The 56,674-nt window shown below is 74.8% G+C and carries 48 protein-coding genes and 2 pseudogenes (2 of these 50 running past the window's edge); 25 read left to right on the top strand and 25 right to left on the bottom strand.

The window, feature by feature from the left end:
• Positions 1 to 339: the 5' end (the start) of a sigma 54 modulation/S30EA ribosomal C-terminal domain-containing protein gene (locus tag ACZ462_RS04675; RefSeq protein WP_467809915.1), read on the bottom strand. Its footprint begins 426 nt before the window's first position; the window shows 339 of its 765 coding nt (coding positions 1-339); it begins with the start codon at positions 337 to 339; its stop codon lies off the left edge, out of view.
• Between the two features lie 205 nt (positions 340 to 544).
• Here ACZ462_RS04675 and ACZ462_RS04670 point away from each other — a divergent pair, with 205 nt between their 5' ends.
• Positions 545 to 2,269 (top strand): sensor histidine kinase, encoded by a 1,725-nt coding sequence (locus ACZ462_RS04670; protein WP_467809916.1) that lies wholly within the window; start codon positions 545 to 547, stop codon positions 2,267 to 2,269.
• Positions 2,270 to 2,294: 25 nt separating this feature from the next.
• On the opposite strand, the gene ACZ462_RS04665 is transcribed toward ACZ462_RS04670, so the two are convergent.
• Positions 2,295 to 2,819: a pyridoxamine 5'-phosphate oxidase family protein gene (locus ACZ462_RS04665; RefSeq protein ID WP_467809917.1), complete on the bottom strand. Its 525-nt coding sequence runs from the start codon at positions 2,817 to 2,819 to the stop codon at positions 2,295 to 2,297.
• 145 nt (positions 2,820 to 2,964) lie between these two features.
• Positions 2,965 to 3,291: an STAS domain-containing protein gene (locus ACZ462_RS04660; protein WP_467809918.1), complete on the bottom strand. Its 327-nt coding sequence runs from the start codon at positions 3,289 to 3,291 to the stop codon at positions 2,965 to 2,967.
• A gap of 416 nt (positions 3,292 to 3,707) precedes the next feature.
• Here ACZ462_RS04660 and ACZ462_RS04655 point away from each other — a divergent pair, with 416 nt between their 5' ends.
• From ACZ462_RS04655 to ACZ462_RS04635, 5 genes are all read left to right on the top strand, one after another.
• A complete protein-coding gene (locus tag ACZ462_RS04655; RefSeq protein ID WP_467809920.1) occupies positions 3,708 to 4,931 on the top strand; it encodes an arginine deiminase in 1,224 nt (407 codons plus the stop codon).
• Positions 4,932 to 5,007: 76 nt separating this feature from the next.
• Positions 5,008 to 6,009 carry an ornithine carbamoyltransferase gene (gene argF, locus ACZ462_RS04650; protein ID WP_467809921.1) on the top strand — a complete coding sequence of 334 codons (1,002 nt, stop codon included), beginning with the start codon at positions 5,008 to 5,010 and terminating at the stop codon, positions 6,007 to 6,009.
• A 19-nt stretch (positions 6,010 to 6,028) separates the two neighbouring features.
• Entirely contained in the window at positions 6,029 to 6,979 is a 951-nt protein-coding gene (locus ACZ462_RS04645; protein WP_467809922.1) for a carbamate kinase, read from the top strand.
• A 1-nt stretch (position 6,980) separates the two neighbouring features.
• Positions 6,981 to 8,513, top strand: a complete 1,533-nt coding sequence (locus tag ACZ462_RS04640; RefSeq protein ID WP_467809924.1) for a YfcC family protein — start codon at positions 6,981 to 6,983, stop codon at positions 8,511 to 8,513.
• Between the two features lie 67 nt (positions 8,514 to 8,580).
• Positions 8,581 to 9,030 carry a pyridoxamine 5'-phosphate oxidase family protein gene (locus ACZ462_RS04635; protein WP_468251362.1) on the top strand — a complete coding sequence of 150 codons (450 nt, stop codon included), beginning with the start codon at positions 8,581 to 8,583 and terminating at the stop codon, positions 9,028 to 9,030.
• Between the two features lie 22 nt (positions 9,031 to 9,052).
• Here the strand turns inward: ACZ462_RS04635 and ACZ462_RS04630 are convergent, their stop codons facing one another.
• Positions 9,053 to 10,078: an Acg family FMN-binding oxidoreductase gene (locus ACZ462_RS04630; protein ID WP_467809347.1), complete on the bottom strand. Its 1,026-nt coding sequence runs from the start codon at positions 10,076 to 10,078 to the stop codon at positions 9,053 to 9,055.
• Between the two features lie 83 nt (positions 10,079 to 10,161).
• Between ACZ462_RS04630 and ACZ462_RS04625 the strand changes: the two are divergent.
• Positions 10,162 to 10,401, top strand: a pseudogene (locus tag ACZ462_RS04625) (respiratory nitrate reductase subunit gamma); the annotation flags it as partial.
• Between the two features lie 117 nt (positions 10,402 to 10,518).
• Here the strand turns inward: ACZ462_RS04625 and ACZ462_RS04620 are convergent.
• The 5 genes from ACZ462_RS04620 to ACZ462_RS04600 form a co-directional block, all read right to left on the bottom strand.
• Positions 10,519 to 10,785 (bottom strand): metal-sensitive transcriptional regulator, encoded by a 267-nt coding sequence (locus ACZ462_RS04620; protein WP_467809348.1) that lies wholly within the window; start codon positions 10,783 to 10,785, stop codon positions 10,519 to 10,521.
• 65 nt (positions 10,786 to 10,850) lie between these two features.
• A complete protein-coding gene (locus tag ACZ462_RS04615; protein ID WP_467809349.1) occupies positions 10,851 to 11,423 on the bottom strand; it encodes a rhodanese-like domain-containing protein in 573 nt (190 codons plus the stop codon).
• 74 nt (positions 11,424 to 11,497) lie between these two features.
• Positions 11,498 to 12,244 (bottom strand): sulfite exporter TauE/SafE family protein, encoded by a 747-nt coding sequence (locus ACZ462_RS04610; RefSeq protein ID WP_467809350.1) that lies wholly within the window; start codon positions 12,242 to 12,244, stop codon positions 11,498 to 11,500.
• Positions 12,241 to 12,600: a rhodanese-like domain-containing protein gene (locus tag ACZ462_RS04605; protein WP_467809351.1), complete on the bottom strand. Its 360-nt coding sequence runs from the start codon at positions 12,598 to 12,600 to the stop codon at positions 12,241 to 12,243. Before ACZ462_RS04605 ends, ACZ462_RS04610 begins: the two co-directional genes overlap by 4 nt.
• A gap of 45 nt (positions 12,601 to 12,645) precedes the next feature.
• Complete coding sequence (locus tag ACZ462_RS04600) at positions 12,646 to 14,013, bottom strand: MBL fold metallo-hydrolase (RefSeq protein WP_467809352.1); 1,368 nt, start codon at positions 14,011 to 14,013, stop codon at positions 12,646 to 12,648.
• Between the two features lie 197 nt (positions 14,014 to 14,210).
• Between ACZ462_RS04600 and ACZ462_RS04595 the strand changes: the two are divergent.
• Together ACZ462_RS04595 and ACZ462_RS04590 are read left to right on the top strand one after the other, a co-directional pair.
• Positions 14,211 to 14,549 (top strand): annotated as a pseudogene (locus ACZ462_RS04595) (ATP-binding cassette domain-containing protein); the annotation flags it as partial.
• A gap of 206 nt (positions 14,550 to 14,755) precedes the next feature.
• Positions 14,756 to 16,654: a copper resistance CopC/CopD family protein gene (locus ACZ462_RS04590; RefSeq protein WP_467809353.1), complete on the top strand. Its 1,899-nt coding sequence runs from the start codon at positions 14,756 to 14,758 to the stop codon at positions 16,652 to 16,654.
• A gap of 100 nt (positions 16,655 to 16,754) precedes the next feature.
• Here the strand turns inward: ACZ462_RS04590 and ACZ462_RS04585 are convergent, their stop codons facing one another.
• From ACZ462_RS04585 to ACZ462_RS04575, 3 genes are all read right to left on the bottom strand, one after another.
• Complete coding sequence (locus tag ACZ462_RS04585) at positions 16,755 to 17,273, bottom strand: stress protein (protein ID WP_467809354.1); 519 nt, start codon at positions 17,271 to 17,273, stop codon at positions 16,755 to 16,757.
• A gap of 71 nt (positions 17,274 to 17,344) precedes the next feature.
• Positions 17,345 to 17,872 (bottom strand): stress protein, encoded by a 528-nt coding sequence (locus ACZ462_RS04580; protein ID WP_467809355.1) that lies wholly within the window; start codon positions 17,870 to 17,872, stop codon positions 17,345 to 17,347.
• Between the two features lie 538 nt (positions 17,873 to 18,410).
• A complete protein-coding gene (locus tag ACZ462_RS04575; protein WP_467809356.1) occupies positions 18,411 to 18,596 on the bottom strand; it encodes a hypothetical protein in 186 nt (61 codons plus the stop codon).
• Between the two features lie 156 nt (positions 18,597 to 18,752).
• On the opposite strand from ACZ462_RS04575, the gene ACZ462_RS04570 reads away from it, so the two are divergent.
• A complete protein-coding gene (locus ACZ462_RS04570) occupies positions 18,753 to 19,898 on the top strand; it encodes a LuxR C-terminal-related transcriptional regulator (RefSeq protein ID WP_467809357.1) in 1,146 nt (381 codons plus the stop codon).
• A 50-nt stretch (positions 19,899 to 19,948) separates the two neighbouring features.
• Here ACZ462_RS04570 and ACZ462_RS04565 read toward each other — a convergent pair whose 3' ends face one another.
• On the bottom strand, positions 19,949 to 21,001 hold the full coding sequence (locus ACZ462_RS04565) for a PI-PLC domain-containing protein (protein WP_467809359.1): 1,053 nt from the start codon (positions 20,999 to 21,001) through the stop codon (positions 19,949 to 19,951).
• 227 nt (positions 21,002 to 21,228) lie between these two features.
• On the bottom strand, positions 21,229 to 22,194 hold the full coding sequence (locus ACZ462_RS04560) for an ion transporter (protein WP_467809360.1): 966 nt from the start codon (positions 22,192 to 22,194) through the stop codon (positions 21,229 to 21,231).
• Positions 22,195 to 22,636: 442 nt separating this feature from the next.
• Between ACZ462_RS04560 and ACZ462_RS04555 the strand changes: the two genes are divergently transcribed.
• From ACZ462_RS04555 to ACZ462_RS04535, 5 genes are all read left to right on the top strand, one after another.
• Positions 22,637 to 26,599, top strand: coding sequence for a GTPase (locus tag ACZ462_RS04555; RefSeq protein WP_467809361.1), 3,963 nt, complete (start codon positions 22,637 to 22,639; stop codon positions 26,597 to 26,599).
• Positions 26,596 to 28,581: a GTPase gene (locus ACZ462_RS04550; protein ID WP_467809362.1), complete on the top strand. Its 1,986-nt coding sequence runs from the start codon at positions 26,596 to 26,598 to the stop codon at positions 28,579 to 28,581. Before ACZ462_RS04555 ends, ACZ462_RS04550 begins: the two co-directional genes overlap by 4 nt.
• Entirely contained in the window at positions 28,578 to 29,612 is a 1,035-nt protein-coding gene (locus ACZ462_RS04545) for a TIR domain-containing protein (RefSeq protein WP_467809363.1), read from the top strand. Before ACZ462_RS04550 ends, ACZ462_RS04545 begins: the two co-directional genes overlap by 4 nt.
• Before the next feature lie 131 nt (positions 29,613 to 29,743).
• A complete protein-coding gene (locus ACZ462_RS04540) occupies positions 29,744 to 32,065 on the top strand; it encodes a TIR domain-containing protein (RefSeq protein ID WP_467809364.1) in 2,322 nt (773 codons plus the stop codon).
• Positions 32,066 to 32,154: 89 nt separating this feature from the next.
• Complete coding sequence (locus tag ACZ462_RS04535) at positions 32,155 to 32,466, top strand: DUF2087 domain-containing protein (RefSeq protein WP_467809365.1); 312 nt, start codon at positions 32,155 to 32,157, stop codon at positions 32,464 to 32,466.
• Positions 32,467 to 32,487: 21 nt separating this feature from the next.
• Here ACZ462_RS04535 and ACZ462_RS04530 read toward each other — a convergent pair whose 3' ends face one another.
• Entirely contained in the window at positions 32,488 to 33,321 is an 834-nt protein-coding gene (locus ACZ462_RS04530; protein WP_467809366.1) for a peptidoglycan recognition protein family protein, read from the bottom strand.
• A gap of 223 nt (positions 33,322 to 33,544) precedes the next feature.
• Between ACZ462_RS04530 and ACZ462_RS04525 the strand changes: the two genes are divergently transcribed.
• Positions 33,545 to 33,760, top strand: coding sequence for a hypothetical protein (locus ACZ462_RS04525; RefSeq protein WP_467809367.1), 216 nt, complete (start codon positions 33,545 to 33,547; stop codon positions 33,758 to 33,760).
• A 95-nt stretch (positions 33,761 to 33,855) separates the two neighbouring features.
• Here ACZ462_RS04525 and ACZ462_RS04520 read toward each other — a convergent pair whose 3' ends face one another.
• From ACZ462_RS04520 to ACZ462_RS04505, 4 genes are all read right to left on the bottom strand, one after another.
• Positions 33,856 to 34,020: a hypothetical protein gene (locus ACZ462_RS04520; RefSeq protein WP_467809368.1), complete on the bottom strand. Its 165-nt coding sequence runs from the start codon at positions 34,018 to 34,020 to the stop codon at positions 33,856 to 33,858.
• A gap of 2 nt (positions 34,021 to 34,022) precedes the next feature.
• Positions 34,023 to 36,755, bottom strand: a complete 2,733-nt coding sequence (locus tag ACZ462_RS04515) for an ATP-binding protein (protein ID WP_467809369.1) — start codon at positions 36,753 to 36,755, stop codon at positions 34,023 to 34,025.
• A gap of 193 nt (positions 36,756 to 36,948) precedes the next feature.
• On the bottom strand, positions 36,949 to 38,304 hold the full coding sequence (locus ACZ462_RS04510; RefSeq protein WP_467809370.1) for a cytochrome P450: 1,356 nt from the start codon (positions 38,302 to 38,304) through the stop codon (positions 36,949 to 36,951).
• Positions 38,305 to 38,318: 14 nt separating this feature from the next.
• Entirely contained in the window at positions 38,319 to 39,332 is a 1,014-nt protein-coding gene (locus tag ACZ462_RS04505) for a terpene synthase family protein (RefSeq protein ID WP_467809371.1), read from the bottom strand.
• A gap of 454 nt (positions 39,333 to 39,786) precedes the next feature.
• Here ACZ462_RS04505 and ACZ462_RS04500 point away from each other — a divergent pair, with 454 nt between their 5' ends.
• The gene (locus tag ACZ462_RS04500) at positions 39,787 to 40,242 is read left to right on the top strand and encodes a hypothetical protein (protein ID WP_467809372.1); all 456 of its coding nucleotides are present in this window, start codon (positions 39,787 to 39,789) and stop codon (positions 40,240 to 40,242) included.
• A 114-nt stretch (positions 40,243 to 40,356) separates the two neighbouring features.
• Here ACZ462_RS04500 and ACZ462_RS04495 read toward each other — a convergent pair whose 3' ends face one another.
• A complete protein-coding gene (locus tag ACZ462_RS04495; protein WP_467809373.1) occupies positions 40,357 to 42,210 on the bottom strand; it encodes a serine/threonine-protein kinase in 1,854 nt (617 codons plus the stop codon).
• A 289-nt stretch (positions 42,211 to 42,499) separates the two neighbouring features.
• Between ACZ462_RS04495 and ACZ462_RS04490 the strand changes: the two genes are divergently transcribed.
• Both ACZ462_RS04490 and ACZ462_RS04485 read left to right on the top strand, forming a co-directional pair.
• Complete coding sequence (locus ACZ462_RS04490) at positions 42,500 to 43,660, top strand: alkaline phosphatase PhoX (protein WP_467809374.1); 1,161 nt, start codon at positions 42,500 to 42,502, stop codon at positions 43,658 to 43,660.
• 131 nt (positions 43,661 to 43,791) lie between these two features.
• The gene (locus tag ACZ462_RS04485) at positions 43,792 to 44,109 is read left to right on the top strand and encodes a PRC-barrel domain containing protein (protein WP_467809375.1); all 318 of its coding nucleotides are present in this window, start codon (positions 43,792 to 43,794) and stop codon (positions 44,107 to 44,109) included.
• Positions 44,110 to 44,134: 25 nt separating this feature from the next.
• Here ACZ462_RS04485 and ACZ462_RS04480 read toward each other — a convergent pair whose 3' ends face one another.
• Positions 44,135 to 44,710 (bottom strand): DsbA family protein, encoded by a 576-nt coding sequence (locus ACZ462_RS04480; RefSeq protein ID WP_467882654.1) that lies wholly within the window; start codon positions 44,708 to 44,710, stop codon positions 44,135 to 44,137.
• 258 nt (positions 44,711 to 44,968) lie between these two features.
• Complete coding sequence (locus ACZ462_RS04475) at positions 44,969 to 46,531, bottom strand: FAD-dependent monooxygenase (RefSeq protein ID WP_467808137.1); 1,563 nt, start codon at positions 46,529 to 46,531, stop codon at positions 44,969 to 44,971.
• A gap of 167 nt (positions 46,532 to 46,698) precedes the next feature.
• Between ACZ462_RS04475 and ACZ462_RS04470 the strand changes: the two genes are divergently transcribed.
• The gene (locus ACZ462_RS04470; RefSeq protein ID WP_467808138.1) at positions 46,699 to 47,418 is read left to right on the top strand and encodes a TetR/AcrR family transcriptional regulator; all 720 of its coding nucleotides are present in this window, start codon (positions 46,699 to 46,701) and stop codon (positions 47,416 to 47,418) included.
• A gap of 82 nt (positions 47,419 to 47,500) precedes the next feature.
• On the opposite strand, the gene ACZ462_RS04465 is transcribed toward ACZ462_RS04470, so the two are convergent.
• Both ACZ462_RS04465 and ACZ462_RS04460 read right to left on the bottom strand, forming a co-directional pair.
• On the bottom strand, positions 47,501 to 50,278 hold the full coding sequence (locus tag ACZ462_RS04465) for a SpoIIE family protein phosphatase (protein ID WP_467808140.1): 2,778 nt from the start codon (positions 50,276 to 50,278) through the stop codon (positions 47,501 to 47,503).
• Between the two features lie 141 nt (positions 50,279 to 50,419).
• Positions 50,420 to 50,860: a DnaJ family domain-containing protein gene (locus ACZ462_RS04460; protein WP_467808142.1), complete on the bottom strand. Its 441-nt coding sequence runs from the start codon at positions 50,858 to 50,860 to the stop codon at positions 50,420 to 50,422.
• 306 nt (positions 50,861 to 51,166) lie between these two features.
• On the opposite strand from ACZ462_RS04460, the gene ACZ462_RS04455 reads away from it, so the two are divergent.
• Both ACZ462_RS04455 and ACZ462_RS04450 read left to right on the top strand, forming a co-directional pair.
• On the top strand, positions 51,167 to 52,576 hold the full coding sequence (locus tag ACZ462_RS04455; protein WP_467808144.1) for an MFS transporter: 1,410 nt from the start codon (positions 51,167 to 51,169) through the stop codon (positions 52,574 to 52,576).
• A 138-nt stretch (positions 52,577 to 52,714) separates the two neighbouring features.
• Positions 52,715 to 53,209, top strand: a complete 495-nt coding sequence (locus tag ACZ462_RS04450; RefSeq protein ID WP_467808146.1) for an ATP-binding protein — start codon at positions 52,715 to 52,717, stop codon at positions 53,207 to 53,209.
• A 66-nt stretch (positions 53,210 to 53,275) separates the two neighbouring features.
• Here ACZ462_RS04450 and ACZ462_RS04445 read toward each other — a convergent pair whose 3' ends face one another.
• Positions 53,276 to 54,100, bottom strand: coding sequence for a SigB/SigF/SigG family RNA polymerase sigma factor (locus ACZ462_RS04445; protein WP_467808149.1), 825 nt, complete (start codon positions 54,098 to 54,100; stop codon positions 53,276 to 53,278).
• 499 nt (positions 54,101 to 54,599) lie between these two features.
• Between ACZ462_RS04445 and ACZ462_RS04440 the strand changes: the two genes are divergently transcribed.
• The 3 genes from ACZ462_RS04440 to ACZ462_RS04430 all read left to right on the top strand — a co-directional run.
• Positions 54,600 to 55,193, top strand: coding sequence for a type 1 glutamine amidotransferase domain-containing protein (locus tag ACZ462_RS04440; RefSeq protein WP_467808150.1), 594 nt, complete (start codon positions 54,600 to 54,602; stop codon positions 55,191 to 55,193).
• Complete coding sequence (locus ACZ462_RS04435) at positions 55,174 to 56,268, top strand: carboxylate-amine ligase (protein ID WP_467808152.1); 1,095 nt, start codon at positions 55,174 to 55,176, stop codon at positions 56,266 to 56,268. Before ACZ462_RS04440 ends, ACZ462_RS04435 begins: the two co-directional genes overlap by 20 nt.
• A 156-nt stretch (positions 56,269 to 56,424) precedes the next feature.
• Positions 56,425 to 56,674, top strand: the 5' portion of a protein-coding gene (locus tag ACZ462_RS04430; protein WP_467808213.1) for a VOC family protein. Its footprint extends 494 nt past the window's final position; 250 of the gene's 744 nt are visible here — the first part of the coding sequence; it begins with the start codon at positions 56,425 to 56,427; its stop codon lies off the right edge, out of view.

Here is a 56,674-nt window from a genome sequence, read left to right as displayed (position 1 = left end):
GTCCCGTACCGCCGCCGGGGCGGGGCGGCGGCGGGCCCGGGCCAGCCGGGCGGTGAGGCGGGCCTGGAGCAGGTCGACGGCCTCGTGCATGGTGGCCGCCGCCACATGGGCCCGGACCGGCCGTCCGTTCACGTTCACCACGGCCTGCGCCGAGGAGGCTCGGACGATCGCCGGGTTCGCTGCCTGCACGAGCTTCACGCGGGCCGCCAGAACGGGCTCGCCCACGTGCTCCAGTACGGCGAGCAGCTTCTGCGACGCGTAGCGGTCCGCGCCCCGGGGTACGCGGCCGCGCCGCTCCACCAGCACGTCGGGGGCCGGGGCGGTCTTGATCGGGTTCATCTGCGATCCCTCCTTGATCGCCTCCAGCCTGGCGCCGCCCGCGGTGCGGGGGCAGGGGCCGACCGGCCCTGTCCGGGCACCGGCGGTCCCTCGCCGCAGACTTGGCCGACGGATTCGGGCCGCATCCCTCTCCGGTCCGGGACCACCGCCCGCAAAGGCTGGATAGGCTGGGGCCGTACAGAGCGTGATGTTCGGAGGAGGTCCTGTGGGTGTGGAGGAGCCGTTGTCGCGGATGCCTCAGATGCGGCTGGACGAGCTGCTGGAGGAGCTGCAGGCGCGCATCAACGCGGCTCGCGGGACCCGGGACCGGGTCCACAGCCTCCTGGAAGCCGTGGTCTCGGTGGGCCGCGAACTCGACCTGGCGCAGGTGCTGCGCCGCATCGTCGAGGCCGCCGCCCAACTCGTGGACGCCCGCTACGGGGCGCTGGGGGTCATCGGGCCGGACGGCCGGACGCTGTCGCAGTTCCTGACCACCGGGCTCACGCAGGAGGAGATCGCGCGGATCGGCCCGCTGCCGGCCGGGCACGGGCTGCTCGGCGAGATCATCCACAACCCCGAACCGCTGCGGCTGCGCGATCTCGGCGCCCACGAGGCGTCGTACGGCTTCCCGCCGCACCACCCGCCGATGCGTACGTTCCTGGGCGTGCCCATCCGCGTGCGCGACCAGGTCTTCGGCAACCTCTACCTGACCGACAAGCGGGGCGGCCAGGACTTCGACGCCGAGGACGAGTCGGTGATCGCCACCCTCTCCGTCGCCGCCGGCGTGGCCATCGACAACGCCCGGCTGTACGAGAACTCGCAGCGCCAGCAGCGGTGGCTCCAGGCCAACGCGGAGATCACCAACAGCCTCCTGTCCGGCAGCCCCAGGCTCGCCGTCCTCGAACTGATCGCCCGACGTGCACAGGAGATCACCGGGACGCTCCTCGCGGACGTGTCGGTTCCGGTGCCCGGAACCGGCGACCTGGTGGTGGAGCTGGCGATCGGGGCGGAGGACGATCCCCGGCAGGGCCTGGTGGTACCCGTCGACGGCACTCTGTCCGGCGCCGCCTACACGTCCGGCAGCCCCGTCACCTCGGCCTCACTGGCCGAGGACACGCAGTACCACGCCGGCCTTCGGCGGTTCGAGGATCTGGGACCGGCCGTGGCGGTGCCCCTGGGCACGGGAGCCGAGGGCACCCGCGGCGTCCTGCTGCTGGCGCGCACCGCGGACGGCGCGGTCTTCACGGACGAGGAGCTCGACCCCCTGCTCGCCTTCGCGGGCCAGGCCGCCCTCGCGCTGGAACTGGCCGAACGCCGGCACGACGCCGAGCAGGTGGCGCTGCTGGAGGACCGCGACCGCATCGCCCGCGACCTCCACGACCTGGCGATCCAGCGGCTCTTCGCGACCGGCATGACCCTCCAGAGCGCGGCACGGCTGGTCGAGCACAAGGGGGCCGCCGAGCGGGTAGAGCGGGCCGTCGCCGACCTGGACGAAACGATCAAGATCATCCGCTCGACGATCTTCGGCCTGCGGGCCCGCGACGAGGACGCGGGGCCCAGCCTGCGCGCCCAGGTCGCCCGTGCCGTCGGCGAGGCCGCCTCGGCCCTCGGCTACCCGCCGCGGCTCAGCATGGAGGGCCTGCTCGACACCGACGTGCCGACGCAGGTGGCGGACCACGTCATGGCGGCGCTCACGGAAACGCTCAGCAACGCGGCCCGGCACGCGCACGCCACGCGCGTGGAGGTCAACGTCCAGGCCACCGCCGAGGAGGTCATCCTCACCGTGGCCGACAACGGCAGGGGCATCCCCGAAGGCGGTCGGCGCAGCGGCCTCGGGAATCTGGAGGAGCGGGCGCGCGCGGTCGGCGGAACGTTCGTCGTCGAAGGCCCGGAGACGGGCGGCGCCCGCCTCGTGTGGCGGGCCCCCCTGGCCGCCGCCGGCGGCGTGTGACCCCGGCTGCCGTGCCGCCCCCGGATCAGTCGGAGGGCGGCACGGCAGCGGCCCCGCCGGGGGCGCCTGCGGCCGCGGGCGAGGCCGCGACCAGCGGGTCGGGCAGCAGCAGGAAACCGGTGACGATGTCGGGCCGGATGCGCAGGGCGTGGTCCATGACCCCCGCCACCCAGGGCCGGAGCACGAACCGGTAGCGGTCCAGCAGGCCGGGATCCGTCACCAGGCGTGCGTATCCCGTGACGACCACGCTCCAGCCCGTGCGGGAGTCCGTGTCGATCGCGTCCGCCTCGTACGCCACGACCAGGCCCGGGCCCTCGGCGGGAGAGGTCAGGGAGGCGAGCGTCGTACCGTCGTGGATGCCGACGACGAGATCGTCGCCGTCGAGGCAGTGGTTGACGGGGCGGACGGCGGGCAGCGCCTGGTGCGTGAACACGATCCGCCCCAGCGGGACGCTCCCCAGCAGCCGCAGCGCCTCGGTCCGCGACAGAGGCGCCGGATACCGCGGCGCCGCCTCGCGGCGAACCCCCGCGTCCCGCGCGTGGTCGTTCATCGTGCGCACCCTTCACTGCGACTGTGAGGCCTGATCCTCCCGGTCCTGACACCCAGCGTTTCCGTATCCGCCTCCCCGTACCAGGGCCGAACGGACCTTTCGACAGGCCCCCCGACCGCCCGTGCCCGTCGGGCCGTCCCGCCCCTCACGCGAACGTGCACGGGATCGCGCGGTCCACCCCCAGGACGCGCAGGACCGTACCCGGCAGGCGGGGGACGCGGCGCAGGCTGAGCCGGCCCCCGCCGGTGGCGCACCGCCGCTGCAGACGCAGGAAGAGCTCCGCCCCGGCTGCGTCGCAGAAGGTGAGGCCGGCCAGGTCCACGACGACGTCTATGCCGTCGCGCGCCGTCGCCGACATCAACTCCGGCTCGATCCGCGTGGCGGTGTCCAGGTCGAGCTCACCGGCGAGAGCCAGAGCCGTCGACCCGTTGTCCTGCACCTGCGCCGTCAGCCTGATGGGGGTGGTGGTCATGGACTGCCTTCCTTGGCTCAAGGGGCGGAAGATACGTCGCCCACCTCGAAAGCCCACCACCCGGCCGCGGGAGCGGAACAGGTCCGCAGGCCCCCGGCGGAGGGCCGAAGGTCCCTCCCGGCCGTCCACGACGGGACTGCCGCGCGGCTGCGCGGCACAGCACCGGCCGGCCGCCGGATCCGCGCCGTCCCGCAGATCCCGCCCCGGCCCGCCAGGGCCGCAGGTCCCGATCCGGCGGGCCGCCCCGTCCGCGCCGACCCGTGACCGGTCGGGCCGCGGGCCGGGACCGTTGCCGCCCCGTGGCCGGCTCCCGCCGATGACAAGGTTCATGACATCGCTGCGCACCGCACGGCACCAGGGCACCAGCCCGCCGGACAGGGCCGCGCGGCCCCCGATTCCACGCCCCGGAGGACACCATGCCCTTTCACGTCGCGTCCGAGACCGGTCGGCTCAGGCAGGTCGTCCTGCACAGGCCCGACCTGGAACTCAAGCGGCTCACGCCCGGCAACAAGGACGCGCTCCTCTTCGACGACGTGCTGTGGGTCAAGAGGGCCAGGGAGGAGCACGACGCGTTCGCCGACACCCTCCGCGACCGCGGCGTCCGAGTCCACCTCCTCGCGGATCTCCTGACCGAGACCCTGGCGCTTCCGGCCGCGAGGTCGCTCGTGCTGGAGCGGGTCTTCGACCCCCGGGAGTTCGGGCCGCTGGCGACCGACCGCATCCACGCCTTCTTCGACACCCTGGAGCCGGCCGAACTGGTCGCCTGCCTCATCGGAGGCGTGACCAAGCGGGAACTCCTCGGCCGTACGGGCAGTTTGACCAGCGTACGGCTGCACGCGGCGGCTCCCGACGACTTCGTCCTCGCCCCGCTGCCCAACCACCTCTTCACCCGTGACACCTCCTGCTGGGTGTACGACGGGGTGAGCGTCAACCCCATGAAGAAGAGGGCGCGGCGCCGCGAGACCGTCCACTTCGAAGCGATCTACCGGCACCACCCGCTGTTCGAGAAGGGCGAGTTCCACCGGTGGTCGGACGGCCAGGCCGGCTACCCGGCCACCATCGAGGGTGGCGACGTCCTGGTCATCGGCAACGGCGCCGTACTGGTCGGCCTGAGCGAGCGCACCACGCCCCAGGCCGTGGAGAACCTGGCGCTCAGGATGTTCGCCGAGGGCTCCGCCCGCCGTGTCGTGGCACTCGACCTCCCCAAGAGCCGCAGCTTCATGCACCTCGACACCGTGATGACGATGGTCAGCGGGGACACGTTCACCCGGTACGCCGGACTCGGCGCGCTCCCCGCTTCCACGATCGAACCCGGCCCCGACGGGCAGGGACTGAAGATCACCGAGCACGCGCCCGGCGACATGGACCAGGCCATCGCCGAGGCCCTGGGCCTCGACTCGATCCGGGTGCTCGCACCGAGTCAGGACGTCCGCTCGGCGGAGCGGGAGCAGTGGGACGACGGCTGCAACGTCCTGGCCGTGGAACCCGGCGTGGTCGTCGCCTACGAGCGCAACGTCACCACCAACACCCACCTGCGCAAGAACGGGATCGAAGTCATCACCATCCGCGGCAGCGAGCTCGGCCGGGGCCGCGGCGGCCCCCGCTGCATGAGCTGCCCCATCGAGCGCGACGCCGCCTGACCGCGGCCCGTTCCGCACCCCTCTCTTCCTCTCCCCTCCCTTTCCTTCCTTCCTTCCGAGCCGACCAGGAGTCGCCATGCCCGGCACGCTGCGCCACCGCCCGTTCCTCAAGGAGCTCGACCTCACCGCCGACGAATTCCGACACCTGCTGGAGCTGTCCGCCCGGCTCAAGGCCGCCCGCTCCGCCGGAAAGGCAGAACCGCACCTGCGCGGCAAGAACATCGCCGTCATCTTCGAGAAGACGTCCACGCGCACCCGCTGCGCCTTCGAGGTCGCCGCCCACCAGGAGGGCGCGCACGTCACCTACCTGGACCCCGCCGGCTCCCAGCTCGGCCACAAGGAGTCCGTCAAGGACACGGCCCGTGTCCTCGGCCGCTACTACGACGGCATCGAGTACCGGGGCAGCGACCAGAGCGTGGTCGAGCAGCTGGCCCGGCACGCCGGCGTCCCCGTGTGGAACGGGCTCACCGACCAGTGGCACCCCACCCAGTCGCTCGCGGACGTGCTCACCATGTGGGAGCACACCGACAAGCCCCTGGACCAGGTGTCCTTCGCGTATCTCGGCGACGCCCGCAACAACGTCGGCAACTCCCTGCTGATCACCGCGGCCATGCTCGGCATGGACGTCCGCATGGTCGGGCCGCGCTCCCTGCACAACGCGCCCGACGTGGTGGAGGAGGCCCTCCGCATCGCCGCCTCCACCGGAGCACGCGTCACCGTGACCGAGGACGTGGCCGAGGGCGTGGCCGGGGTCGACTTCGTCTACACGGACGTGTGGCTGTCCATGGGCGAGCCGGCGGAGCTGTGGGACGAGCGGATCGCCCTGCTGAAGCCCTACCAGGTCACCACCGACGTCCTCAGGGCCAGCGGCAACCCCAGGGTCAAGTTCATGCACTGCCTGCCGGCCTTCCACGACAGCGACACCACCGTCGGGGCGAAGATCGCCGCGCGGACCGGCATGACGGCCATGGAGGTGACGGACGAGGTGTTCGAGTCGCCCCACTCCATCGTCTTCGACCAGGCGGAGAACCGGCTGCACACCATCAAGGCCGTCCTCGTCGCGACCCTCGCCGACTGACCGGACCCGGGAGACCCTCATGCGTGTCGTCGTCGCCCTGGGTGGCAACGCCCTCCTCCGCCGCACCGAACGCCCGGACGCCTCCGTCCAACTGGCAAACGTCCGCACGGCCGTCGCCGCACTGGCGCCCCTGGCCCAAGACCACGAACTCGTCATCACCCACGGCAACGGCCCCCAGGTGGGCGTACTCGCCCTCCAGAGCGCGGCCGACCACTCCCTGAGCAGCCCCTACCCGTTCGACGTCCTCGGAGCGGAGACCCAGGGCATGATCGGCTACTGGCTGCTGCAATCCCTGCAGAACGCCCTGCCCGGCCGGCAGGTCTGCGCCCTGCTGAACCAGACCCTCGTGTCCGCCGCCGACCCCGCCTTCGAGGACCCCCGGAAGTTCGTCGGCCCGGTCTACGAGCGGGCACAGGCCGAACGGCTCGCCGCCGCGCACGGCTGGACGGTCCGCCAGGACGGCCCGCACTTCCGGCGCGTCGTCCCCTCGCCCCGCCCCCAACGCGTCGTCGAAACCCGGTTGATCCGCCTGCTGCTGGAGTCCGGGGCCGTGGCCGTCTGCGCCGGCGGCGGGGGAGTACCCGTGATCCGGGACGACGATGGGCGGCTCACCGGGGTCGAGGCCGTCGTGGACAAGGACCTGACGGCAGCCCTGCTGGCCGAGGCGCTCGACGCCGACGCACTGCTCCTGCTCACCGACGTACCCCACGTCGAACTCGGACACGGCACCCCCGAGGCGACACCGATCGGCCGCACCACACCCGCCTTCCTGCGCTCGCACCGCTTCCCGGCGGGATCGATGGGACCCAAGGTCGACGCCGTGTGCCGCTTCGTCGAACTGACCGGCGGCACGGCCGCCATCGGCGCCCTCGAAGACGCCCGAGCCATCCTCGACGGTGCCGCCGGCACCGTCGTCACCCCCGGCGGCCGCCCCGCGCAGCTCCGCTCCGACACCCCCCAGGACAGATGAGATGACGACCAGCAGCCCGCCCGGAGCGACCACCTCCGCCGAAGCGGCGTTCACGGCGGACGAGCCCCGAGACCCGGCCCGCCGCTTCCGCTTCCCCTCGGCCTTCACCGTACTGATCGCCGTCACCGTCGCCGTGTGGGCGCTCACCTTCGTCATACCCGCCGGCCGCTACGACACGGAGGACGGCAGCCCCGTCCCCGGCACGTACCACCCCGTGGAGGTGTCGACAGGCTTCTGGGACCGGCTGAAGGACCTGTTCCTGTCACCGGTCAACGGCCTGTACGGGGTGACGGACGCGGAAACCGGCCTCACGGCCCCCGGCGCCGACGGGGCGTTCGCGGGCGCGGCGGGCGTGTTCCTCTTCATCCTCGCGGTCGGCGCGTTCATCACCGCCACCGTGCGCACCGGGGCCCTCACCGCGGGCGTCGCACGGCTCGCGCACCGCCTCCGGAGCCACCGGACGCTGCTGCTCGTGGTGCTCGTCACCGTGTTCTCCCTCGGCGGCACCACCTACGGCATGGCGGAGGAGACGCTCGGCTTCTACGGGCTCATGGTCCCGCTCATGCTCAGGCTCGGCTACGACCGGATGGTGGCCGCGGCCGTCATCATGGTCGGCGCCGGCGTCGGCACCCTCGCCTCCACGGTGAACCCGTTCGCCACCGGCGTCGCGTCCGCCGGCGCGGGCATCGGCACCGGGGACGGCATCCTGCTGCGGCTGGCGATGTGGGCCTGTGTCACGGCGATCGCGGCAGCCCACATCGTCCGGTACGCCCGGCGGGTCCTCGACGACCCCGCGCGGTCCCTGGCACCCGCCACCGACGACGACCGCCTGCTCGCGGGCGGGGACGAGCAGGCGGAGGCCCTCTCCGGCCGCCGGCGGCTGGTCCTCGGCCTCTTCGCCGGCACCTTCCTGTTCATGATCTTCGCGGTGGTCCCGTGGGCGGACCTGCACATCACCTTCCTGCCCACCCTCGGCTGGTACTTCCCCGAACTCGCCGCCCTGTTCCTCGTCGCCGCGATCCTCGTCGGGCTCGTCGGCGGACTCGGCGAGAAGGGCACGGCCGGCGCCGTCACCGAAGGGGCCGGTGACTTCGTCGGAGCGGCGATGACCGTCATGCTGGCGCGCGGGGTGACCGTCATCATGAACAACGCGGCCGTGACCGACACCGTCCTCGACGCCCTGCACAGCGCATTGTCCGGCACCTCGTCCGGTGTCTTCGGCGCCCTGATGTTCCTCGTCAACATCCCCCTGGCCTTCCTGGTGCCGTCCTCCTCCGGCCACGCCGCGCTCGCCATGCCGATCCTCGCGCCGCTGGCCGACTTCGCGGGCGTCGGCCGCGCCCTGGCGGTCACCGGCTACCAGTCCGCCTCCGGGTGGGTGAACCTGGTCACCCCGACCTCCGCCGTCGTCATGGGCGGGCTGGCACTGGCCAAGGTCGGCTACGACCGGTACCTGCGCTTCGTCGCGCCCCTGATGGGCATCCTGTTCGCGGTCGTGTGCGGATTCCTGGTCCTGGGCGCCCTGGCCGGCTGAACGGGCGGGGGCGAGGGAGGGCCGGTCGGCCCTACCCCCTCGCCCCCGCCGCGGGGACGATGGACCCATGTTCGGGAACAATGCCTTTCGCGCGCTCGGCCGGCAGGAGAGCCTGCGCCTGCTCGCCCGGGTGCCGGTGGGCCGTGTGGTCTATACCAGTCAGGCGCTACCTGCGGTCCTGCCCCTGAACTTCTTCCTGGACACGGACGCTTCCGTGCTGCTGCGGACCTCACCGGACTCGGACCTCGTACGCGCCGTCAACGGCGCTGTCGTCGCTTTCCAGGCGGACGAGTTCGACGCGGCAACCCGGTCCGGCTGGAGCGTGGTCGTCACCGGCCGGGCCACCGTGGTGACCGACTCCGCCGAGCACGAGCGGCTGGCGCAGGCCGGCCCCGCGCCGTGGATGCCGCTGCGGGAGGCCGTGTTCGTGCGGATCGCATCCGAGATGGTCACCGGCCGCGAGCTCAGCGCGGCCGGCGTCGGCCCGCGGCTTGCGGACCGCAGCCGGCCGCGCTGAGCTCGCGGCCGGCTGCACGGCGTCAGCCTGCCGCCCCTTTCCCCGGATGGGAGGCGCGCGGCTCCAGCGCGGAACCGGCCCCGCGAGCCGGGAGCGCGCGCGGCGTGCGGCCGCCGTCCGGGCCGTACCCGAAGCGGATCAGCAGCTGCGGGCGGCAACGCCGCCGCGAACCGGCCGCGGCGGCCCGCAGGTCCGGCCATTCCATGGCCTGGTGCAGCATCGAGGTCCGCACCCCGTGGACGGTCGCCGTGAGCAGCGCGCGCTGGAGTGACTGACCCGCCCGCAGCCAGTCCCGGCGCCGGTCGTCGGGCGTCCAGAGCAGCGCCACCTGCGCGTGGCGTTCGAAGCGCAGGGCGGGCAGATGCGGCAGGGGCAGCGGCCCGGTGAAATCCCGCACCGGTATGCGCCCGGAGGCGTCCTGCGCGCCCAGTGCGGTGACCGGAATGCCGTAGGCGGTGTCCGCCCCCGGGGCGGTGATCCAGGTGCGCGCCTCGGCCATGCGGCCCGGGTGGCCCGCGTTGCGGTCCTCGGCGGCCTGGGTCAGCCGCAGCAGGCGCCGCGTCTCCGGGATGCCCGGGACCTCCAGCCGTGCGCCCTCGGCACGCGCGGCCCCGACCATGTCGGCCACGACCGCGTCCGGCACCGGGCGGCCGGTGAAGGGCATCCGGCTGGTGTGGCGGCGCTCCACGGCCTCGTACAGGTCCCCCAGGGGCGGGCACGGGCCGGCTCCTGCGGGTTCGGCCAGCTGCACGGTGGCCAGCAGCGCGGGATCGGCCGCATCGGGCAGCAGCCGTACACGGGCATCCCAGCCCAGGTGTGCCGCCGCCACACGGAGATTGAAGACGGCCGCACCCGCGGCCAGACACCCGGCACGGTCCTGGGGATCGGCCAGCGGCAGTCGCCGGCCCCGCTCGGCGCGGACCTCGACCGACCGGATGTCCGGGGCCAGGCCGAACCGCCAGGGCTGGGTGTTGTGCATCGACGGCGCTGCCACCGCCGCGGCCAGCAGGGCATGGACGGCTGCGGCGTCGACGTGTCGGGTCGTCATGGCGGCTCCCTCGGCGAGGCACTTCTCCGGTGCCGTCCATGCTGCGCTGCCCGCCCACCGCGGAGCAGGGGTGATCGGCCCCGATCGGCGGGCCGTCCGGCCTCGCCCGCCGGGCGGCGCCGGACGGTGCGGGCAGGTGCCGGCAGCGGACGGTCCGCGGCCTGTTCGCCCTCCAACCGCGGCCGGAGGCCATCGCGGGAGCACTGCTGCTGTTCCGGCTGCACGCCCTGACCGCGTTCCTGCTCTTCGCCACCTGGCTCTTCACCCGCCTCGGCCACGTGGGGAGCGCCCCCGTCGGCTACCTGGTCCGGACCTCCCTGGTCCACCGGCGGCGCACCGCACCGGCGGCGGCCCCGACGTCCGCGGAAGCGGCCGCCAGGCCGCGACCGGGGAGCCGCGGCGGCCCGGCTCCTGCTGGAGCCGGGCCGTTCGGGGGTTCGTCAGGCGAGGGCGAGGAAGAGCTTCTCCAGCTCCGCCTCGGTCATGGGGGCCCGGTCCGGGTCGGCTTCGGCCATGCACTGGCGCATGCCGCTGGCGACGATCTTGAAGCCGGCGCGGTCCAGGGCCTTGGAGACGGCGGCGAGCTGGGTGACGACGTCCTTGCAGTCGCGGCCGGCCTCGATCATGGCGATGACGCCGGCGAGCTGTCCCTGGGCGCGGCGCAGCCGGTTGAGGACCGAGCTGACCGCGTCGTCATCGACTTTCACCAGTTGCCTCCAGGCGTCGTGCGTTCTCTCTCCAGGGTACCCCAGGGGGTATGGGGGGTCGGTGGTCAGGCCGCCCGGAGTGCGGCGAGGGTGGCGGAGAGGTCTCCCCGGTGGGGGCGGTTGTGGGGGAGTTTGGCGAGGAGGGCCGCCATGCCGCAGGTGTCGGTCAGGGCCGAGTAGACCAGGCCGCCGGCGATACCCGCGGAGGCGAGGCGGAAGGCGGGGCGCAGGCGGCCCAGCGCGAGGCCGGCCAGGACGACGGCGCCGGCCGTGAGGCGGACCTGGCGCTCCATGGCCCAGGCGGTGCGCCGGGTCCCGCCGGGGTGGTGGAGGGTGTGGCCGTCGGCTGCCCAGGCCGCCGTGCCGCCGGTGAGGGTGGCGGTGGTGATGCCGTGGGCGGCGAGGGTGCGGCAGGCGCTCTCGGAGCGGGCGCCGGAGGCGCAGACGACGAGGAGGTCGCCGCGCCGGGCCGCGTGGCGGATGTCGGGGAGCGCCCGGTCGAGGTGGTCGAGGGGGATGTTGAGGGCGCCGGGGAGGTGGCCGGTGGCGTACTCGCCGGGGGTCCGGACGTCCAGGACGATCAGTTCGTGGAGGCGGGCGCGGGCCTCGCCGGTGTCGAGGGCGGGGGGAGTGGACATGGGTTGGTGTTCCTTGCTTCTTCTCGGTGGTGCCCGGTGGGGGCGGCCCGCGGGGCGGGCCGGGGCCGGGCCGGTCAGCGGAGGGAGTCGACGAGCATGAGGGCGGCGACAGCGAGGAGCGCGAGCGCGAAGACCCGCTGCAGGGCGGATCCGGAGACCTTGGCGGCGAGGCGCCGTCCGTCCCACGCTCCGAGCATCGCCGCTCCGGCGAAGGGGGCGACCACCGCCCAGTGGAGCGGCGCTTGGGTGCCGGCCCGTGCGGCGAGCGCGGCCAGGGAGTTGACCGTGACGACCAGGAGGCTGGTGCCCACGGCGGCGCGCATGCGCAGTCCGAGGACGGAGACGAGGGCGGGGACGGCGAGGAAGCCCCCGCCGACGCCGAGGAACCCGGTGAGCGCGCCGAGTCCGGCACCCGCGCCGGCGGCCCGCGCGGGCCGCACGGGCGCGAGGGGCGGGGCGGGGCCGGAGGGCCGGAGCATCGCGATGGCCGCGACGGCCGCGATCACCGCGAACGCCGCGGTGAGCAGCGCCGCGGGCAGCCGGGCGGACAGGGTGCCCGCCGCGACCGCGGGCAGGATGCCGGCCGCGGCGAACAGCGCGCCGGTCTTCCAGCGGACGTTGCCTGCGGCGGCATGGGTGGCGAGGGCGGTCGCGGAGGTCGCGCTGACGATGATCAGGGAGGCCGTGGCGGCCGCGGCCGGGGTGAAGCCGAGGAGGTAGATCAGGACGGGAACGGCCAGGACGCTGCCGCCGCCTCCCAGCGCCCCGAGGGCCAGGCCGATGACGGCCCCGGCGGCGAGGGCGAGGACGAGGGTGCTCACGCTGTCCGGCCGCGGCTTCCGCGGGCGCCCGTGACCGGCAGCCCGGCCGACGCCCAGGCGCTCATGCCGCCCTCGACGTCGACGGCTTCCGCTCCGCGGCCGGCGAGGAGCCCGGCGGCCTGCTGTGATCGCCGCCCCGAGCGGCAGATCACCACCAGGGGCCGGCCCTGGGCCGCGGCGGGCAGGCCGGCACCGGCGGCCAGCCGGGAGAGCGGCACGTGCACGGCGCCGGGGGCGTGGCCGGCGTCCCACTCGGCGTCCTCACGCACGTCGAGGAGGACGGCGTCGCCGTCGGTGGTGCGCCGGTGCGCCTCATCGGGGGTGAGGCGGGCGGGGGTGCGGCGGAGGAGGGGCATCGGTGTTCCTTCCGGTGTCCCGGTGGCAGCCGGGAGGGTCGTGGTTCAGCCGGCGGTGCCGGAGGTGAGGGGCAGTCCGGCGTCGGCGGCGGCCTCGAAGGAGTCGTCCACCGCGACGACGTCGCGGCCTGCGGCGTCCAGCAGGGAGGCGGCGATGGCCGCCCGCATGCCGCCCGCGCAGTGCACCCACACCCGTCCGGCCGGCACGTCGGCCAGGCGGCGGTGCAGGTGGTGGATGGGGATGTGCACGGAGCCCTCGATCCAGCCCGTGGCGCGTTCGGAGTCCCGGCGCACGTCGAGGACCACGTCCGGGCCGGGGTGCCGGGCCGCGAGGTCGGCGAAGGTGGCGCGGGGGAAGGACCGCGGGGTGCTGCCGGCCGGCAGCCAGTCGCGGACGCGGCCCGTCGCGGCCGCGGCCGGACGGTCGATGCCGACGCGCGCCAGCTCCCGCTGGGCCGCGGCGAGCTGCCCGGGCGATTCGGCGAGGAGGGTCACGGGCTTGCCCCACGGGATCATCCAGGCGAGATAGGTGGCGATCTTGCCGTCGGCCTCGAAGTTGAACGAGCCGGCGACGTGGCCCCGGGCGAACGCGATCCGGTTGCGCAGGTCCACCACCCACTCCCCGGCGGCCAGCCGCTCCGCGATCTCGGCGGCGTCGGCCAGCGGAGGCGCGGTCAGGTCGACCGGCGCGGGGCCCTCGGCGTTGGCCGGGCCCATGTGCGCGTAATAGGCGGGCACGTCCTCCAGCCCGGCCAGCAGGCCGGCGACGAAGGAGTCGACGTCCTTGACGAGCGCGTCGTTGACGGCCTTCTCCTTGCCGATGGTCGTGGCCTCGCCCTCGGCCTGCGAGGAGGAGCAGAAGCTCCCGAACCCGTGGGTGGGCAGCACCGGCGTCTCTTCCGGCAGTTCGGCCGCCAGCCGGTGCGCGGACGCGTGCTGGGCGCGTGCCAGCTGTTCCGTCAGCCTCGGCTCCACCAGGTCGGGACGGCCGACCGAGCCGATCAGCAGCGAACCGCCGGTGAACACGGCAGCAACCCGGCCCCGGTCCTCCAGGACGTAGGAGGTGTGGTGCGGGGTGTGGCCCGGCGTGGCCATCGCCCGCAGGGCGACCCCGTCGTCCACGGCCACCACGTCGCCGTCGGCGACCGGGGTGCGGGCGAAGGCGACGCGGGCGGCGGCGGGCACGAGGTAGGCGGCGCCGGTGATGCGGGCGAGGTCCGGCCCTCCGGTGACGTAGTCGTTGTGGACGTGCGTCTCCACCACGTGCGAGATGCGCACCCCTCGGGCGGCAGCCGCCGCCAGCACCCGGTCGACGTCGCGCGGCGGGTCCACCGCCACCGCGGTCTCCGCGCCGCCCGCCAGATAGCTGCGGTTTCCGAGACCTTCGGTGTCGATGGTGTCGATGAAGTACACGATGCTCCTTTCGCCCGAATTATTACCCCCGGGGGTATGTCTTCGAGACTAGCACGAGTACCCCCGGGGGTATCGCTGACGCGGCGCGGCGAACCGGATGCCCCTCCCGCACCGGCCGCCCGCACCCCGGCGGCCGACCCGCCCCGGTAACGTGCCGGACACGGGCGGTGTCGTACGGGACGGGGGGAGGGCGGTTGTTGCGCCTCGAGGCGGTGGGCAAGCGCTACGGCCGTGGCGATTGGATCCTGCGGGACGTGGACGTGGAGGCCCCGCCCGGGGAGGTCGTGGCCTTCACGGGCGGCAACGGATCGGGGAAGTCGACGCTGCTGCGGATCGCGGCCGGCCTCTCCCGGCCCACCCGCGGCACGGTGGCCGCGCGGCCACCCGTCGTCGGATACGTCCCGGACCGGTTCTCCCCGAACGAACGCATGTCGGCCGCGGCATACCTCACGCACATGGGCCGCATCCGCGGGCTCGGCACCGCGGCAGCCGCGGCCCGGGCCGACCGGCTGCTCGACCGGCTCGGCCTGGTGGGCGGCCTGCCCTCGCGCACGCTCCGCTCCCTCGCACGGCACGCCCGCCAAGGCAAGCGGTTCGGGCGGACCCGGGCGGTTCTTTGGCGGAAGTTGCTCAAGCCGGGCCGGGGGCGCTTCCGCGGTACTAGCGTCCACAGCCCGGCACGCGCAGCGCCCCGCCCCGCCGTGGCGCCGCCGACGCACCCCACCCCGGAGGCCGCCCGCCCATGCACACCGGATCGCCGCCCGCCAGGACACCCCTCGCCGTCCTGGCGCTGGTCGCAGCCGTGGCCGCCCTGCTCCTCGGCGGGGCCGGCACGGCCTCCGCCCACTCCGGGCTCACGGGATCCGACCCTGCGGACGGCTCGGTCCTCGCCTCGGCGCCCGCGCACGTCACGCTGACCTTCACCGAGACGGTCGGCCTCTCCGAGGATTCGCTCCGGGTGCTGTCCCCGGACAACGAACGGGTCAACCCGCGCCCCGCGCAGCACGCCGACGGCAAGGGCAACACCGGCCGGGTGGAGCTCGCCGACGGGCTCGCCCAGGGCACGTACACGGTGGCGTGGCGGGTCGTCTCCGCCGACGGGCACCCCATCTCCGGCGCGTTCGTCTTCTCCGTGGGCAAACCGTCCGAGACCGCCACCGAGGTGCCTGACACGTCCGCCGGCGACACCGCGGCCGCCCGCGTCCACGGGGTGTTCCGCCTCGTCGCGTACGGCGGGCTCGCCCTCCTCGTCGGCGCCGCCGCGTTCGTCCTCGTGTGCTGGCCCGGCGCCGCGGCGCTGCGCCCGGTGCGCCGGCTGCTGGCCGCCGGGTGGGCGGCGCTCGCCGTGTCCACCGCCGCCCTGTTGCTGCTGCGGGGCCCGTACGAGACCGGCGGTCCGCTGACGGCGGCGTTCGACCCGGACCTGCTGGGGCGGACCGCCACCGGGAAGCCCGGGGGAGCGCTCGTCGTACGCCTCCTCCTGCTCGGCGGGGCGGCCGTACTGCTGCGGCGGCTGTCCGGCCGGGCCGGGGATCCGGAGGGCGGACGGGCGGAGGAGTGGCGCCCCGGCCGCCGGGTCCGCCGGGCGGCGGCGGGGCTCGCGCTGGGCCTCTCGCTGACCTGGGCCGCCGCCGAGCACGCCGCCGCCGGGGTCCAGGTACCGCTGGCCGTCCCCGCCTCCGTCCTGCACCTGCTGGCCATGGGGGTCTGGCTGGGCGGCCTCGTCACGCTGGCGGCCGTCCTCGGGCGCCGGAGGGCCGGCGGCCCTGCCGTGCCCGCCTCCGCGGTCGGACGCTTCTCGACGCTCGCCTTCGGGGCCGTCGCCGTCCTGGCCGGCACGGGCCTGTACCAGTCGTGGCGGCAGGTCGGCTCCTGGGAGGCGCTGTCCGCCACTTCCTTCGGCAGGACCCTCCTCGTCAAGACCGCCGTCGTGATCCTGATGCTGTGGGCGGCGTCCTTCTCCCGGCGGCTGGCCGCCCGCGTCGTCGACACGGCCGACGCGACGGCTGCGGATACCGGGGCCGAGCGGCCCCGGGAGCCGGCCCTGGCAGGGGCGGGGACGGCTCCCGCGGGCCCGGCCCCGGTGCCCGGCGTGCCGGCCGCCGGCGACAGGGCCGGCCCGCCGGCGCCCGACGGGACGGAGGGGCAGCAGCGGCGGCGCCTGCGCCGCACCGTGGCCGCCGAAGCCGCACTGGGCGTCCTGGTCCTGGCGGTCACCACCGTGCTCACCGGGACCCAGCCCGGCCGCGCCGCCGTGCGGAGCGCCGAGGCGGCGGCCGCGCGGGGGCCGCAGGTGCGGGTGGTCACGGTCCCCTTCGACACGGGGACGGCCGGACACCGCGGCACGGTGCAGGTCACGCTGTCGCCGGGACGCGTCGGGGAGAACTCGGTCGAGGCCGTCGTGTTCACCGAGGACGGCGGCCTCGCGGCCGTGCCCGAAATCCGCGTCGACCTCACCCACAACGCCCTGGACATCGGACCGATCGACGCGAAGCTCACCGACCGGAAGGGGTACTGGGCCGCCTACGACCTGCGGCTGCCCGTGCCGGGCGAGTGGACCGCCGCCATCACCGTCCGCACCGGCGACATCGACCAGGCGACGGTCCGCGCCCCGGTGCCCGTCACGGGGCGGCCGAAGTGAGCGGCCGCCCGCCGGGCCGCGAAACGCGGGCGCCGGCGGCCCCTCCCCGGCTCCATGAAAGGAGCCGGAGGGGGCCGCCGGACGGCGCGCGGGGCGCGGGCTACCAGGAGCGGCGGAAGTTGACGTGGCCGCCGTCGCGGTCGAACCAGCCGCGGAAGCCCCAGTTGATCCAGCCGCCGTCGCCGTTGTTGGTGAACTGGCCCGACTCGAAGATCCACAGACCGTAGTGGACGTTGCCCCACTGGACGTTGGCGTAGACCCGGGTCCCGCTGAAGCGGTCGTCGTAGTTGTGGCTCAGGTTGAACAGCATCACGTTGTGCCGGCCGCCGGCCGCGTCGAAGGCCTTGTCGACCGCCTGCTGGACGAAGGAGCCCCGGTCACCGGTCTTGATGCCGCGCAGCGCGTCGGCGATCGCCTTGCCGCGGCCCATCTGGTCCATGGAGACGGTGACGGTGACGCTCTTGTCGGCCGCCGGCGCTGCGGCGGGGGAGGAGTCGGGCGCCGGGGCGGCGGTGGAGGCGGAGGCGGGGCGTTCGGCTGCCTGGGCCGGGACCGCGGCCGCCCCGGTCAGGACGGCGGCGGTGAGGGCGAGCGTGGCGAGGGTGGTCTTGCGGCGCATGGAAGGAAGTCCTTTTCCGTGAGGGCTGGTTGCCGAAGGGGTGGGGCCGGGGGTGCGTGTGCCGGCGCGGGTTACCAGGAGCGGCGGAAGTTGACGTGGCCGCCGTCGCGGTCGAACCAGCCGCGGAAGGCCCAGTTGATCCAGCCGCCGTCGCCGTGGTTGGTGAACTGGCCCGACTCGAAGACGATCACCCGGTACGTGCCGTGGATGCCGCTGACCTTAGCGTCGTAGACGATGCCGTTCAGATGGGCGGTGTGCCGGTTGGCGTCGTTGACGACCATGACGTTGTAGCGCTGGCCGGTCTCGTAGAAGGCGCCCTCCATCAGGGACTTCACGTAGCCGGAGCGGTTCTGCTTGCGCTCGATCGCCTCGGTGACGATGTTGAGGATCTTCTGGGTGATGTCGAGGACCGCGGAGGCCACGTCGACCTTGCCCGCGAGGGCGCCGGCCTCGCCCGGGGTGACCGCCTGCACCGCGGCCGGCCGGGGCTGCGCCGCGGGCGTCTCGACGGCGTACGAGGCGGTGGCGGGGAGCAGGACGCCGGCGGCGGCGACGGAGCTGACGATCGCGAGGGCGATGCGCTTGCGGTTGAGGGACATGAAATTTCTCCTTTTGGACGCCAGTCCGATGATTTTTCGGGCGTGCGGAGGCCGTGAGGCCGTTGGGCGGAACAAGGTGAAAGACTTCGGGTGGATACCGCGGCCGGGGCGCCGGATTTACGGAGCCGGGGGCCGGCCCGCGTACCGCCCCGGGGGGCCGGCCGGAGAAAGAGAGGACATCGGGCCGATTTCGGCCGATCCCCTTCGGCGGGGCCTTCCGCCGGGCCGTACTGCTGATTTACTCGATGGACCTTTCGGGCCGTGGAGGCGGCGGGGTGCTTTTCGTCACCACGAGGTGGTGAGATGCGCGGCGGCGTCGTCCCGGAAGGGGCGGCGGGCGCCGCCGAAACGGCCCGCCGGCGAAGGGAGAGCGCCGGCGGCCCGCCGGAGCAGCAGGACCGCGCAGGACCCTGCGCAGAGCACCGAGAGGGCCGGCCACCAGGGAAAACGCTGTTCCCGGCGGCCGGGAGAGGGCTTCGGCATCGGGTCTTTCCAACGACTTTCGCGTGAATCGGAACCCGGTAGGGCCGGACGGGCTCTAGAGGACCGGGGGGCAGTGGGTCGCGGGGTTCGTCCACTCGGTGTCCCCCGGCCGGCTGTCGCAGGGGGCCGGCGGCTTCGCCGAAATGGCACCGGTGTAGCCGGCGGGCACCGCTGTGGCCGCAAGGCCGCCCGTAATGACCGTGGCGAGCGCCGCCGCACAGAGGAACCGGGTGAACTTCATGCTGAACTCCTGAGGACCTGGGCGTGAATTCCGAGCGGAGAATCCTGTCGGCGTCTTTCCTTTCCGACGGCTCAAGAATCACCCGGGGGAGAACTCCCGGTCCAGGGCGGGCGGCCCTCAGCAAGGTGCGTGGCACGAAAGAGAGGGGTGGCAAATTTGGACAGAAAGCAGCAAACGGGGGTGTCGGGTGGCGGCAGGGGCCGCTTACGGGCGGCGGCCCCCGAACCCGGGCACGAGGAGCCGCCGCACGAGCCGGGCGACCTCGGTCCCGCAGCACTCCGGCTCTACGCGCGGCTGCTGGAGCACGGCCCGGCGCCGGCCGCGGACCTGGCCGCCGGACTCGGGCTGGACGAGGACGCGGCGGAGCGGGCAGCCGCCGAACTCACCCGCAGCCGGCTGGTCGTCCGCGACCCCGGGGCCCCGGCCGCGCCGCTGCGCGCCGTCAGCCCCTACACCGCGACGGCCGAACTCGTCGGCCCGGAGGAGAACGCCCTGCGCCGCCGCCTGGAGGCACTCGAACGCACCCGGGCCAGGATCGGCGCGCTCATCCCGCTGTACGAGGAGGCCTACCGGCGCGGAGCCGACACGGGAGCCGTCGAGGTCGTCGAATCCCGCGACCGGGTCATGCTGCTGATCTCCGACGCGGCGGCCCGCTGCACCGAGGAGGTGCTCACCGTGCAGCCGGGCGGCGGCCGCCCGCCCGGCTACCTGGAGCGCGCCCTGCCCCGCGACCTGGAGATGCTGCGGCGCGGCGTCCGCATGCACACCCTCTACCAGCACACCTCCCGCTACAGCGCCGGCACCCAGGAGTACGTGCAGGCGGTGACCGCGGCCGGCGCCGAAGTCCGCACCCTGGGCGAGCTCTTCGGCAAGATGCTGGTCTTCGACCGGACCACCGCCTTCCTGCCGGTGTGGGACAACCCCGACGCGGCGGTGGTGCTGCGCGAGCCGTCCGCCGTCGCCTTCCTCCGCTCCGTCTTCGGCCACGCGTGGAGCCTCGCGGAGCCGTACGGCGCCGCGTACACGGCGGCGACCTCGGCCCAGCTGCACGACACCATCGCCGCGCGGCTGGCCGACGGCGCGAAGGACGAGCAGATCGCCCGGCGGCTCGGAATGTCCCTGCGGACCTGCCGCCGGCACATCGCCGAGCTGATGGACGAACTCGGCGCCGAGAGCCGCTTCCAGGCCGGCTACCTCCTGGCGCGCCGCTCCCGCGGCGCCCTCGACGGGGCCGGGCCGGCGGAGGTGGCGCCCGAGCCGGCCCCGCCGGAGGCTGCCCGCCACGCCGCGGCCGGCGGCTGACCTTCCGAAGCCGTGCCGGGGGCTGCGGGGGACCCCCGGTGCGGCGGCAGTCAGGGGACGGCGTTCAGTTCGGCGACGATCGAGGCCGGGGTGTGGCCCGTGCCGTCCGACAGGCGGTGGAAGTCCACCGACACGTAGTTCGGACTGCGGCCGCCCGCCGCCGGGCGGCACTGCTCGGCGATGCGGTTCCGCAGCTTGGCGCCGTTGTCCAGGGCCGCGGTGAGGACGGTCGGCACGTTGCGGTGGTGGCTCATCGTGAACAGCCGCCGGAAGCCCGGCTCCCGGCGGTCCAGGGGCACGTCCGGCCAGCGCGTGACGCACGCGAGGTCGTTGCCGAGGTCGCCGAGGCTCCAGTAATTGCTCACCGTCCACGACCGGTCGTACATGACGCCCATGTGCTCGCGGTCGGAGCGGTCGGAGAAGACCAGCAGGCGCTTGTCCGCCGTGACGAGGTCGGCGACCTTCGGCCAGCCGTGCTGCCGCACGCCCCACTCGTCCGGCCGGAACAGCAGCTCGGACAGCCCGCGGACCCGGGAGAGGGAGCTGCCCAGCTGCTCGGCGCTGACGTAGTCCTCCAGGAACACGGTGACGACCTCCTGCGGGTGCGCGGTGAGGAAGTCCACCACCGTCTGCATCGTGCCGTGGAAGGACTGCCGCGGCAGGGCATACGTGGCGCCGGCGAAGGCCTTGCAGTCGCCGTGGCACAGGTAGACGTCGCTGGGGTAGCAGTCGCTGCCGAAGCTGATGACGCACAGCCAGGTGCTGCGCTCGTACCAGTGGGTGTCCAGGCTGAGGCCGCGGACGCCGTTGTCGAGCTGGGCGCGCACCGACTCGGACTGGTTCACCGAACTCCAGCGGGAGTCCTCGTAGTTGGTGAAGGCGTTGTGGGTGGTCAGGAAGGCGGCGTCGTCGAGGCGGCGGTCGCCCCAGCGCGCGGCGGCGGCCGCCGCGTCGACGCCCTTGCGGGGCCCTGCCGGGCCGGGGGCGGCCGGCGCGGGCGGAGCGGCGCCGAGGAGAGTCAGCAGGAGGAGGCACAGCAGGCCGGTGAGGCCGGCTCTGCGCCGGCGGACGCGGCGCCCGAAAGGCGTGTCCATGTCAATCATGCGCAGAGGGTAGCGCGTCCTCCTGCGAACGGCCCGCACGCGGACGCGTTCGGCCGATAACCGACGGCCGGCCCTGCAGCACAAGCCCAGGCCCGACAACCACCGGTGCACCGGGACCGGCAGCCGCCAGGCCCGCCCGCCGAGCCGCCAGACCGGCCGCGCCCGTCAGCCGGGGAGCGCGCGGGCGACGGGCCTGCGGGCCAGGGCGGGCGAGCGGGCTCGGGGTGTCAGGCGGGCGGCCGCCCGGCCGCCGCGGTCAGTTCGGCCGGGACCGGGGGACCCGCCGGGGACGGCGGGCCGGACCGCACCGCCGCCGGTGGCGCCGCGGCTCCGGGCAGGGCGCCCTCCAGCGCGTCCAGCGCCCGCCGGGCCTCCGCCAGGCGGGCCCGCAGCTCGGCGGCCTGGACGGCCGGGTCCCCCTCGGGGCGGCTCCGCTGCTTGAGGCCCAGGCGGGCCTGCCGCTCCTCCTCCCGGGCCTCTTCGAGCGAACCCAGCACCACCCCGATCAACACGTTGACCAGCACGAACGAAGCCAGCAGCACATACGAGGCGTAGTACACGAGGGTGAGCCGCGACAGCTCCAGCCCCGACCGCACCGCGTCCCCGAAGCCGTCCATGGTCGTCAGCAGGAACAGGGTGAGGCAGGCACGGCCCACTGATCCGAAGTGCGCCGGGTCCGAGGCGGCGAAGCACAGCCAGCCCACCATCGCGTACACGTACACGATCAGCGCGCCCATGCACAGGAAGCTGAGCGTGCCGGGGACGGCGCGGGCCACCGCGAGGAACAGCACCCGCAGCTGCGGCAGGAAGCGGGCCGTCCGCAGGACGCGGGTCACCCGCAGCAGCCGTAGCAGGCTGGTGTTCTCCCGTACGAAGGGCAGGCACGCGGCCAGGAGCACCGCCAGGTCGAAGAGGTTCCACGGGTCGCGGAGGAAGGCCGTCGGCCGGTCGGCGCACGCCGCGGCGCGTAGGGCGAGTTCCAGGGCGAACAGCGCGAGGAAGGCGGTCTCGGCACCGGACAGCAGCGGCCGGTGCGCGGCGGCGAACCCGCTGTAGGTCTCGGCCCCGAGCAGCACCGCGTTGCACAGGATCAGCGCGAGGACGCCGATCCCGAAGGCGCGGGAGTCCACGGCGGTCCGGCAGCGTGCGGCCAGGCGGATGCGGGCCGGGGCGGAGGGGGCGATGGCAGTCAAGCGTGGTCCTCGAACGGTCGGGAGCGGGCGGTGCCCGCCCGCCCGTGCCCGGTCCGCTGCACGGCGGCGGCGCGGACGCGGAGGCGGCAGCGGATGCGTCACCGGCGGCGATCGTGACAGTTCGGGCGCGTTCCGCCTGCGTGCGCTCACCCCCAGGAGTGGATTGAACCGGCTTTCTCACACCATCGGGTGAGGCCGCCGCGGCCATCCGTGCGCGCCCCCCGCGCACGCTGGGGCGCGTACGGAAGCCCCGTGAGCCCCCAGTCGTGCCCGCCGTGCAGGCCCAACCCCGGCCGACGCCCGTACCGCGCACGGTCTCCCGTTCCTTGCGCCCGTGGCCGGATTGCGCACCGCCGCGGATGGGCAGCGAAGACAGCGTGCGCGCCGTCGGCCGGGGACCCCCCCGGCGGCGAGTGCGCCCGCGTGCATCCCGGGGGCGGACATGGACGAGGCACGTCTGGCGGAAGCCGCGGCCGCGGCGGTGGCGGCGAGCGCGCCGCTGGCCCGGCAGCTCGCCGTCATGGCGGAGGAGTTGACCCGCGCCGTCGGACCCGGCCCGGAGCCCGACCCGCCGCGGGTATCCGGCCCGGCGCCGGACACCCCGTACGCGCACCTGCTCGCCGAGGACCGGCGGCTGCGCACCCGGGCCGCCGAACTCCTCGGCGAACTGGCCGGAACCCGCCTGGCCGCCATGGACACCTTCAACGTCGTCCTCTTCGGCCGGACCGGAGTGGGCAAGAGCTCCCTCATCGAGGCACTCACGGGCGGCGACGGCCGCCGGATCTCCCCGGGCAGGACGGACCACACCACCCGCGTCGAGGAGGTCCGCTGGGCGGGACTGCGCCTCTTCGACACCCCCGGCACCAACGGCTGGGGCCACGACGGCGACAACAGCGCACTGGAGGAGCAGGCCCGCAGGGCCGTCCTGGCCGCCGACCTCGTGCTGCTCTGCTTCGACGACGGCAGCCAGCTCGAAGGGGAGTTCACGAAGGTCGCCGCCTGGGTGCTCGCCTACCGCAAGCCCGCGGTGGTCGTACTCAACTGCGTGGAACGGCCCTGGCGCGACCCCGGCATGGTCAGCCAGGGCGTCGCACGGGCCCGCCTCTCGGCGACCGTCGCGGAGCACGCCGCGCACATCCGCGACTGGCTCGCCGCCTGCGGACTGCCCGCCGTCCCGCTGGTCGCCCTCAGCGCCCAGCGGGCGGTGGCGGCCCGCGGCGCCGACGACTACCGGGGGTGGGACGCCAGAGCCGTCCGGCGCATGCGCGACCGGGACGGCCGCGCCCGCCTGCTGGACTGGTCGAACCTGCCCGTCCTGGAAGGGCTCGTCACCGAAGCGGTGCGCGTCGAGGACGCCCCCCAGCTGCGGCTGGGCGGACTGGTGGGCCAGATGTCCGGCGCCCTCGCCGGGGTCGCCGCGGAGCTCCGCACCCAACTGGCCGAACCCGCCCGGGCATACGCCGTGACCGTCGAGACGGGCCTGGCCGCCCTCCTCACCGTCCTCGGCACCCCCGCAGCCGACCCCCCGCCGGCCGCCCCTCAGCCGCCCGGAACCGCTCCCGCCGCCGGAACCGCCCGTACAGACGAAGCCGGTGGCACCGCCGAGGACGCCGACGCCGGGACAGACGCCGCAGACGACGAGGCCGCCGCCCACCGCCGGGCCGTCGCCCTGCTCGCCGAACTCGAAACCCTGCGCGGCGGCCCCTTCCCCTCACCCGCCCGCGGCGAGGCCCGCGCCCACCTCGACAACCTGCTGACGGCCCGCCTCGGCACGCTGCGCACCGCCATGGAGACCCGCGCGGAGGAGCACGCCGAACGCGCCTTCCGCAACCGCGCGCAGCTCACCGCCAGAGAGTTCACCGACGCCGTCGTCCGGCCCGAAGAGGTCACCGAGGCCGTCGCCGCCGCCGTCGCCGACTTCACCGCCTACGTACGGCGCCGCGTCGACCTCACCGTCGCCGACACCGCCGCCGACCTGCACGAAATCGACCTGCGCCTCGGCGCGGTCCACGGCCGGACCGCCTCCGGCATGCGCCTGATGGGCAAGGCCGCCGGGTACGGGAGCGCCGCCGCGGGCCTGCTCGGCGCCGCCCTCGCCATCGGCGTCGGCCTGAACTGGTGGAACCCGATCGGCTGGGCCGGCGCCCTGGCCGTGACCGCCTCCGGCACCGGCTTCGCCGGACGGCTGCTGAGCCGGTTCGGCCTGCGCCGCGAGCAGATCCTGCGCGACTCCGCCCGCATCGACCAGCGCACCGCAGCCCGGCGCGCAGTGGCCGACCACATCGAGGCCCTGCGCGCCCACGTCACCGCCCACTGCGAGCAGATCATCCGTACGGCCGTCCTCGCCAAGGCCGCGCCCGGCATCGAACAGGCCGTCGTGCTCCGCCGGATCGCCGCGGCGGCGACCCGCGACGCCGACCTCGTGCAGAACGCGACCGCCGCCCTGCCCGCCGCCCGCGAACCGGCCGACCTCATGCTGGAGGCGATGGGCCGGGCCGAAGCAGCGGCCGGCATCACGCACCCCGCCGACGCCGACCTGCACTGGCTCGGCGCCTCCTGGTGCACGGACCCGCACAACCTCACCGCCCCCGCCCCGGCGCGCACCGGCGGCCGCTCAGGCGCCGCCCCCCGCTTCGGGCCCGGCGTCTTCCGCCGCCTCAGGGCGGCCCTGCGCCGCGGCCGCCGCCTGCCCGCCCCCGGATCCGGAGCCCAATGGCTGGCGCTCCTCCACCGCGAACTGGCCGATGACACGCAGGCCGCGCCCGTCCTCGCCGAACTCGACGTACTCGCCGCCGACCCGCGGCCCCGGATAGCCGTCGCCGGCGACATGAGCACCGGCAAGTCCGCCTTCATCCGCCGCCTGCTCGTCGAGTCCGGCAGCCCCGTGCCCGCATCGCTGCGCAGCTCCGCGGGACCGGAGACCTTCCGCGCCGAGGAGTACGCCTGGGAGGGCATGCTCCTCGTCGACACACCCGGCTTCCAGAGCGGCCTGGAGCCCCACACGCAGGCGGCCCGCGCGGCCCTCGCCGACGCCGCCGCCGTCTTCTACCTGTTCCCGCCCCACCTGGCCGCCGGCGACCGCGCCGACCTCGACCTGCTGCTGCGCGGCCGGCCCGAGGAGGGCCGCTTCCCCAAGAGCGCCCGCGCCCTGTACGTCATCAACAAGATCGACCGGGTTGGCGGGCCCGACCTCGGCGCGGACTTCACGGCCCGCATCGAGCGGGCGGAGGCCGCCCTCGCCTCCGTACTGGAGCGGATCGCCCCGCCCGCCCCCGGACAGCAGCCCTACCGGGAGCGGATCGTCCCGATGGCCGCCGCCCCCTACCAGCTCCAGGCCGACCACGGCAGCGCGTACGACGACTTCCGCTCCTGGGACGGCTTCCGCGACTTCGCCGCCGCCGTCCGCGAACTCCGCCTCACCCTGGAGGCCGACGCCGCGGACGTCACCGTCCTGCACGGCGGGGCGGCCCGCCTCGCCGGACTGCGCGCCCGGGCCGAAGCGGAAGCCGACCTGCTGGCCCGCAAGCTCGACGAACTGAGCCGGCTCGCCCAGGAGGCGTCCCATGGCGCCGCCACCGGCCGCACCATGGTGAAGGCGCTGACCGACGGCGCCGCCCGGCTCGCCGACGACTTCACCTCCCGCCTGGTCCTGGAGGCCATGGAGCCGGGCCTCGACCCGGTCGTCCGCAAGGCGCGCGGCGGACGTCTCGGGAACTGGGGCGCCGACGACGAGTTCACCGCGATGTACGACCTGTACCGCGCGGAGGCGGACCGCACCGCCCAGACCTGGCTGGACACGGTCTCCTCCGCCCTGGACCGCCGGGTCCGCTCGCCCCGCTTCGCCCTCGCCTTCCCCGACGGCACCGCCGGCGTCGACCTCCGCTTCATGGCCGCGGACGCCCTCCGGGCCCAGGCCGGCGACCTGCTGTCCGCGACGAGCGCCGCCCTCGCCCCCGTGGACAGGCTCTCCCCCGACGACGTGGTGCGCTTCGCCGCGCATTTCGACGTCCTCCTCGCACCCGACCAGATCGAGGCCGCCCTGCACCTCACCTCGGACGCCGGGATCTTCCTCAAGGTTCTGAACGCCGTCAGCACGATCAGCGCCATGAACTCCCTCGCCACGCGCGAGCAGAAGACCGAGGCGGCCCGGGAGGCGCTCCTGGACATCATGAGCGCCTCCGCCAAGGGCTGGGCCGCCCGCGTCCGCGGCTCCGCGGCCACGGTCGAAACCCTCTGCACCCGCCTGGAGGAGACCGCGGACGCCCTGGCGGCCAGGCAGGCCGAGGTCCACACCGAACTCAAGGCCGCCCGCGACCGCGCGGGCCGCTACACCGCAGCCGTGCACGGCGCGGCCGAACGCCTGGGAGTCACCATGCCGCACCGGAACACCCGAGGCCGCCGATGAGCGCGGCACACGCGGCGCAGGAGCCGCAGGACTGGGCCTCCCGCGTCGAATCCGCCATTCAGGAGGTCACCGGGCAGGCCGCCGCCGCCCTCGCGGGCTCCTGGGCCGCGATCGCCCTGCGCCCGGCCCCCACCGTGGTCCTGTACGGGCCGCAAAACGCCGGCAAGACCAGCCTGCTGCGCCGGCTGCTCGCCGAGGACGGCACCACCGTGCCCGCGTGGGCCGCGGTCAGCGCCCGCAAGGAGACCTCCGCGGCGGACGCCGTCGAGTCCGGCGGCCTGCGCTACGTCGACACCCCGGGCCTCATGGCCGGCGACCCCCTGCACACCGAGCGGGCCCGGGCCGCCCTGGCCGAGGCCGACGCCCTCCTCCTGGTGCTCAACCGCCGGCTGCTGGCCGCGGACGGGCCGCACCTCCTCGCCGTCGCCACCGGCGCCCACTTCCATGCCGACCGCCCGCAGCCGTTCCCCGCGGGAGCCCTCCTGCCGGTCGTGACCATGGCCGACCGGTGGGGAGCCGACCCGGGCACCGAGGAGTTCGACGAGCTGGTCCGGGAGACGCGGCGCGCTCTCCACGCCCAACTCGCCCCGCACACGGGGGAGCGGACCGCGCCCGCCGCGCACGTCGTGGTCGCCGACCCCTACCAGATGTCCGCCGGCGTCCCCGCGGACGAACTCCGCCTGGAGCACTACCCCCTCGGCGATCACTGGGACGGCATCGCCGGACTGCGGGCCGCCCTGCACGCCCTCGCCGGCCGGACCGCCGAACTGCGCGCCCGCACCCGCACCCGGTTCTGGAGCCGGCACGCCGCCGCGGCCCTGGAGGCGGGGCGCGCGGAGCTGGCCGAAGCGGAGGCCGCCCTGGCAGGGGCCGGCCGGCAGCGCGACCGGGCCCTGCTCTTCGAGGCCCGCCTCGACGCCGCCCGCGCTGCCGCGTCGGCCCGCCTGCGCGCCCTCCTCCGGGAGGAGCTGGCCCGGCTCGTCGACGCCGCCCCGCCCGCCGAGGGCGACGAGGCGCTGCGGCGGCGGGCCGAGGGCCGGCTCGCCACGGCCACCGCGGCCTGGCGGGCCGCCGCGGCCGAGGAAGTGCGCCGACTGGCCTTCGCCGCACGCACCGAGAGCGCCGCCGCGGCCGCCGCACCGGGGAACGAGCCCTTCGCCGCGTACGTCGACGAGGTCGTCGAACTGCTGCGGTCCGGCGCGGCGCGGACACCGGACCCGGCCGCCCCGCAGGCCGCCCCGGCGGCCGCGATGTGGCTGGGGCTGGGTCCCCTGGCCGTGGCCGTCCGGCACGAGACGCGCCGCCGCCTGCGCGAGCACCACGCCGAGCACCCGGAGGAGACGCGCCGCGCGGTCGCCGACTTCACCGCCGCCGCGCAGGACGCCGACGCCCCGGCGCCGGGCCGAGCCGCCCCGCCGCCCGCCGGCACCGCCGCGGACCCCGCCGCACGGCCCGCGGACACCGACCCGGCGCCGGACGGGGCAGCGGCCGACCCGGCCCCCGAGGACGGCACCGCGCAACCCTCCGACGCGTACGCCTCCGATGCGTACGGCCCGGACCCCTACGGCCCGGACCCGTACGCCGCGGACGTGTACGGGCATCCCGGCGGCCAGGCAGTCGGCGCGGCGGGCGGCGGCGCGCACCCCGGGCACGCCGCCGAAGCCGTGGTCGGACTGCTGGAGGAGGCGCTGGTCTTCGCCGCCTGGTACCACCTGGAACGCCGCACCCGGAAGCAGGCCGCCGACACCGCGCGCGAGGCCGCCCGCCTCGCTTCCCGGCGCCGGGCCGCCATCGACGACCTCACCGAGCGCATCGCCGCCGGCTGCGAGGAGGACTGGCTGCGCCTGGTCGCCGCCACCCGCGCCGCGATCCGCGCCCGCATCCCGGCGGACGCCCTGGTGGAGCCGCTCCGCGCGGAACGCGACCGGCTCCGCCGGGCCGTCGGCTCCCTGGAGCAGGTCCTCGGAGGGATCCCCCTGTGACCCCGCCCCGCGTCTTCGTCGGCCACGCCTCCGCCGACCGCGAGGCCTTCGTCGAACCGCTGGCCCGCGCGCTCGCCGGGCTCGGCGTCCAGGCCTGGGTGGAGTTCTGGGAGGTCCGCCTCGGCGACCGACTCGCGCACACCGTCTTCGACCGGGGCATGGACACCGCCGACTGCTTCGTCCTCGTCCTCTCCGACCGCTGGACGAAGGACCCCTGGCTCACGGACCAGCTCGACGGGGCCACCGTCCGCCGCATCGAGGACGGGCGCCGCCTCATCCCCGTCCTCCTCGACGGCATGCGGACCCCGCCGGCCCTGCGGCACCTCGTGCCCCTGCGCGCCGCCCGCACCGCGGCCGCGGCGGCGGCCGCCGCCGCGGCCATCGCCGACACCGTCCACGGCACCGACCCGCGGCCGCCCGTCGCACCGCCCCCCGGGACCGCGGCCGCCGGCGACGCACGCACCGCGGCCGCGGACCCGCTCCCCCCGGCGCCGGCCGGGACGGGCGGGCCGCCCCGCCGGCGGCCCCCGTTCCCCGGTGTCTCCGCCCCCGACCTCGCCCTGCTGCACCACGCCCTGCGCGAGGCCCTGGCCCGGGGCGTGCCCGGCCCGCTGCCGTGGGCGCGGGTGCGGGAGGCCGCCGAACGGGACGGCCTGGCCGGCGAGACCCTGGCCGGGGCGCTGCGGTCGCTCGAAGCGGCGGGCCTGGTGACCGCCGTCCGCGGGGGAGGCACCGTGGGGTGGTGCGCGCTCACCCCGCACGGCTACCGGCTCGGAGCCCCGGGCGCGGTCCCCGACTTCGAGGACGCCAAGCGGCGGGTCATCGCCGCGCTGCTGAACCGGCCGCGCGGGCACCGGTCGACGGGCCGGGCCACCGCGGAGCTGGCCGAGGCGGCAGGCGCCCCGGTGCTCGTCGCGGACCGGCTTCTCGCGGACCTGGCGGAGGCCGGGCACCTGAGGCTGCTCCGCGGGGCCGGCGGGCGGACCCTGGTGGCGGACGTCAGTCCCCTCCTCGCCGGCTGGATCACCTGACGGCCGCTCAAGAACCGCTGGACTGCGGGGATTCCGTACGGGGGATTGCCCGGTTTCCCGCCCCGGCCCACGCGCCCGCGCCGTAGGCTGACCCCGGCGGGCGCAGACCCGCCGGAGGAGGGGGCGGCAGGTTGCCGTACGCACGGAAGCGGATCTTCGTCAGCCATGCCGGGCCGGACCTGCCCTGGGCGGAGTGGATCGCCTGGGTGCTGGAGCAGGAGGGCCACGAGGTCGACCTGGACCTGTGGGACTGGCGGATGGGCGAGCGCTTCGAGGAGCGCGTCGGAGCCGGCCTCGGTGAGCGCCCCGGCTACGACCTCGTCATCATGCTGCTGTCCCCCGAATACCTCGACTCGCCCTACGCCGGGCGCGAATGGGAGCACGCACTGCGCGCCCCGGCCATCCGCCTGCTGTCACCCGGCCGTCTGCTGCCGGTGCAGATCAAGCCGCTGACCGGGCCCGTGCCGCCCGCCCTCGCCCCGCTCCCGCGGCTGGTCCTGCACGGCCTGCACCGCGAGTCCGAGGTGATCGCCCGCCTCTCCGACGCGGTACGCAACGCCGGTGCGCCGGCCGGTGCGGACCACCGCACCGCCCCGGCAACCGCACCGGAACACGACCGCGACCGGCCCGCGCCCGCCGCCGACCCCGCCGCGGACGCCGGACCCCGGCTGCCCGGCAGCGCCGACCCGCCCACCCTGTGGAACCTCCCCGGCCCCCACCCCGGCGTGCAGGGCCGCGAGGCCCTCATCCAGCAGATCCGGCTCCAGCTCCTCGCCTCCTCCGCCGCGGCCGTCCCGGCACTGCACGGCCTCGACGGGGTCGGCGCGCACGAGGTCGCCCAGGAGTACGCTCAGCGCTTCAAGGGCCAGTACGACATCGTGTGGTGGATCGACGCCGCCGACCGCGCAGCGGTCCGCGCCGGGTACGCCGACCTCGCCGGCCGCCTCGGCGTCGCCGCCGCACCCGGCAGTCCCCTCCGGCCCGACCGGGACCGGCTGCTCGACGCCCTGTTCGCCCACCTCGCCACCCGCCCCAGATGGCTGGTCGTCCTTGCCGACGCCGGCCCCCCGGAAACCCTGGCCGGCCTGCTGCCGCCCGAGCCGGGGCACCTGCTGCTGCTCCCCGCCGCCGGCGACTGGACGGACCCGGCCGCGGTACGGCGCCATGCACCGCCCGGCGGTCCGGAGCGGACCGGGGAAGCCGGCCCCGGCACCGGGCACCGCTCGGCGCAGTCCCCGCCCGGCCCGCAAGGACCCCGGAGCCGGCCCCGGCCGCGCATCCTCGCGGTGGCGACCGAATGGTCCTCCTCGCGCGGCGGCCTCAGCACCTTCAACCGGCGGATGTGCCGGGCCCTGTCCGAAGCCGGCGCCGACGTGTACTGCCTGGTGCCCGCCTTCGACAAGGAGGAGGCCGCCACCGCGGCCGCCGCCGGGGTGACCCTCATCGAAGCCGAACGCCCGCCCCTGTGGACCGGCGAGCGCTCCCTGCTGCGCAAGCCGGGCCCCGCCCTGCCGGGCCCGCCGGACCTGGTCATCGGCCACGGCCGCGTCACCGGCCCGGCTGCCCAGCTCCTGGCGGAGGACCACTACCCGCAGGCCAGGCGGATCCACGTCATCCACATGGTTCCCGACCAGATCGAGTGGCTGAAGGAGGACCGCGCCGACGACCCGGCCCGCCGCGCCGACGACCGCAGCACCACCGAGCGCCTCCTCGGCGCCACAGCGCACCGGCCCGTCGTCCTCGGCCCCCTGCTCTACAGCAAGTACGCCAAGTACTTCACCGCCTCCACGGGCGGCACCCGCCTGCTGCGCGTCGACCCGGGCTTCGAAGCGCCCTCCGCGGAACCGCGGGCCGTCCCCGAGGGCGACCCCGAAGTCCTCGTCTTCGGACGGGCCGAGGACGTCCTGATCAAGGGCCTCGACGTGGCCGCCGAGGCGATGGGGCGGCTCGTCCGGCGCGCCCACCGCTTCCGCGGCCTCGACCTGGCCGTACGCGGCGTGCCCGACGGCGAGGACGGCGGCGCGCTCCGGGAGCGACTGATGGCGTACGCGGGCAGCGGGGACCTGAACATCGTCCCCAAGCCCTTCCGGACCGACCCCGAAACCCTGCGCGCCGACCTGTCCAACGCCAGCCTGGTCCTGCTGCCGTCCCGGCGGGAGGGGTTCGGGCTCTCCGCGGTCGAGGCGATCGCCGCGGGCACACCCGTCCTGGTCAGCGACGCGAGCGGACTCGGCCTGCTGCTGCGCGAAACCCTCGGCGTGGCGGAGGCCGAGCGGTACGTGGTGGAGACCCGCGGCGACGACCAGGACGCGGAGCGGTGGAGCCACGCCGTCGAGTTCCTCCTCCGCGACCGGACGGCCGCCTTCGCACGCGCGGCGGAGCTGCGCGAACACCTCGCGGCCCGCTTCAGCTGGCACAGGGCAGCGGCCGCACTCCTGGCCGAACTGCCCTGACCCGCCGGACCGGCCGACGGCGGGTGCGACCCGCGCACCGCGGCAAAATGCCTTGCCGCGGGCCCGAGCCACCCGGCAGGCTCGCCCGCATGGCTCAGGAAAGCGCACACCAACCCGAGACCCCCCGCACCGCGTCGCGGCCCGACGGGATCCGCCAGTTCTTCGCCGACGGCAGGCTCACCCACATCCCCCGCCGCGCCGCCGCCCGCGAGGCACTGCTCGCCCACCTCGCGGAGAACCTCTTCGAGTCCGGGCGCGCCTACACCGAACCCCAGGTCAACGACGCCCTGCGCACCGTCCACGAGGACATCTCCGCACTGCGCCGCCACCTCGTCACCTCGGGCCTGCTGGACCGGACCCGCGACGGCAGCACCTACCGCCGCGCGCCCGCACCCCGCTGACACCCCGTCGGACGGCCGCCGCTACGGCAGCAGGTGCGCCGGGAGGTACTCCGGCAGGGCCGCCAGCGGATAGGGGGCGGCCTGGTCGAGGAGGTCCCGGATCGGATCGCGGACCGGATAGGGGGCGGGATCGGGGGCCGGTGCCGTCCCGGACCCTGCCGCGGCCGCCCCCATCCGTGCGGCCACGTCCCTGCGCAGGGCCGGCAGCAGCGCGTACAGCCGGTCGCCGGGACAGGACGTCGCGTTGAAGTCGCGGTGCCCGTAGATCGCGGTGGCGGGCAGCCGGTACTGCGTGCAGACGTACGCGCACAGGTCCGCCAGGGCCGCGTACTGCGCCGCCGGCGGTTGCTCCGAGGTGTAGGTGCCCTCGTTCTCGATGCCGATCGACACCGTGTTCTGGCCGACGCAGTGGGCCGCGCGGACCTGGCGGGCACCCCCGCGCAGCTCGGTGAGGCTGCTGTGCCGCCCCTCCATCACGAACGCGCCCCGGCTCACGGTGAAGTGCTGGCCGGTGTCGATCCAGCCCTGCGCGTCCATGTGGTACGTCTGGATCGCCCTCGCCAGGGCGAACGCCCGCTGCTGCGAGTAGTCGGTGACGTTCGCCGTGGCCGTGTGGTGGACGATGATCCGCTGCGGGCGGTCGGGGAGGACCACGACCGGCTCCGAGGAAGGCCGCGCCCCCCAGGTGGCGCAGCTCGCGATGGCCGGAGCGGCCGCGTCGGCGGCGAACGCCCGCCCGGCCGCGAGGGAGGGGAGGGCGGCGCCCGCCGCCAGGGCCAGCGCGCCCGTGAAGACGGACCGTCGGGTGTACTGTCCGGCGGTCGCCGGTGCCTGCTGCTGCGCGGAAGAGGTCATGCCGTGCCCGTTTCCGTTCGGAGGCTGACCATTGAAGGGGCCCCGGGCGTGCGGGGTGCGCAGACACACCGCGCGCGCCGCCGCGGGGTGGGCGCTCCGCCGCCATCCGGGTGGGCGCGTGCCGTGTCCGGCGTACCGGCCCCGCCCGCCGTCCCCATCCTGGGCGGAGGCCGCCGCAGGCCCGCCCGCCCCACCCCACGCCACGCCACGCAAGGAGTACGGGATGCCCCTGGACGCCGTCGGACGTTTCCTGGCCGCCCTCGACCCGGCCCACCGGGACGCCGTCGCCGGCGAGCCGCGCGAGGAGCAGGAACGGCTCGCCGCCGCCTGGGAGGAGGAACTGGAGACGGACACCGACATCGACACCCTCGACGAACTGTCTCCCGCGGCGGCCGAGAGCGAGGCGGCCCGGCGCGTGATGGAGCGCCGTCCGCAGTAGCCGCCCGCACCGGCCCCGCCGGTCGGCGACGCACCACGCGCCCCGCGCCGCCCCCTCCGGGGCCGCGCGGGGCGCGTGGTGCGGGCGCCCGCCCGTCAGATTCCGAGCGCCCGGCGCAGACCCGTCCGGTTGGTCCCCAGCTTGGTGAAGACCGCCGACAGCAGCTCGCCGACGGCCGCCGGGTCCAGGCGCATCTCCTTCGCGATCGACGCGTTGTCGAGGCCCAGCGCCGCGTGCCGCGCCGCCCCGGCCTCCGCCACCGTCAGCGTGTCCTGCTCGGAGGTGTGCAGCCGGCGCGGGCGCAGGCCGGCCGCGGCCAGGAGGCCGCGCGCCCGGTCCGCGAGGGCGTCCGCACCGCAGGCGGTGGCACCTTCCATGCCCCGGTACAGCTGCTGCGCCGCCCGGTGCGGATCGCCCATCGTCTGCAGGACCATGCCGTGGTCGACGAGCGCGTGCGCGAACTCGCATGCCGCCGGTGACTGCTCCAGGTGGGCCACCGCCTCCTCCAGCAGTACCGCCGCCTGCGCCGGCTCCACGGTGGCCGCCTGCACGCGCAGCGCCTGCCCGATGATGCTCGCCGCGCCGAAGGCACGCGCCCGGGCCACGGCCTCGTCCGCGGTGGCCCGCGCCAGCCCGTGTCGTGCGTGGCCTGGGCCAACGCCAGGTCGAGCTGCCACGAACTCCACGAGGGGTTCCGCGTACCGCGCAGGTCCAGCCGCCGGCCCGCTTCCGCGAGCTGCCGCTCGGCCTCCTCCACGCGCCCCTGCGCCAGCAGCAGCCTGCCGTGGACGGTCTGCGGATCCGGATAGACGATGGCCTGCGGGAAGCCCTCGCCGAGCCGGTACTTGCGCGCCACCTTCTGCGCCTCGGCGGTGTTCCCGCGGGCGAGGAGCGTCTCGACCAGCGTGCCGACCGCGTACCACTGGGCCGGGTTGTCCTGCCCGATGCGGTTGGCGATCTCCAGGCCGTTGCGGACGAAGTCCTCCGCCTCGGCGAGCCGGCCGCGCCGGTAGCGGACGTAGCCGAGCAGCGTGTACACGAAGGACAGGTGCGTGCCGCGCCAGCCCTTGGCCTCGAACTCCAGGATGCCGGTGTTGAAGAGGTCCTCCGCCCGGCCCGGCTGGTCGCAGTACATGAGGGTGACCGCGACGACGACCGGCACCTCGAAACCGAAGTCCTGGTCGGTCCAGCTCATGCCGCCGTCGAGGGCCTGTTCGGCGAAGTCCAGTGCGGTGGCGACGGGTTCACCGCGCAGGGCGGCGTCCCAGGCGCGCAGGCCCAGGATGTGCCGCTCGGCCAGGCCGCGGCCGACGAGCCGCTTGGCGAACTGGGAGAGCAGCCGCGACCTGGCCGGAGAGTTCTCCTCGTCCCCGCGGACCGAGTTCCACTTGAACTGCTCGGCCTGCATGCGCAGCCGGGTCCGGGCACTGGCCGCCTTGCGGGCCTCGTCGGCCAGCAGGGCGACGGCCTCCGCCACCTGGCCCGTGTGCGCCAGAGCCTGGGCGAGCCGGTAGGTGATCGCCTCGCGCAGCGTCTGCTCGGTCTTCGGCTCCTCCAGTGCCGTCCGCAGCTGGTTGATGGTGGTCATCGGGTCGTGCAGGAGGTTCGCGGCGCCGAGTTCGAACAGCACCTGGGCCCGGTCCTCCGGCTCCGGGGGTTCGCGCAGCGCCCGCGCCAGGTAGCGGCGTGCCGCGTCGGGCGCACCCGCGGCGAAGCTCTCGTTGGCGGCCTGGCGCAGCTGCTGCACGACCCAGGGGTCGCCCTCGGGGTGCATCTCCAGTAAATGCCGTGCGGCTGCCGAGGCGCCGTGGCCGCCGTCGATGAGGGCCTGGGCGGCCATGCCGTGCATCGCGACCCGTACGCCGGGCGGGATCGACCGGTACACGGCCGTCGCGATGAGCGGGTGGTAGAACTCCACGACCTCCTTGCTGCGCAGGCCGGTCAGGACGGTCAGGATGCGTGCGGCCCGCAGCTGCGAGATGGCCTCGGAGGCCTGCGCCTCGCCGAGGGCGGCGACGCTCGCGACGGTGCTGGTCGGTACCGCGTTGCCCAGGACCGCGGCGGCCCAGGCGAGCCGGACCGTGGAGGGGCCGAACTGCTCCAGGCGGTCGATGAGACCGCTGCCCTTGACGGCGGACGCGAGGTCGCGCAGCTCCGGGATGTTGTCCTGGTTCGGCTTGAGCCCCTGGTCGCGGCCCTTCATGGCCAACTCGACGACCTCGAAGGGGTTTCCCGCCGTGATCGCCCAGCACTCGCGGCAGAACATGTCGTCGGCGCCGGAGCCGAGGGCGTCGCGCACGATGCGCGCCACCGCGCCGGTCGTCAGCGGTGCCAGCTCGTGCGGGCGGGTGCCGCGGCGCCCCATGAGGGCGCGCAGGAACGCGGCGTCGGCGGGGATCTCGTCCGGCCTGCACGCCACGATGATCAGCATGGCGAGTTCTTCGGCCCGCGCCGCGAACGAGGTGAGCCAGGCCAGGGACTCCGCGTCCGCCCAGTGCGCGTCGTCGAGGACGAGCACCACCGGCGCGTTCCGCACGGACAGTTGGGTGACGACCCAGTCCAGGCCGTCGCGGACGCCCTGCGGGTCGGGTGCCGCCGAGCCCTGGGCGGCGGCGGTCAGTCCGAGCGCCGGCGCGACGATGTCGTACCAGTTGCCCAGAGAGCCGCGCCGTTCGTCCTCCGTCATGGCTGCGTACGCCGGCTGGATGAGCTGGCGCATGACGTGGAACGGAACCTGCTTCTCCTGTTCGCCGCCGCGTGCGAAGAGCACGGTGCAGCCCCGCTCGGCGGCGTGCCGCCGGGCCTCGGCCAACAGGGTGGTCTTGCCTATGCCTGCCGATCCCGCGAAGGTCAGGACGCCTCCGCGGCGGGTGGCCGGACCGAGGTCCGGCCCTCCGCACAGATCGTCCACGGCGCGCTGGATCGCCAGGATTTCGGACTCCCGCTCGAGCAGGGGCTGGGACGCCCCTCCTCTGGGTTCAGCGGCATACGACATTCTTGTTGCCCCCTCCTGCGCGTGCGGCCGAGTGTATGGCCCTGGGGGCGAGATGTTCCTGATTCAAGTTGTATTCCGGCATCTCGCCACTCGTGCGAGTGCCATGCTGTACCCTCCGCTCACGACGGCGCCCACCGGTGATCGGGAAATGGCGGGAAGCCGCCCCTGGCCGGGCTCAAATGATCACTCTTCGTCAGCGTCGCGGGACGGGGATCATGGGCAGGGCGCTGGGCTGCGGAATTCCGGCCGGTACTTCCCGCACGGTGACGCCGGGGGCGGGGGTCAGCCGCCACCGGGACGCGACGGCCGCGATCGCGGTCATGATCTCCGCGACGCCGAACGTGTCGCCGATGCACTTGTGCTGGCCCGCCCCGAAGGGGATGTACCGGTGCGGCCGCGGCCGTTCCTCGGCGCCCGGCTGCCAGCGGTCCGGGTCGAACACCCGGGGGTCGCGGAAGAGCGCCGGGTCGCGGTGCAGCGCGTACGGGCTGTAGGCCAGTTCGGCGCCTTCGGGGATCGCGACCCCGCCGAGCGTGAGCGGGGCGAGGGCGCGGCGGGTGAAGAGCAGCGGGGAGTGCAGCCGCAGCGCCTCCTGGAAGACGTGCCGCGTGTAGCCGAGCGCGGGCAGGTCGGAGGGCCGGACCGGCCGGTCGCCGACGACGGAGTCGATCTCGGCCTGCAGGCGCTCTTCGACGGCGGGGTGGCGGCTGATCTCGTACAGGGCCCACGCGAGGGTGGTCGCGGAGGTCTCCGTGCCGGCGAGGAGGAGCGAGACGACCTCGTCGCGGACCTGCTCGGGCGGCATGGCGGCGCCCGTGTCCGGGTCGGTGGCGGAGAGCAGCAGGGTGAGCACGTCGTGGCGCTCCTCCGGCCGGGGCTCCTCGTACCGGCGGATCACGTCGTCGATGACGGCGCGCAGGCGCTCGGCCGCCGTGTCGAAGCGCATGTTCGGCGGGATGGGCACCCGGTCCAGTGCCTTGGGCATGACCGCGCGCAGCAGCATCCCCTCCAGCACGACGGGCAGCGAGCGGTGCACTTCGTCGACGGCGGGGCGGCTCAGCTCGCCGGAGAAGACCATCTCGGCGACCGAGGACATCGCGTAGCGCCGGGTCTCCGTGAGGATGCACACCTCCTGGCCGGGCGCCCAGGAAGCGGCCATGGCCTCCGCCTGACGGCTCATCGTCTCGGCGTACCGGGCGATGTGGTTGCGGTGGAAGGCGGGTTGGATCATCCGCCGCTGCTTGCGGTGGAACGCGCCGTCGGTCGTCACTATGCCGTTGCCGAAGACGGGCCGCAGCCGGTCGAAGATGCGGCCGCGGCCGAACTGCTCGGCCCTGGCGACCAGCACCTCGTGGACGAGTTCGGGGCTTGTCAGGAGGTGGACGGGCCAGGTGCCGATGTCGAGGCGCACCACCTCGCCGTGGTCCCGGAGGGACTCCAGGAAGGCGATGGGCTCCCGCCACAGGGGGAGGGCGTGGCCGAGGAGGGGTAACCGCCCCGGCGCGACGGGGGCCCGGACCCCGGTGGCTTCCAGTCCTGCGTGTGCCATGGCCCGCCCCCCTGTCATGCCACCGATACCAGGTCCGGACGGGTGTAGGCAGACTCCAGCCCGGCCGCGAAGCGTTCGTCGCGGTACCGCGTGCACTCGTAACGCTGCCACAGATCGGCGCCGATCATCCAGTCTTCGCAGCTGTGCACGTACCGGGCGACGGCGTCCCGGAGTTCGGCGCCGGCCGCGGGGTCGGCGTCGAGCACCTCGAAGAGGCGGCTGCGTCCGGCCAGGTACTCCTCTATGCGGACCTGGATGCGCTGTTCGACGGCGCGGACGGCGTCGGGCAGGGAGCGGCCCTCCCAGGCGGCGACGAGGGAGACCAGGTTGTTGGTGTCCCCGCAGGAGTGCTCCTTCGGCAGGGAGAAGACGTCGTTGCCCCAGGAGATGATGTCGAGGACGCTCGCGACGAGCTGCCGGAGCTCGCGCATCTCGTGGACGTGCTGCGGCAGGTCGAGGCCGAGGCCCCCCTCCACCATGTCCATCATGGGCAGGATCTGGGAGCTGTGCCGGCGCAGGAGGATGTACTCCTCGACGGTCGGGCGCCCGTTGCCGTCGCGGTTGCCGGCCTCCTGGTCCAGCGAGGCCAGGACGAGCCTGACGTGCGTGCGGTAGCGGGTCGCCCCTTCCGGGGACAGTCCCGCGAGGATGCGGTCGCAGAGTTCGGCGAAGCCGCTCACCAGCGGGTTGCGGGCGAGGTCGGGGCCGCCGACGCGGCCCGTGTCCAGGTACTCGGTGATGGCGCCGACCACGGGCCGCCAGGCGGCGACTTCGCCCTTCCTGATGAGGTGGTCGTGCTGGTCGTCGAGGACGAACGACCAGGCCATCCACTGGGCGAGCAGCAGGACGCGTTCGTACGGCACGTCCCCGCTGACCCGGCCGGCGAGATGGCCGCAGCCGATGCCCGAGAACTGGTCCGCGGCACTCGTGACCAGTTCGTGGCGGACCACCCACGAGGTGGCTTCCGCGTTTGCCCGCGCGGCCTGCGGGTGCTTCGCGTTGCCGAATGGCAGGTGGAAATCCGGCACGGAGAAATTCTGCAGCGGCGGCATTTGGCTCCCCCCAAAGACGTCTGATTCACCAATGGTCGCCCGGTCGGTTGTCCGGGCGTCACGACCTGGAACGTTCCTCCCTCATGAAGAATCGTCACGGGGTCAGGGTGGTGTCAGTGGGGAGGAACCGGCCGCACGGCGACTGGTTCCGGCCATCCGTAAAGCAATTAACCCCCAGAAGGGCGGGGAGTGTCAATGTAGGCCACGGGAAGACGGTGAATTGATCCCAAAAACACCACGAGGTGTTCACCGCGGATATGTGAGTGGCATAGTCACGGCCGGTTGCACGGTCCACGGGGCCGGCGGACGGGCGCGCGCAGGGGCGCGCGAGCGGTCGCAAGCGCGGCGATGTGGCCGAAGAGCGCCTGGGGGCAAGTGCGTTCGGTCTAGACTTGCGGGCGGGCGACGCCGCCCGGGAGGGGTGGGGGAAGTGACCGAACACCGTCCGGCCGACCCGTCCCATCCGTACGACCCGGAGCCCGAAGGCCCGGAGGGCGACGTCCTCGGCTGCTACCTCGAAGACCTGCGGCACCGCCTGGGCGGCGCGCGGTTCGAGGCGCTCATCCGGGCCGTCCAGGCGACCTGCGCCCTCCTTGACGACGGCCCGCGGCCGGTGCTGGAGGTCCCGGACGGCAGCGGGCTGCCGTCCGACCTGCGGCGCGAGTACGTGGCCCTGCTGGCGGTGATGATCACGGGGCGAGCCGACCACCGGCTGGTCCAACTGACGTCTCCGGACGGGAACATGGGGTGGGCGGTCGTCGACGACACCGCCGCGGCCGCACCCGGGCGCGGGCCCCTGGCCGTCCCCGCGGAGCCGAACGCCGCCGCAGACGCCGTCCGCCGCCTGCCGGGCCGGGCGAACCCGCTCCCGCGGCCGCGGAGTTAGGGCCTGTCCGGCGGCGCGGAGCCGGACAGGCCCTGGGTACTCGTCAGGCGAGAAACCGGAAGGCCGGACCGCGAGCGGCCCGGCCTTCCCCCGGCGTGCCCTGCGAGGCCGCGTTCAGCGGGAGTCGGAGCCCGCCGCCGCATTGCGCCAGACGGTGACGTCCAGGGTGAGGTACTTGCTCGGCGAGTCCTCCGGGGAGACGCCCCGCACCGTGACCAGGCCGAGGTGGCCGGTGCCGGTGGTCACGCAGACCTGCCGGCCCGTCCCCAGCTGGTCGGTCTTCACCTTCTGCGTGAACCGGGTCTCCGCCCGGCAGGTGGCGAGCGACCCCTTCTGACCGGGGTCGAGCAGGACGAGCGATCCGCCCTTGGTCTCCGCGTCGAGGTAGTCGCCCGTGTCGTAGGAGAGTTCGTAGCCGCCGTCCTCGCCCTTCTGCGGGCGGAGGTCCTCGTCGCCCAGGGTCAGGTGGTAGCCCGCCACCAGGTTGATGCCCTTGTACTCGGCCGGCTGCGGATCGGGCCTGTTCGCGGCGCCGGACGGCTTGGCCGCTGTCCCCGTGCTCCCGCCGCCCCCGCTGCCGTCGGCGCCGGCGCTGCTGCCGGCGGCCTGGGAGCCGCCGTCCTTCCCCTTGACCACGTTGTAGCCGACAGCGCTGACGGCCACGGCGAAGCCGATGGCCACGACCGCCATGACGGCGCCGCGCGGCTTGCGCGGGGTTACGGGCGCCGGCGGCACCGGGAACTGCCCGCTGTGCACGGGGTACGGGGGCGCGGTGGCGAACTGCGGGGCCGTGTAGGGGCTGGCCGGCTGGTACCCCTGCTGCGGGTGGGCCGGGGGCGCTGCGGGTGCCAGCGGCGGCGCGGTCGGCGGGGGCGTGTACGGGGCGCCCGCCGGGGAGGTCGGCTGGTGGGCCACGCCGCCCGGAGCGGTCGGCTGGTGCGCCACCCCGGCGGGGGCGGTCGGCGGATGCGCCGGGGCGGCCGGCGAGGTCCCCGACCCATGGGCGGGCGGGGCGGGTGCTGCGGCGGGGGCAGCGGAACGCGCGGTGATCTCCGCGGTGACCGCGGCGGGCAGCCAGTCCTCGGCCCGGCGCAGCGTGGTGGCGTCGTTCGCGGACTGGCACAGGGCGATGACCTCGGCCACGGTCGGCCGGTCGGCCGGGTCCTTGGCCAGGCAGCGAGTCACCAGTTCGGACAGCTGCTCGGGCACCCCCGAGAGGTCCGGCTCCTCGTGCACGATGCGGTACAGCACCCCGTGGGAGGCGCCCTCCCCGAACGCCGGCGCGCCGGCGGCCGCGTACGCGGCGACCTGCCCCAGGGCGAAGACGTCCGTCGCGGGGCCGACGCCGCGGCCCGCCGCCTGCTCCGGAGCCATGAACGCGGGCGTGCCGACCGCGACGCCGCTGCCGGTGAGGGAGGTCGCGTCGGCGGCGTGGGCGATGCCGAAGTCGATGACGCGCGGGCCGTCGGCGGCGAGCAGCACGTTCGACGGCTTCAGGTCCCGGTGCACGATGCCCGCGCCGTGGATGACCTGGAGCGCCTCCGCGATGCCGGCGACCAGCAGGAGCACGGTCCCGACCGGCAGCGCCCCGTGCGCGGACACGGCGGCCGCCAGGGAGGGTCCGGGCACGTAGGCGGTGGCCAGCCAGGGGTGTGGGCCGTCGGTGTCGGCGTCGATGACGGGAGCGGTGAACAGCCCCTGGACGCGCTGCGCGGAGCGGATCTCCTGTGCGAAGCGCCGCCGGAACTCGGGGTCTTCGGCGAACTCGGGCCGGATCACCTTGACCGCGATCGGGCGGCCGCCCGGCGTGTGGGACAGGTAGACCTTGCCCATGCCGCCGGCGCCGAGCCGGGCCGCGATGCGGTATCCCGCAATGGTGGCGGGGTCATCCGGTCCCAGCGGCTCGAAGTGCACCGGCTTGCCGGTGCCTTCCGACCCGCCGCCCCCGTACGGATGCTGACCGTTCATCACCTTGCTGCTCCCAAGTCCTGCACGTTCGATGCGCACCGAACCCTATCCGAGGACGGGCGGGGGCGCGGGATTCCGAGACCGTAATGACATGTATCTGACAGGTCGTTCTGGGTAGGGTGGGCGCCGCACGACGCCGGGAGGACCGGCAGCGGCCGCCCCCACGACACCCGGCGTTGCCCGGCCTGCCACCCGCGGCCCCTACCGTCCTCGACGCCACCCGCCCACCGCTCTGCTCCCCGCCCCCGACCCGACCGGGCTCGGGGCATCCCCTTCCCGAGGAGTGACCGTGGAACGTCGTACCTTCCTGCGCGGCGCCGTCGTCGGCTCGTCCGCCGCCGCCTTCGGCGGCACTCTCATGCGCGGCGCCGCGTACGCCGCACCCGCCCAGCCGGGTCCCGGCCCCTACGGGGCGCTCGGCGCGGCCGACGCCAACGGCATCATGCTGCCCGCCGGTTTCACGAGCCGGGTCATCGCCCGGTCGGGGCAGACCGTCACCGGCACTTCCTACACCTGGCACAACGCCCCCGACGGCGGCGCCTGTTTCGCCGACGGCACCGGCTGGATCTACGTCTCCAACTCGGAGATCAACCCCTCGGGCGGGGCCGGCGCGGTCCGCTTCAACTCCTCCGGCGCCATCACCTCCGCCTACCGGATCCTCTCCAACACCCGCCAGAACTGCGCGGGCGGGAAGACGCCGTGGAACACCTGGCTCTCGTGCGAGGAGGTCAGCCTCGGCTTCGTCTACGAGACCGACCCGTGGGGCGTGAACGCGGCCGTCCAGCGCCCCGCGATGGGCCGGTTCAAGCACGAGGCGGCGGCAGCGGACCCCGTCCGCCAGGCGGTCTACCTGACGGAGGACGAGTCGGACGGCTGCTTCTACCGCTTCCTCCCCACCACCTGGGGCAACCTGTCCTCGGGCACCCTCCAGGTCCTCAAGGCCGGCTCGGGCACCTCCGGCTCCTTCACCTGGCAGACCGTCCCGGACCCGGACGGCTCCCCGACCGCGACGCGCAACCAGGTCTCGGGCGCCAAGCGCTTCAACGGCGGCGAGGGCTGCCACTACGCCAACAACACGGTCTGGTTCACGACCAAGGGCGACAACCGGGTCTGGCAGCTCAACCTCTCCACCAACACCTACGAGCTGGCCTACGACGACTCCCTCGTGGTCGGCGGCGGCGCCCCGCTGACGGGCGTGGACAACGTCACGGGCTCCTCCTTCGGCGACCTGTACGTCGCCGAGGACGGCGGCAACATGGAGATCTGCGTGATCACCCCCGACGACGTGGTCGCACCGTTCCTGCGGATCACCGGCCAGAGCTCGTCCGAGATCTGCGGCCCCGCCTTCTCGCCCGCCGGCAACCGCCTGTACTTCTCCAGCCAGCGCGGCACGACCGGCAGCTCCTCCGGCGGCATCACCTACGAGGTCACGGGCCCCTTCCGCACCTGACCGCCACCCCGCCCGCCCGCCTCGCCCGGGGCCGCCCCGCCTCCCGGCGGGCTCCGGGCGGGCCGGGGCATGCCCGGGGCGAGCCCGGGTAGGCGCCGGTACCCGAGGACGCGCAGGGAAGGGGATGCCCCATGGCCGGCACGGACATGGCCCGGTTCGTCGGGTTCAAGGTCGACGCCTCCGACGGTCACATCGGCAAGATCGACAGGCACAGCGAATACGTGGGCCGGCAGTTCATCGTGGTGGACACCGGGCCGTGGATCTTCGGTCGGCACGTGGTGGTGCCCGCCTCCCTCGTCGCCCGCGTCGACGAGGAGAACGAGACGGTCCACCTGTCGGCCTCCCGCGAGCAGGTCAAGCACTCGCCCGAGTTCGAGAGCGGCCGGTACGAGGACGACGTGGCCCTGCTCCAGGTCATCGAGCGGTACTACGCGGACGGCCACACCTGAGGGGCGTCCGCCCCGCCGAAGGCTCTCAGTGCGGCGCCGGGCGCTGCCGCGCCCGGCGCAGGTACCGGGCGAGGGCGTCCGGGTCGTCGAGGATGTCGCGGTCGCCCTTGCCGACGGGCCGCCCGTTGACCTCCAGAGCCGGTGTGGCCTTGATCCACGAAGTGCTCACGGCCCGGTCGGCCGCCTCCACGAAGTCCCGGTGCCTGCCCGTGCGCACCGCCTCGTCGAAACCCGGGTCGCGCAGCCCTTCCACGGACGAGGCCAGGGAGAGCAGCGTGCCGCCGGTGAACCCGCCGCGCCTCTTCACCGCCGCCTGCCCGCGGTGGAGCACCTCGTGCAACTCCGCGAACCTCCCCCTGTCCAGGGAGGCCCGCAGCGCGTTGACGGCCCGCTTGGACCCGTTGCCGAGGAACGATCCCAGCACGTAGTGGACCTGGACGTCGCCTTCGGCTGTCATCCTGCGCAGCCGCGGACCGCTTCCCTCCGTCTGGAACTCGGCGCATCCCGGGCAGCTCGGATCCTCGTACACCCGGACGGTCACCGGCGCCCCCGGATCCCCGACGACCACCGTGTGCCCCTCCGCGCCGAGCGCCGCAGCCACCGGCCCGGTGTACCCCTCGTGTGCTCGGCTGCCCCACCGCGCCGGGAGGCATCCCGCGGCAGTCGGCACGATGACTGCCGCACCCGCGGCGGCGAGCACCGAACGTCTGCTGACCTGCACGAACATCCCCTCCCTGATCCAAAGGGGGAAGCGTACGCACCCCTCTCCGGCCCGCCCCGCCCGGGGTGCCCCGGAACCGGCGGCAGGCGCCGGCTCCGGCCGGGGCCCGGCCGGAGCCGGCAGGCGGGCGGCCCCTTTTCAGGGCCCGGCGGGAATCGGTGACGGGGCGGTGGTGCGGCCGGCCGGGGAGGCGAACCACGCGGCCCAGTCGTCGAGGTCCTCGGCGTCCGCCGCGGAGCGGCCCGCCCAGGCGACGTGGCCGTCGGGGCGTATGAGGAACAGCCCTCGACCGTAGGCCGCATAGGCGTCGATGCGGACCGCCCGCAGGTGCGGCAGCGGCGGCAGTTCCCCGGGCAGGTCGGTGTCGACGGCGAGCAGGGTGAAGTGCGGGCCCCGGTAGAGGTCGAAGAGCCGTATGCCGTCGCGCTGCCCGTCAGGCGCACGGTCGCCGGCGACGAGGGAGCCCTCCGGCAGTCCGGTCCGGGGCTCCCGGCTGAGCGGCGACTCCCGCAGGTGTATGCCGAGCTGCCGGGTGGCGGCCCCGCGGCGGTCTTGGCCGCGGTGGATCCGGGTCGACAGGCCGAGCATCTCGGCGGCCTGCGGCCGCCTCTCCCGCTCGTACGTGTCGAGCAGGGTCTCGGGGGCGCCGTCGCACAGGACCGCGGCCAGCTTCCAGCCCAGGTTGTAGGCGTCCTGCACGCTGGTGTTGAGCCCCTGCCCGCCGGCGGGTGAGTGGATGTGGGCGGCGTCCCCGGCGAGGAAGACCCGGCCCTCGCGGAAGCGGTCGGCCAGGGCGGCGTTGACCGTGAAGTCGGAGGCCCAGCGGACCTCCCGCACCTCTTCGGCTCTGATGTGCGTCAGGCCGGCTATCAATGCGCGGACCTCGTCCTCCCCGGGCTCGACGCCGCCCCCACGGTACTGGCCCACGAACTGGAACAGCTCGGTGCAGGGGAGCGGGCACAGGGCGGCGTAGCCCCTGCTGCCGTCCTCGGCGGGCGCGAACATGTGCCAGTTGCCGCGGTCCAGTGAGTCGATCGCGACATCGGCGACGACCAGCGGGACGGGGTCGACCCGCTCGCCGGCCATCCCGACCCCCGTGAGCCGGCGGACCGTGGACCGGCCGCCGTCGGCGCCGACCGCGTAGCGCACGCGCACGGTCCGCGTCGCCCCGTCGGCGCCCGCCAGCTCGGCGGTCACCCCTTCGCCGTCCTGCGCCAGGCCGGCCAGCGCGATCCCGAAGGACACCGTGCCGCCCAGTTCGCGCAGCCGGGCCAGCAGCACTTCCTGGGTGGCCCACTGCGGTACCAGCCAGGGTTCCGCATACGGCTCCTGCTCAGTGGGCGCCACCTCCTCGAACATGCGGTGCTCGCCCAGCCGCACCCCCTCCCTCCAGAGCATCCCCACCGGTGCGGGCCCGCCCCTGCCGAGGATCGCCCCGAGGACACCCAGATCCTCGAACACCTCCAGCGTGCGCGGCTGGATCCCCTTGCCCCGCGAGCCCGGGAACAGGCCCGCCGCACGCTCGACGACCAGCGGCCGCACCCCGCGGCGCGCCAGGTCGCAGGCCAGCGTGAGACCGGTCGGCCCGGCCCCGACGACCAGCACCTCGCTGCCCGCCCGCTCCTCCGCGGACCACCCCCCGCCCCGCTCCGCGCCCACTCCTGCACGGCCGGCCGTGGCCGTCACCCCGTACGCGTCCATCTCTCCGCCCCCGTTCGTCCCATCCCGCACGGCCCATGCGCCTGCGTGCGCACGCACCCCCTTCGAGCATTTCCTTAACGCCGTTAAGGAGAGCACATCGAAAGTGTCTCCTTAACGTTGTTAAGCTGTCAACCCCCGGCACAGTGGCAGCCCGAAGAGAGGCAGCGATGACCCAGAAGCCCGACCGCACGCCCCCGCGCGTCCCACCCCTGAGCCGCGCCACGGTCGCCGAAGCGGCGCTGCGCCTGCTCAACGAGACGGGCCTGGAGAAGCTCACCCTGCGTGCCATCGCCGCCGAGCTGGACGTCAAGGCCCCGGCGCTCTACTGGCACTTCAAGAACAAGCAGGAACTCATCGACGAGATGGCGACGGAAATGGTCCGCCGCATGACGGCCGACGGCGCCGACGGCGAACCGGAGCCGGCCGCCGGCCCGGCATCCGGCCCCGACGGCACAGAGGACCCGGGCCCCGCCTGGCGCGAACGGCTCCTCGCCGCGAACCGCGCACTGCGCCGCGCGCTGCTCTCCTACCGCGACGGCGCCCGCGTCTTCAGCGGCTCGCGTTTCACCGGGACGGACCACGCCGAACACGTCGACGCCCAGCTCCGGGTCCTGGTGGAAGCGGGCTTCGAGCTGCCCCAGGCCGTCCGCACGTTGACGACCGCCTTCCTGTACACGCTCGGCTTCGTCACCGAGGAGCAGGGCGTGCACCCCGCGCCGGGCGAGCGCCGCGAGGGCTTCGACATCGCCGAGCGAAGCGAGCGGCTGGCCGCCCACCCCCTGGCCGCGGCCGCCGGACCCCACCTCTTCCAGGAGTACGACGACCACTTCGAGGAGGGACTCGGGCTCATCCTCGAGGGCGCGGCCGCTCGATACGGGATCCGCTGACGGCGGGCGCCACGACGCGCGGCGCGCGGTCCCGCGGAGCCCCCGAGCCCACCGCTTTCCGGCCCCCTGCGCAAGCGCGCGCCTACGCCCCGGCCCGCCCCGCAGGCCCTGGGGAGCCGGCGGCGTCCGCGACGCGCGCCGTGCCCGCGACGCCCGCCGTGCCCGCCGCGTCCGCGACCGCCGCGGCGCCCGCCGCCCCCAGGCCCCCGTCGTCCCCGAGGTCCGGGATCTGCTGCTCCGACCAGATCACCTTCCCCTCGGGCGTGTACCGGGCCCCCCACCGCCGGCTCAGCTGGGCGACGAGGAACAGTCCGCGGCCTCCCTCGTCCGTAGTCGTCGCATAGTGCAGGCGCGGGGAGCTGCTGCTGCCGTCGAAGACCTCGCAGGTCAGCACCCGGTCCCGGAGGAGGCGTACGCGCACCGGCTCGGCGCCGTGCCGGATCGCGTTCGTGATCAGCTCGCTGAGCACCAGCTCCGTGGCGAACACCAGCTCCTCCAGCCCCCACTCCTCCAGCTTCGCGGTCGCGGCGGCCCGGAGCTGGCCCACCGCGCTCGGTTCGAACGGCACCTCCCATTCCGCGATCCGGTCCGCCGGCAGGGACGACGTACGGGCGACGAGCAGGGCGACGTCGTCGCGGGCACGCACCGGCAGCAGCTCGGCGAGGACCGCCCGCACGGTGTCCTCCGGGCTTCGGCCCGCGCGGGCGAGGGCGGCGCGCAGCAGGTCGAGTCCCTCGTCGATGTCCCGGGCCCGGTCCTCGATCAGCCCGTCGGTGTACAGGACCAGCCGGCTCCCCTCGGCCAGGTCCAGCTCCGCCGACTCGAACGGGAACCCGCCCAGGCCCAGCGGCGCGCCGGCCGGCAGCTCCGGCGCCTCCACCCGGCCGTCCGCGTGCACCACCAGCGGCGGGACGTGCCCCGCGCGCGCCACCGTGCAGCGCCGCGCCACGGCGTCGTAGACCGCGTACAGGCAGGTGGCGCCGAGGAGGCCGCCTTCGGCGCCGCCGCCCTCGCCGTTCTGGTCGGTGTACTGCACCAGGTCGTCGAGGCGGGCGAGCAGCTCGTCGGGCGGCAGGTCCAGGGAGGAGAAGTTCAGGACGGCCGTGCGGAGCCGGCCCATGGCGGCCGCGGCGTGCAGGCCGTGCCCGACTACGTCGCCGACGACGAGCGCGACGCGCCCGGCCGGCAGCGGGATCACGTCGAACCAGTCGCCGCCCACACCCGACTGGGCGGGCAGGTAGTAGTGGGCCACCTCCACGGCGCTCTGCTCGGGCAGGTCCCGCGGCAGCAGGCTGTGCTGGAGGGTGATGGCCACGGCGTGCTCGCGGGTGTAGCGGCGCGCGTTGTCGATGCTGACGCCGGCCCGGGCCACCAGCTCCTCCGCCAGCGACAGGTCCTCCTCGTCGAATGGCTCGGGCTTCTCGGAGCGCCAGAAGTTGACCACCCCGAGGACCACCCCGCGGGCCTTGAGGGGCGCCGTGATCAGCGAGTGGATGCCGTAGTCGATGACGGCCTGGGCGCGCGGCGGGTCCTGCGCGTACCAGCCGGGCGCCTTCTCCAGGTCGGCGATGACCTCGGCCCTGCCGCTGCTCAGGCCCCGCGCCTGCGGCGTGGACGGCAGGAAGTCGATCAACCGGCCGCGCGGGTAGAGCGGGATGTCGTCGCGGATACCGCTGACGCCGGTGCGGCGCAGGTCGCCCGGTGCCGCGGTGGGCTCGTCGCCCCGCAGGACCGGTTCCGCGAGGTCGACCGTCGCGAAGTCGGCGAACCGCGGCACGGCCACGTCGGCAAGCTCCTGCGCCGTCCGCTCCACGTCCAGGGTGGTGCCGACGCCGACGCCGGCGTCGTACAGGAGCCGCAGCCGCCGGCGGGCGGCCTCGGCGCGGGTGCTGAGCACCCGCATCTCCGTGGAGTCCCGGATGGTGACGGCCATCCCCTCGGGGCGGCCGCGGGGGCGGGTGGGCCGCTGGTTGATGACCAGCAGCCGCTCCCCGGCCTCCAGCACCTCGTCGGTCGCCTCACGGCCGGAGAGCACCAGGTCGGCGAGGTTCCCGTCGAGTTCGGCGAGTTCGCGGATGTGCCGCCCCTCGGCGTCGGCCGGCAGGCTGAGGAGCCGTTTCGCCTCGTCGTTGGCGAGGAGGAGCCGGCCGTCGCGGTCCGTGATCAGCACGCCCTCCCGTACGGCATGCAGCACCGCGTCGTGGTGCTCGTACATGCGGGTCATCTCGAGCGGGCCGAGGCCGCGGGTCTGCCGGCGCAGGCGGTTGCTGATCAGGGCGGCGCCGGCGGTGCCCAGGGCCAGGCCGGCCGCGCTGGCGCCGAGGATGACGGGGAGCTGCCGGTCGACGAGGCCGCTGACGTTCTCGACGGTCATGCCGGCCGAGACCAGGGCCTCCACGGCGCCGCTGTCGCCCTCGGCGAAGACCGGCACGACGGCCTGGATCTCCTTGCCGAGGGGGCCGTCGACGCTTTCCACGTGCACCTGACCGGCCAGTGACGGCTCGATCGTGCCGACGAACCGCTTGCCGATCCGGTCGGGGAGCGGGTGGGTGTAGCGGATCCCCTGGGTGTCCATCACGACGATGAAGTCGACGCCCGCCTTCTTGCGGGTCTCCTCCGTCAGCGGTTGCAGGATCGCGGACGGGTCGGGGGATTTCAGGGCTTCGTGCAGGCCGAGCGAGTGGGCAAAGGTTTCGGCGACGGACACCGACCGGTTCCGGGCCTCGCGCTCGACGTCGCTGCGGGACTGCAGCACCAGCGCCAGCACGGCGCCGGCGGCGAGCAGCACCACGATCGCCACCTGGAGGACGAAAACCTGTGTGGCGACGCTCCGCGGGCGCTTCCCGCTCAGTGACCGCACCGATGTCCCCGGCACGGGTTGCAAGGCTGGGTCACGAGACCATTTGTAGCACTGTCGCCGCGTGTGGGCCGGGAGCGGCGGACGGGCACGTCGGCCGGTGTGGTGCCGACGGCGGGGTCCGGGGGGCGCACGCCGGCGTGCTCAGCGGCCGTTGGGGCGTGCATCGGCGGTACCGCCGGCGCCGTCCTCGTGAGCGGCGCGCCAGGCCGCCACGGCCTCCTCGACATCGAACGGCGTGAGCCGCAGAGGCGGTCCGGGCGGCGGCATCCGCAGGGCGGCGGCGATCTTCACGTTGACCGCGGTGAGGATCTCCCGGACCCGGCGCTCGGAGCGGGCCGCGCGGACCTCCTCCGTCGCGTCCTCCGCCTCCTTGCGCAGGGCGAGCGACGGAGGCAGTGCGGCGAAGCCCTCGCGGTGCACCTTGCGGCGGATCCACCACATCTCGTCGTACGGCGCGTCGAGTGCGGGCAGCGGCTTGCCGAAGCCCTCCAGGCGGTCGAACTCGCCGCGGTCGGCGGCCTCACGGATCTGGCGGTCCACCCAGGACTCGAAGTCGACGCCCGGTGGCTTGCGCTCGGTCACGGTTCCTCCTGCGAGGGGCGTACGGGGTCGCTGCGGGGCGTAAGAAGTCCAGCCTAGCGCTGGGGCCCCCGGGGTTCCCCCGGCTCGGCGGGGGATCGCCGCTGCGCGGAGCAGGTCCCCTCCCCGCCCCTTCCCGAAACCGGGCTCCACCCGGCCGTCGCGGGAACCCCACCCCGCACCCGCGCCGACGGGGCTGGATGTGGCGCCGGACCGGCGAAAGTATCTTGACGTCGAGATTAACGTCCGGCAGGCTGCCACCAGGTATCTCGATGTCGAGATACTTTTTCGGGGGAGCGGAGACCAGGCATGCGGTGGCGGAAACGGCGCTCGGAGGGGCTGATCGCGCAGATCCGCAGGCCGCCGGGTGGGCGGGACGCGCGGACCATGCTGCTCGCGCAGCTGCTCGACCGCATCGGGACCGGGGTGTGGGCCGCCTCGTCCGTCCTCTACTTCACCTTCGTCATCGGGCTCGACGCACGGCGGTTGGGGCTCATGGTCGGTGCCGCCGCCGTGGCCGGGATCGCCGGGTCGCCCCTCGCCGGGCACCTCGCCGACCGGTTCGCCGTCCGACCCATGCTCATCGCCTGCCACCTGCTGCGCCTGGCCGCGCTGTGCGCGCTGCTCGCCACGACCCGGTACGAGGCCCTGCTGCTCCTCGTCGCCCTCACCCACCTGGGCGACCGGGCGGCCAAGACGCTGGAGATGCTCTTCGCCACCCGCGTCGCCGGCGAGCGCCGCGGCACCTACCAGGCGCTGTCGCGCAGCGCCGCCAACGCCGGATACGCCGTCGGCGCGGGGATCGCCGCCCTCGGGCTGGCCGCGGGGACCCGCGGCGCGTACGAGGCGCTCATCCTCGGCAACGCCCTGTCGTTCCTCGTCGCCGCGGCGCTCGTCGGCCGTACGCGGGAGCCCCGCGGACACGGCCGTCTCACCGCCCCGGCCGAGGAGGGTGCGCCTGCCCCCGGTGCGCTCGCGGAGGGGTCCGGCGGCAGTCCTTGGCGGGACCGGGGATACCTGCGGTTCGTGCTGCTGGACATCCCCATGAACCTCGACGACTCCCTCCTCAACGTCGGGCTGCCGCTGTGGCTGGTCCACCACACCGACGCGCCCCACGCGCTGGTGCCCGCCGTCCTCGCCGTCAACACCGTCCTCACCGTGCTGCTCCAGCTCGCCGTCTCCGCCCGGGTCCGCGAACCGGAGCAGGCCGCGCGGGCCGCCGGCTGGTACGGGCTCGCCGTGCTGTGCGCCTGCGCGCTGCTCGCCCTCACGCCGGCCCGCGGCGCCTGGGCGGCCTCAGCCGCCCTGATGGCGGCGGCGGTGCTCGTCACCGCCGCCGAACTGGTCCGCTCGGTGTCCTCGTGGGAACTCGCCGTCTCCCTCGCGCCCCGGGAGGCGCGGGCCTCGTACCTGGGCGTCGCCGGGATCTCCCCGTCCGTGCAGAAGGCCGCCGGCCCGCTGCTGCTGACCGGTGCCGTGATGGCCGCAGGGCCCGCGGGCTGGGTCGGGCTCGGCGCCGCCGTCGCCGGGCTGTCCCTCGTACAGCGGCGCGCAGCGCTGCGGCGCCTGGCGGCCCTGCGCCTGCCGCAGACGTCACGCCGGGGAGCCCCGCCGCAGGCCGCAATGGCGGTCGGTACCCGCGGTCGGCGCGGCGGCAGCCGGGGCGCGGGTGCTCAGGGGGATCCCGGTGGCGGGCCCACCATCCCGTCAGTCCGGTGAATTTTTGCCCCCGGGCCGGGTATGCGGGCTTCGGCAGCCCCCGAGGGCAGGCAGGAGACGGAGCACGATGGTGCGGCGGTTCTCGTTCGATGCGACCGCGACGGCGGCGGTGTCCGCCGGTGCCGCAGGGGAGGGCCCATGAGCGAGGACGTCCGCAGGCTGGCCCTCGGCACAGGCACCTCGGGAATCGTCGCTCGGTGCCGCGACTTCACGCGGCAGGCGCTCGCCGACTGGCATTGGCTGATCCCGCCCGCCGCCCCCGCACCGGCCGCCGGCACCGCCGGCCCCCACCTGAACGGCGTACGCCGCGCGGCCGCCCCCGACGACTGGACCGCCGCGGTCGAGGATGTCCTGCTCATGGTCTCCGAGCTGGTCGGCAACGCCTGCCTGCACGCGGGCGGCCCCAACGACTTCGTCCTGCGCCACTCGGACGGCCTGCTGCGCGTGGAAGTCGGCGACGGGAGCCCCGAGCACCCCCGCCGCCGAACGAACCCCGACCCCTCCGTCCCGGGCGGCCACGGCCTGCTGGTCGTCGACCGACTGGCCCGCAGCTGGGGCTGGGACGCCTACCCGGACGGCCGGATCGGCAAGACCGTCTGGGCCGAAATGTCGGCCCCCGCGCCGCCTCCGTGACAACCGGCTCCGTGATGCGCCCGGCGGCACGCCGACGGCGCCGTCACGCCTGTTGCGGATCCGGGGTTACGAGTCCTCCAGGAGGCCGGCCCGGAGCTTGGCCAGGGTGCGGCTCAGCAGCCGCGAGACGTGCATCTGGGACAGGCCCAGCCGCTCCCCGATCTCCGACTGGGTCAGCTCGTCCCCGAAGCGGAGCGACAGCAGTGTCCGCTCGCGCGGGGGCAGCGTCTCCAGGATCGGCTTGAGCGACTCCAGGCACTCGATCCGGTCGTACGCGGCCTCGTCCTCACCGAGCGCGGCCCGGTGGCCGACATGGGCGCGGCGCTCGCCTTCCTCCCGCTCCGGCACGTCCAGGGAGCGGGCCGAGTAGGCGTGCGACGCCTTCAAACCCTCGGCGAACTCCTCCTCCGAGACCTTAAGGCGCTCGGCGATCTCCGCGTCTGTGGGCTCCCGGCCCAGGTCCTGCTCCAGCGCGTCGTGCGCCTTCGCCGTGTCGATCCGCAGCTCCTGGAGCCGGCGGGGCACCCGGACGGCCCAGCTGGTGTCGCGGAAGAACCGCTTCATCTCCCCGGTGATCGTGGGCAGCGCGAACGTCGTGAACTCGACCCCGCGCTCCGGGTCGAACCGGTTGATCGCCTTGATCAGGCCGATCGTGCCGACCTGGACGATGTCCTCCATCGGCTCGCTGCGCCCCCGGAACCGGCGGGCGGCGTACTTGACCAGGCTGAGGTTGAGCTCCACGAGCGTGTTGCGCACGTACGAGTACGCGGCACTGCCCTCGTCGAGCGCCCGCAGCCTGCGGAACAGGGTCTCCGACAGGGTACGGGCCTCGCCGGTGCTGACGCCCAGCGTGTCCTGCGGGATGCCTTCGGTGACCTCGGTGCTGTGCATTCTCGCTCCTCCGACGGGCGGTCGCGCCGCAACGGGCGATGCGGGTAGGCCGTCTCGTGAGCTGTCCCGGGGTATATACCCCGACCGCCCCGGCCCGAAGCGGAATGAATCACCGCAAACCACCCGCCGGTCGGCGACCGGCGCAGGAGAGCGCAGCGGGCGACACGCGCGGCGGCGCACCCCTCCCGCGAGACTGGCGTGCGTCCGGCCGGCGCGCACCCGCCCGGGCGCGCGTCCGGGTCCCGGATCGCCTCTCCACCTGCGCGCACCCCCTCTGCCCGCGGCCGCCGGGCCGCCTGCCTTACGAGGTCCCACGCCGGGCCGCGCGGCCCCACGCGCCTGCTGCCGGATTCGCCCGAACGAAGCCCCGACGTACCGGAGGGTCAAATTCCGCATGCTGCCGTTCCTGCCATGCTTGAGACAGGTGCGCCAGGGCAGACGCACGGCGCCCACCGAGGAGGCATCAGCCTCCCGGGCACGGACCGAAGGAGTGAGCCTGGTGCGCATCGCGTTTCTGACCGCGCCCGAAGGGGTCGAGGAGATCGAACTCACCCAGCCCTGGAAGGCGGTGCTCGAGGCCGGGTGGATCCCGCGGCTGGTCTCGACGGAGCCGGGGGACGTGCGCGCGTACCGGCACCTCGACAAGGCGGGCCGCCACAGCGTCGACGACGTCGTCGGCGAGGCCGACGGCGGTGAAGGCGACGACAGCGGCAGCAGTCCGGCCGCCCTCGCCGCCGGCTTCGACGCCCTCGTCCTCCCCGGCGGCGTCGCCAACCCGGACGCCCTCCGCCTGCACGGGGGAGCCGTCGAGTTCGTCCGCCACTTCGTCGACGCCGGCAAGCCCGTCGCCGCGATCTGCCACGCCCCCTGGACGCTCGTCGAGGCGGGCGCCGTGAGCGGGCGTATCCTGACTTCCTGGCCGAGCCTGGCCACCGACATCCGCAACGCGGGCGGCACCTGGGTGGACGAGGAGGTCCACGTCTGCCGGGCGGCGCCCTCCACCCTGGTCACCAGCCGCAGGCCGGGCGACCTGGACGCCTTCTGTGCCGCGCTCGTCGAGGAGTTCGGGGGACATGGCAACCGTCGGGGTTGAGGAAGAGTACGTCCTGCTGGATCCGCTCACACGCCTTCCCGTGGCGCGGGCCGAGGACGTCCGCGCCGGAGCGGGCCTCGCGTCGCTGGTCGACGAGGGCGAGGTGCAGCACGAGCTGCTCCAGGCGCAGGTGGAGGTCGCCACCCCCGTGTGCAGCGACCTGGAGGAAGTGGGCGGCCACCTGCTGCGGCTGCGGCATGCGGTGGGCTCCGCGGCCGAGGAGCTCGGCTGCCGGCTCGCCACCTCCGCCACCGCGCCGCTGCGCGACGGCGTACCGCCCGCCATCACCCAGGAGGCGCGCTACCTCAAGATGCGCGAGGAGGCCCGCCGCCTGGTCGACGAGCAGCTGATCAACGGCATGCACGTGCACGTCGGCGTCCCCGACCGGGAGACCGGGCTCGCCGTCATCAACCGGCTCCGGGGCTGGCTGCCCACGCTGCTGGCCATGTCCGCGAACTCGCCCATGTGGGACGGCCGCGACACCGGCTTCGCCAGCTGGCGCACCCTCGTCTTCGGCCGCTGGCCCGTCGCGGGACCGCCGCCCTACTTCCCCACCCTCGCCGACTACGAACAGCGCGTCGACGCACTCCAGGAGGCCGGCCTCATCGCCGACCGGGGGCAGCTCTACTGGCACGCGCGGCTCTCCGAGCGCTACCCCACCGTCGAGGTGCGGTGCCTGGACGTGCAGCTCGACGCGGTCGACGCGGTCCTCCTCGCCGGCATCGTGCGGGCGCTGGTCACCACGGCGATCGCCGAGGAGAAGGCCGGAGCGCCGCAGCCCCAGTGCGCCCAGGAGCTGCTCCAGGCCTCCATGTGGCACGCCGCCCGGCACGGCCTCGGCGGCGCCCTCATGGACCCGGACGGGCGGCGGCACAGCGCGGGCGACGTCCTGTGCATGCTGCTGCAGCACATCACCCCGGCCCTGGAGGACGCGGGCGACATCCGCGAGGTCAGCGGCCTGCTGCACCGGCTGCTCCAGCAGGGCACCCCGGCGGACCGCCAGCGCCGGGCCCTCGCCGAAGGCGGCATGCCGGCGCTGCTCGACCTCATCACCGCCCACGGCCCCGCCGCCTGAGCGCGGCCCGGCGCCGGGCGGCCGTACCGCCGTCCGGGCCCGGCCCGAGGTGCGGGCCGCCGGACCCGAAGCGAGGATGAGCGGGACAAGGACGGAGCGTGAACCGTGGAGATTTCTACGAGGGAGGTCTTCGGCGCCCCGTGCTGGGTGAGCCTCATGGCCCGCGACCTCCAGCAGGCGCAGGAGTTCTACGGCACCGTGCTCGGCTGGAAGTTCCGGGCCGCCCGCCTCGGCGACGCGTTCACCGTCGCCGAGGCGGACGGAGTGCCGGTCGCCGGGATCGGGGCGATGGGGGGCGACGTCGTCGTCGCCCCGGCCTGGACGCCCTACTTCGCCGTCGAGGACGCCGACGCGGCCGCGGACCGCATCCGCGAGCGCAGCGGCACCATCGCGGTCGGACCGGTGT

This window comes from Streptomyces sp. NPDC031121 (genome assembly GCF_055570615.1).
The sequence above is the reverse complement of the archived record's forward strand: the minus strand, read 5'-3'. Positions and strand labels throughout refer to the sequence as shown.

Bases quoted from the DNA above. Each gene is read 5' to 3' on its own strand.
- ACZ462_RS04615 (WP_467809349.1), bottom strand. From the start codon at position 11,423: ATGTCCACTCCCCCCGCCCTCGACACCGGCGAGGCCCGCGCCCGCCTC.
- ACZ462_RS04565 (WP_467809359.1), bottom strand. From the start codon at position 21,001: ATGATTGACATGGACACGCCTTTCGGGCGCCGCGTCCGCCGGCGCAGA.
- ACZ462_RS04645 (WP_467809922.1), top strand. From the start codon at position 6,029: ATGCGTGTCGTCGTCGCCCTGGGTGGCAACGCCCTCCTCCGCCGCACC.
- ACZ462_RS04455 (WP_467808144.1), top strand. From the start codon at position 51,167: ATGCGGTGGCGGAAACGGCGCTCGGAGGGGCTGATCGCGCAGATCCGC.
- ACZ462_RS04470 (WP_467808138.1), top strand. From the start codon at position 46,699: ATGACCCAGAAGCCCGACCGCACGCCCCCGCGCGTCCCACCCCTGAGC.
- ACZ462_RS04445 (WP_467808149.1), bottom strand. From the start codon at position 54,100: ATGCACAGCACCGAGGTCACCGAAGGCATCCCGCAGGACACGCTGGGC.
- ACZ462_RS04525 (WP_467809367.1), top strand. From the start codon at position 33,545: ATGCCCCTGGACGCCGTCGGACGTTTCCTGGCCGCCCTCGACCCGGCC.
- ACZ462_RS04510 (WP_467809370.1), bottom strand. From the start codon at position 38,304: ATGGCACACGCAGGACTGGAAGCCACCGGGGTCCGGGCCCCCGTCGCG.
- ACZ462_RS04635 (WP_468251362.1), top strand. From the start codon at position 8,581: ATGTTCGGGAACAATGCCTTTCGCGCGCTCGGCCGGCAGGAGAGCCTG.
- ACZ462_RS04450 (WP_467808146.1), top strand. From the start codon at position 52,715: ATGAGCGAGGACGTCCGCAGGCTGGCCCTCGGCACAGGCACCTCGGGA.
- ACZ462_RS04535 (WP_467809365.1), top strand. From the start codon at position 32,155: ATGGCTCAGGAAAGCGCACACCAACCCGAGACCCCCCGCACCGCGTCG.
- ACZ462_RS04660 (WP_467809918.1), bottom strand. From the start codon at position 3,291: ATGACCACCACCCCCATCAGGCTGACGGCGCAGGTGCAGGACAACGGG.
- ACZ462_RS04665 (WP_467809917.1), bottom strand. From the start codon at position 2,819: ATGAACGACCACGCGCGGGACGCGGGGGTTCGCCGCGAGGCGGCGCCG.
- ACZ462_RS04550 (WP_467809362.1), top strand. From the start codon at position 26,596: ATGAGCGCGGCACACGCGGCGCAGGAGCCGCAGGACTGGGCCTCCCGC.
- ACZ462_RS04605 (WP_467809351.1), bottom strand. From the start codon at position 12,600: ATGCCCCTCCTCCGCCGCACCCCCGCCCGCCTCACCCCCGATGAGGCG.
- ACZ462_RS04585 (WP_467809354.1), bottom strand. From the start codon at position 17,273: ATGCGCCGCAAGACCACCCTCGCCACGCTCGCCCTCACCGCCGCCGTC.
- ACZ462_RS04485 (WP_467809375.1), top strand. From the start codon at position 43,792: ATGGCCGGCACGGACATGGCCCGGTTCGTCGGGTTCAAGGTCGACGCC.
- ACZ462_RS04575 (WP_467809356.1), bottom strand. From the start codon at position 18,596: ATGAAGTTCACCCGGTTCCTCTGTGCGGCGGCGCTCGCCACGGTCATT.
- ACZ462_RS04555 (WP_467809361.1), top strand. From the start codon at position 22,637: ATGGACGAGGCACGTCTGGCGGAAGCCGCGGCCGCGGCGGTGGCGGCG.
- ACZ462_RS04655 (WP_467809920.1), top strand. From the start codon at position 3,708: ATGCCCTTTCACGTCGCGTCCGAGACCGGTCGGCTCAGGCAGGTCGTC.
- argF (WP_467809921.1), top strand. From the start codon at position 5,008: ATGCCCGGCACGCTGCGCCACCGCCCGTTCCTCAAGGAGCTCGACCTC.
- ACZ462_RS04580 (WP_467809355.1), bottom strand. From the start codon at position 17,872: ATGTCCCTCAACCGCAAGCGCATCGCCCTCGCGATCGTCAGCTCCGTC.
- ACZ462_RS04435 (WP_467808152.1), top strand. From the start codon at position 55,174: ATGGCAACCGTCGGGGTTGAGGAAGAGTACGTCCTGCTGGATCCGCTC.
- ACZ462_RS04515 (WP_467809369.1), bottom strand. From the start codon at position 36,755: ATGTCGTATGCCGCTGAACCCAGAGGAGGGGCGTCCCAGCCCCTGCTC.
- ACZ462_RS04530 (WP_467809366.1), bottom strand. From the start codon at position 33,321: ATGACCTCTTCCGCGCAGCAGCAGGCACCGGCGACCGCCGGACAGTAC.
- ACZ462_RS04495 (WP_467809373.1), bottom strand. From the start codon at position 42,210: ATGAACGGTCAGCATCCGTACGGGGGCGGCGGGTCGGAAGGCACCGGC.
- ACZ462_RS04475 (WP_467808137.1), bottom strand. From the start codon at position 46,531: ATGGACGCGTACGGGGTGACGGCCACGGCCGGCCGTGCAGGAGTGGGC.
- ACZ462_RS04640 (WP_467809924.1), top strand. From the start codon at position 6,981: ATGACGACCAGCAGCCCGCCCGGAGCGACCACCTCCGCCGAAGCGGCG.
- ACZ462_RS04590 (WP_467809353.1), top strand. From the start codon at position 14,756: ATGCACACCGGATCGCCGCCCGCCAGGACACCCCTCGCCGTCCTGGCG.
- ACZ462_RS04630 (WP_467809347.1), bottom strand. From the start codon at position 10,078: ATGACGACCCGACACGTCGACGCCGCAGCCGTCCATGCCCTGCTGGCC.